The sequence below is a fragment of the Methylophilus sp. 3sh_L genome (genome assembly GCF_046766015.1).
Taxonomy (GTDB): domain Bacteria; phylum Pseudomonadota; class Gammaproteobacteria; order Burkholderiales; family Methylophilaceae; genus Methylophilus.
Genome location: NZ_JBKOUF010000002.1, coordinates 57,672 through 113,827, shown reverse-complemented (window position 1 = coordinate 113,827; position 56,156 = coordinate 57,672). Strand labels below are relative to the sequence as shown.

General features: G+C 51.7%; 58 protein-coding genes (2 of these 58 cut by a window edge). 26 read left to right on the top strand and 32 right to left on the bottom strand.

Annotated features, from left to right (window positions below):
* Both ACIDF8_RS06250 and ACIDF8_RS06245 read right to left on the bottom strand, forming a co-directional pair.
* A protein-coding gene (locus ACIDF8_RS06250) for a BON domain-containing protein (RefSeq protein WP_412009760.1) crosses the window boundary here: on the bottom strand, positions 1-488 show its 5' portion. Its footprint begins 28 nt before the window's first position; only the first 488 of its 516 coding nucleotides appear in the window; the start codon lies at positions 486-488; its stop codon lies off the left edge, out of view.
* A gap of 173 nt (positions 489-661) precedes the next feature.
* Positions 662-2,092, bottom strand: a complete 1,431-nt coding sequence (locus tag ACIDF8_RS06245) for a CHASE3 domain-containing protein (RefSeq protein WP_412009759.1) — start codon at positions 2,090-2,092, stop codon at positions 662-664.
* 304 nt (positions 2,093-2,396) lie between these two features.
* On the opposite strand from ACIDF8_RS06245, the gene ACIDF8_RS06240 reads away from it, so the two are divergent.
* The 5 genes from ACIDF8_RS06240 (at position 2,397) to ACIDF8_RS06220 (ending at position 4,968) form a co-directional block, all read left to right on the top strand.
* Entirely contained in the window at positions 2,397-2,813 is a 417-nt protein-coding gene (locus ACIDF8_RS06240) for a DUF883 family protein (protein WP_412009758.1), read from the top strand.
* A gap of 12 nt (positions 2,814-2,825) precedes the next feature.
* On the top strand, positions 2,826-3,317 hold the full coding sequence (locus ACIDF8_RS06235) for a phage holin family protein (RefSeq protein WP_412009757.1): 492 nt from the start codon (positions 2,826-2,828) through the stop codon (positions 3,315-3,317).
* Between the two features lie 9 nt (positions 3,318-3,326).
* On the top strand, positions 3,327-3,959 hold the full coding sequence (locus tag ACIDF8_RS06230; RefSeq protein WP_412009756.1) for a response regulator: 633 nt from the start codon (positions 3,327-3,329) through the stop codon (positions 3,957-3,959).
* 95 nt (positions 3,960-4,054) lie between these two features.
* Positions 4,055-4,435, top strand: a complete 381-nt coding sequence (locus ACIDF8_RS06225; RefSeq protein ID WP_412009755.1) for a response regulator — start codon at positions 4,055-4,057, stop codon at positions 4,433-4,435.
* Between the two features lie 50 nt (positions 4,436-4,485).
* Positions 4,486-4,968 carry a hypothetical protein gene (locus tag ACIDF8_RS06220; protein WP_412009754.1) on the top strand — a complete coding sequence of 161 codons (483 nt, stop codon included), beginning with the start codon at positions 4,486-4,488 and terminating at the stop codon, positions 4,966-4,968.
* 25 nt (positions 4,969-4,993) lie between these two features.
* Here ACIDF8_RS06220 and ACIDF8_RS06215 read toward each other — a convergent pair whose 3' ends face one another.
* A complete protein-coding gene (locus ACIDF8_RS06215) occupies positions 4,994-5,842 on the bottom strand; it encodes a TraB/GumN family protein (protein WP_412009753.1) in 849 nt (282 codons plus the stop codon).
* Between the two features lie 216 nt (positions 5,843-6,058).
* Here ACIDF8_RS06215 and ACIDF8_RS06210 point away from each other — a divergent pair, with 216 nt between their 5' ends.
* Complete coding sequence (locus ACIDF8_RS06210) at positions 6,059-7,141, top strand: DUF2235 domain-containing protein (RefSeq protein WP_412009752.1); 1,083 nt, start codon at positions 6,059-6,061, stop codon at positions 7,139-7,141.
* A gap of 30 nt (positions 7,142-7,171) precedes the next feature.
* Here the strand turns inward: ACIDF8_RS06210 and ACIDF8_RS06205 are convergent, their stop codons facing one another.
* On the bottom strand, positions 7,172-9,358 hold the full coding sequence (locus ACIDF8_RS06205) for a YgiQ family radical SAM protein (RefSeq protein ID WP_412009751.1): 2,187 nt from the start codon (positions 9,356-9,358) through the stop codon (positions 7,172-7,174).
* Between the two features lie 284 nt (positions 9,359-9,642).
* Here ACIDF8_RS06205 and ACIDF8_RS06200 point away from each other — a divergent pair, with 284 nt between their 5' ends.
* The 4 genes from ACIDF8_RS06200 to ACIDF8_RS06185 all read left to right on the top strand — a co-directional run bounded on the left by ACIDF8_RS06200 (position 9,643) and on the right by ACIDF8_RS06185 (position 14,613).
* Positions 9,643-12,426, top strand: coding sequence for an EAL domain-containing protein (locus ACIDF8_RS06200; RefSeq protein WP_412009750.1), 2,784 nt, complete (start codon positions 9,643-9,645; stop codon positions 12,424-12,426).
* Positions 12,427-12,632: 206 nt separating this feature from the next.
* On the top strand, positions 12,633-13,331 hold the full coding sequence (gene aat, locus ACIDF8_RS06195; RefSeq protein WP_412009749.1) for a leucyl/phenylalanyl-tRNA--protein transferase: 699 nt from the start codon (positions 12,633-12,635) through the stop codon (positions 13,329-13,331).
* Complete coding sequence (locus tag ACIDF8_RS06190) at positions 13,318-14,046, top strand: arginyltransferase (RefSeq protein ID WP_412009748.1); 729 nt, start codon at positions 13,318-13,320, stop codon at positions 14,044-14,046. Before aat ends, ACIDF8_RS06190 begins: the two co-directional genes overlap by 14 nt.
* A gap of 15 nt (positions 14,047-14,061) precedes the next feature.
* Positions 14,062-14,613: a hypothetical protein gene (locus ACIDF8_RS06185; protein ID WP_412009747.1), complete on the top strand. Its 552-nt coding sequence runs from the start codon at positions 14,062-14,064 to the stop codon at positions 14,611-14,613.
* Positions 14,614-14,625: 12 nt separating this feature from the next.
* Here the strand turns inward: ACIDF8_RS06185 and ACIDF8_RS06180 are convergent, their stop codons facing one another.
* The 8 genes from ACIDF8_RS06180 to ACIDF8_RS06145 all read right to left on the bottom strand — a co-directional run bounded on the left by ACIDF8_RS06180 (position 14,626) and on the right by ACIDF8_RS06145 (position 23,247).
* Positions 14,626-15,273, bottom strand: coding sequence for a class II aldolase/adducin family protein (locus ACIDF8_RS06180; protein WP_412009746.1), 648 nt, complete (start codon positions 15,271-15,273; stop codon positions 14,626-14,628).
* 1 nt (position 15,274) lies between these two features.
* Positions 15,275-16,357 (bottom strand): S-methyl-5-thioribose-1-phosphate isomerase, encoded by a 1,083-nt coding sequence (gene mtnA / locus ACIDF8_RS06175; protein WP_412009745.1) that lies wholly within the window; start codon positions 16,355-16,357, stop codon positions 15,275-15,277.
* Between the two features lie 271 nt (positions 16,358-16,628).
* The gene (locus ACIDF8_RS06170; RefSeq protein WP_412009744.1) at positions 16,629-17,429 is read right to left on the bottom strand and encodes a TatD family hydrolase; all 801 of its coding nucleotides are present in this window, start codon (positions 17,427-17,429) and stop codon (positions 16,629-16,631) included.
* Positions 17,430-17,433: 4 nt separating this feature from the next.
* Positions 17,434-18,525: a bifunctional diaminohydroxyphosphoribosylaminopyrimidine deaminase/5-amino-6-(5-phosphoribosylamino)uracil reductase RibD gene (ribD, locus tag ACIDF8_RS06165; protein ID WP_412009743.1), complete on the bottom strand. Its 1,092-nt coding sequence runs from the start codon at positions 18,523-18,525 to the stop codon at positions 17,434-17,436.
* Positions 18,526-18,639: 114 nt separating this feature from the next.
* On the bottom strand, positions 18,640-19,017 hold the full coding sequence (locus tag ACIDF8_RS06160; protein WP_412009742.1) for a hypothetical protein: 378 nt from the start codon (positions 19,015-19,017) through the stop codon (positions 18,640-18,642).
* 107 nt (positions 19,018-19,124) lie between these two features.
* On the bottom strand, positions 19,125-19,574 hold the full coding sequence (gene nrdR / locus ACIDF8_RS06155; RefSeq protein WP_412009741.1) for a transcriptional regulator NrdR: 450 nt from the start codon (positions 19,572-19,574) through the stop codon (positions 19,125-19,127).
* 21 nt (positions 19,575-19,595) lie between these two features.
* Complete coding sequence (gene glyA, locus ACIDF8_RS06150; protein ID WP_412009740.1) at positions 19,596-20,843, bottom strand: serine hydroxymethyltransferase; 1,248 nt, start codon at positions 20,841-20,843, stop codon at positions 19,596-19,598.
* 367 nt (positions 20,844-21,210) lie between these two features.
* Positions 21,211-23,247: an AsmA family protein gene (locus ACIDF8_RS06145; RefSeq protein WP_412009739.1), complete on the bottom strand. Its 2,037-nt coding sequence runs from the start codon at positions 23,245-23,247 to the stop codon at positions 21,211-21,213.
* A 139-nt stretch (positions 23,248-23,386) separates the two neighbouring features.
* Here ACIDF8_RS06145 and iscX point away from each other — a divergent pair, with 139 nt between their 5' ends.
* The 3 genes from iscX to ACIDF8_RS06130 are packed head-to-tail and all read left to right on the top strand — an operon-like array spanning position 23,387 to position 25,506.
* A complete protein-coding gene (iscX, locus tag ACIDF8_RS06140) occupies positions 23,387-23,581 on the top strand; it encodes a Fe-S cluster assembly protein IscX (protein ID WP_412009738.1) in 195 nt (64 codons plus the stop codon).
* Positions 23,582-24,988 carry a phosphomannomutase/phosphoglucomutase gene (locus ACIDF8_RS06135; protein WP_412009737.1) on the top strand — a complete coding sequence of 469 codons (1,407 nt, stop codon included), beginning with the start codon at positions 23,582-23,584 and terminating at the stop codon, positions 24,986-24,988. It abuts the gene before it with no gap.
* An 11-nt stretch (positions 24,989-24,999) separates the two neighbouring features.
* Positions 25,000-25,506, top strand: coding sequence for a retropepsin-like aspartic protease family protein (locus ACIDF8_RS06130; RefSeq protein WP_412009736.1), 507 nt, complete (start codon positions 25,000-25,002; stop codon positions 25,504-25,506).
* A gap of 43 nt (positions 25,507-25,549) precedes the next feature.
* Here ACIDF8_RS06130 and ACIDF8_RS06125 read toward each other — a convergent pair whose 3' ends face one another.
* The 5 genes from ACIDF8_RS06125 to ACIDF8_RS06105 form a co-directional block, all read right to left on the bottom strand.
* A complete protein-coding gene (locus tag ACIDF8_RS06125) occupies positions 25,550-26,110 on the bottom strand; it encodes a hypothetical protein (protein ID WP_412009735.1) in 561 nt (186 codons plus the stop codon).
* The gene (locus ACIDF8_RS06120) at positions 26,107-26,481 is read right to left on the bottom strand and encodes a putative quinol monooxygenase (protein WP_412009734.1); all 375 of its coding nucleotides are present in this window, start codon (positions 26,479-26,481) and stop codon (positions 26,107-26,109) included. The genes ACIDF8_RS06125 and ACIDF8_RS06120 overlap by 4 nt, the downstream gene beginning before the upstream one ends.
* Before the next feature lie 26 nt (positions 26,482-26,507).
* The gene (locus ACIDF8_RS06115; protein ID WP_412009733.1) at positions 26,508-28,061 is read right to left on the bottom strand and encodes a M48 family metalloprotease; all 1,554 of its coding nucleotides are present in this window, start codon (positions 28,059-28,061) and stop codon (positions 26,508-26,510) included.
* A gap of 33 nt (positions 28,062-28,094) precedes the next feature.
* On the bottom strand, positions 28,095-29,726 hold the full coding sequence (locus ACIDF8_RS06110) for an alpha-D-glucose phosphate-specific phosphoglucomutase (RefSeq protein ID WP_412009732.1): 1,632 nt from the start codon (positions 29,724-29,726) through the stop codon (positions 28,095-28,097).
* Between the two features lie 92 nt (positions 29,727-29,818).
* Complete coding sequence (locus ACIDF8_RS06105) at positions 29,819-30,478, bottom strand: YoaK family protein (RefSeq protein WP_412009731.1); 660 nt, start codon at positions 30,476-30,478, stop codon at positions 29,819-29,821.
* A 195-nt stretch (positions 30,479-30,673) separates the two neighbouring features.
* Between ACIDF8_RS06105 and pqqA (ACIDF8_RS06100) the strand changes: the two genes are divergently transcribed.
* On the top strand, positions 30,674-30,745 hold the full coding sequence (pqqA, locus tag ACIDF8_RS06100; RefSeq protein ID WP_081624291.1) for a pyrroloquinoline quinone precursor peptide PqqA: 72 nt from the start codon (positions 30,674-30,676) through the stop codon (positions 30,743-30,745).
* Positions 30,746-30,833: 88 nt separating this feature from the next.
* Here pqqA (ACIDF8_RS06100) and ACIDF8_RS06095 read toward each other — a convergent pair whose 3' ends face one another.
* Positions 30,834-31,649, bottom strand: a complete 816-nt coding sequence (locus ACIDF8_RS06095) for a sulfite exporter TauE/SafE family protein (protein ID WP_412009730.1) — start codon at positions 31,647-31,649, stop codon at positions 30,834-30,836.
* 203 nt (positions 31,650-31,852) lie between these two features.
* Between ACIDF8_RS06095 and ACIDF8_RS06090 the strand changes: the two genes are divergently transcribed.
* From ACIDF8_RS06090 to ACIDF8_RS06050, 9 genes are all read left to right on the top strand, one after another.
* Positions 31,853-35,314: a response regulator gene (locus ACIDF8_RS06090; protein ID WP_412009729.1), complete on the top strand. Its 3,462-nt coding sequence runs from the start codon at positions 31,853-31,855 to the stop codon at positions 35,312-35,314.
* A gap of 2 nt (positions 35,315-35,316) precedes the next feature.
* Complete coding sequence (locus ACIDF8_RS06085; protein ID WP_412009728.1) at positions 35,317-36,144, top strand: CheR family methyltransferase; 828 nt, start codon at positions 35,317-35,319, stop codon at positions 36,142-36,144.
* Positions 36,141-36,752 carry a chemotaxis protein CheB gene (locus ACIDF8_RS06080; protein ID WP_412009727.1) on the top strand — a complete coding sequence of 204 codons (612 nt, stop codon included), beginning with the start codon at positions 36,141-36,143 and terminating at the stop codon, positions 36,750-36,752. Before ACIDF8_RS06085 ends, ACIDF8_RS06080 begins: the two co-directional genes overlap by 4 nt.
* Positions 36,739-37,941: a hybrid sensor histidine kinase/response regulator gene (locus tag ACIDF8_RS06075; protein WP_412009726.1), complete on the top strand. Its 1,203-nt coding sequence runs from the start codon at positions 36,739-36,741 to the stop codon at positions 37,939-37,941. The genes ACIDF8_RS06080 and ACIDF8_RS06075 overlap by 14 nt, the downstream gene beginning before the upstream one ends.
* Entirely contained in the window at positions 37,938-38,288 is a 351-nt protein-coding gene (locus ACIDF8_RS06070; RefSeq protein WP_412009725.1) for a response regulator, read from the top strand. Before ACIDF8_RS06075 ends, ACIDF8_RS06070 begins: the two co-directional genes overlap by 4 nt.
* Positions 38,285-38,917: a hypothetical protein gene (locus ACIDF8_RS06065; protein WP_412009724.1), complete on the top strand. Its 633-nt coding sequence runs from the start codon at positions 38,285-38,287 to the stop codon at positions 38,915-38,917. Before ACIDF8_RS06070 ends, ACIDF8_RS06065 begins: the two co-directional genes overlap by 4 nt.
* A gap of 86 nt (positions 38,918-39,003) precedes the next feature.
* Entirely contained in the window at positions 39,004-39,630 is a 627-nt protein-coding gene (locus tag ACIDF8_RS06060; protein ID WP_412009723.1) for a LexA family protein, read from the top strand.
* Positions 39,631-39,834: 204 nt separating this feature from the next.
* Positions 39,835-40,455 (top strand): LexA family protein, encoded by a 621-nt coding sequence (locus ACIDF8_RS06055; protein ID WP_412009722.1) that lies wholly within the window; start codon positions 39,835-39,837, stop codon positions 40,453-40,455.
* A gap of 2 nt (positions 40,456-40,457) precedes the next feature.
* On the top strand, positions 40,458-41,339 hold the full coding sequence (locus tag ACIDF8_RS06050; protein WP_412009721.1) for an alpha/beta fold hydrolase: 882 nt from the start codon (positions 40,458-40,460) through the stop codon (positions 41,337-41,339).
* A 171-nt stretch (positions 41,340-41,510) separates the two neighbouring features.
* On the opposite strand, the gene pqqA (ACIDF8_RS06045) is transcribed toward ACIDF8_RS06050, so the two are convergent.
* Positions 41,511-41,582: a pyrroloquinoline quinone precursor peptide PqqA gene (gene pqqA / locus ACIDF8_RS06045; protein WP_081624291.1), complete on the bottom strand. Its 72-nt coding sequence runs from the start codon at positions 41,580-41,582 to the stop codon at positions 41,511-41,513.
* A gap of 132 nt (positions 41,583-41,714) precedes the next feature.
* On the opposite strand from pqqA (ACIDF8_RS06045), the gene ACIDF8_RS06040 reads away from it, so the two are divergent.
* A complete protein-coding gene (locus ACIDF8_RS06040) occupies positions 41,715-43,064 on the top strand; it encodes a Y-family DNA polymerase (RefSeq protein WP_412009720.1) in 1,350 nt (449 codons plus the stop codon).
* Positions 43,065-43,166: 102 nt separating this feature from the next.
* Here the strand turns inward: ACIDF8_RS06040 and ACIDF8_RS06035 are convergent, their stop codons facing one another.
* Together ACIDF8_RS06035 and ACIDF8_RS06030 are read right to left on the bottom strand one after the other, a co-directional pair.
* A complete protein-coding gene (locus ACIDF8_RS06035) occupies positions 43,167-43,805 on the bottom strand; it encodes a response regulator (protein WP_412009719.1) in 639 nt (212 codons plus the stop codon).
* Positions 43,802-45,181, bottom strand: coding sequence for an ATP-binding protein (locus tag ACIDF8_RS06030; protein WP_412009718.1), 1,380 nt, complete (start codon positions 45,179-45,181; stop codon positions 43,802-43,804). The genes ACIDF8_RS06035 and ACIDF8_RS06030 overlap by 4 nt, the downstream gene beginning before the upstream one ends.
* Positions 45,182-45,611: 430 nt before the next feature.
* On the opposite strand from ACIDF8_RS06030, the gene ACIDF8_RS06025 reads away from it, so the two are divergent.
* A complete protein-coding gene (locus ACIDF8_RS06025) occupies positions 45,612-46,430 on the top strand; it encodes a hypothetical protein (protein WP_412009717.1) in 819 nt (272 codons plus the stop codon).
* Positions 46,431-46,523: 93 nt separating this feature from the next.
* Positions 46,524-47,456, top strand: coding sequence for a hypothetical protein (locus ACIDF8_RS06020; RefSeq protein ID WP_412009716.1), 933 nt, complete (start codon positions 46,524-46,526; stop codon positions 47,454-47,456).
* Between the two features lie 85 nt (positions 47,457-47,541).
* On the opposite strand, the gene ACIDF8_RS06015 is transcribed toward ACIDF8_RS06020, so the two are convergent.
* The 11 genes from ACIDF8_RS06015 to ACIDF8_RS05965 form a co-directional block, all read right to left on the bottom strand.
* A complete protein-coding gene (locus ACIDF8_RS06015; RefSeq protein WP_412009715.1) occupies positions 47,542-48,498 on the bottom strand; it encodes a beta-propeller fold lactonase family protein in 957 nt (318 codons plus the stop codon).
* 179 nt (positions 48,499-48,677) lie between these two features.
* Positions 48,678-49,646, bottom strand: coding sequence for a beta-propeller fold lactonase family protein (locus tag ACIDF8_RS06010; protein ID WP_412009714.1), 969 nt, complete (start codon positions 49,644-49,646; stop codon positions 48,678-48,680).
* A gap of 85 nt (positions 49,647-49,731) precedes the next feature.
* The gene (locus tag ACIDF8_RS06005; protein WP_412009713.1) at positions 49,732-50,166 is read right to left on the bottom strand and encodes a thioredoxin family protein; all 435 of its coding nucleotides are present in this window, start codon (positions 50,164-50,166) and stop codon (positions 49,732-49,734) included.
* Positions 50,167-50,190: 24 nt separating this feature from the next.
* Positions 50,191-50,622, bottom strand: coding sequence for a hypothetical protein (locus ACIDF8_RS06000; RefSeq protein ID WP_412009712.1), 432 nt, complete (start codon positions 50,620-50,622; stop codon positions 50,191-50,193).
* 40 nt (positions 50,623-50,662) lie between these two features.
* Positions 50,663-51,259 (bottom strand): SRPBCC family protein, encoded by a 597-nt coding sequence (locus ACIDF8_RS05995; RefSeq protein ID WP_412009711.1) that lies wholly within the window; start codon positions 51,257-51,259, stop codon positions 50,663-50,665.
* 6 nt (positions 51,260-51,265) lie between these two features.
* Positions 51,266-52,330 carry a vWA domain-containing protein gene (locus ACIDF8_RS05990; protein ID WP_412009710.1) on the bottom strand — a complete coding sequence of 355 codons (1,065 nt, stop codon included), beginning with the start codon at positions 52,328-52,330 and terminating at the stop codon, positions 51,266-51,268.
* The gene (locus ACIDF8_RS05985) at positions 52,330-52,947 is read right to left on the bottom strand and encodes a hypothetical protein (RefSeq protein WP_412009709.1); all 618 of its coding nucleotides are present in this window, start codon (positions 52,945-52,947) and stop codon (positions 52,330-52,332) included. The genes ACIDF8_RS05990 and ACIDF8_RS05985 overlap by 1 nt, the downstream gene beginning before the upstream one ends.
* Complete coding sequence (locus tag ACIDF8_RS05980; RefSeq protein ID WP_412009708.1) at positions 52,944-53,975, bottom strand: vWA domain-containing protein; 1,032 nt, start codon at positions 53,973-53,975, stop codon at positions 52,944-52,946. The genes ACIDF8_RS05985 and ACIDF8_RS05980 overlap by 4 nt, the downstream gene beginning before the upstream one ends.
* Before the next feature lie 2 nt (positions 53,976-53,977).
* Positions 53,978-54,937, bottom strand: a complete 960-nt coding sequence (locus ACIDF8_RS05975; RefSeq protein ID WP_412009707.1) for a hypothetical protein — start codon at positions 54,935-54,937, stop codon at positions 53,978-53,980.
* Positions 54,934-55,902, bottom strand: coding sequence for a DUF58 domain-containing protein (locus ACIDF8_RS05970; RefSeq protein ID WP_412009706.1), 969 nt, complete (start codon positions 55,900-55,902; stop codon positions 54,934-54,936). Before ACIDF8_RS05970 ends, ACIDF8_RS05975 begins: the two co-directional genes overlap by 4 nt.
* Before the next feature lie 59 nt (positions 55,903-55,961).
* Positions 55,962-56,156, bottom strand: partial view of an AAA family ATPase gene (locus ACIDF8_RS05965; protein ID WP_412009705.1) — the final stretch only. Its footprint extends 825 nt past the window's final position; only the last 195 of its 1,020 coding nucleotides appear in the window; its start codon lies beyond the right edge, outside the window; it ends in the stop codon at positions 55,962-55,964.

Sequence of the window (56,156 nt, the reverse complement as noted above, 5' to 3'; positions counted from 1 at the left end):
ACAGACTTCACGCCTTCCACCGCGGATACCACTTGCTCAGCCTTGGTTTTCAGCGAGGCATCGCCCACAAAGCCGCTTAGCAAGACTTCCCCTTGATGGGTTTCTACGCTAATTTTGAGCGATTTCAAAGATTCTTCTTCCAACAACTTAGCCTTTACTTTGGTCGTAATCCAGCTGTCAGACATCGCGCCTTTAATGGCTTTTTGGCTGGTTTGGGTTTTGAGCTCAGCAAACTCTTCGTAGCTCAAGGTGCCATCTTTATCATGATCAAACGCTTTGAAATCCTTTTTCTTCACGTTTTTATCTTGTTGCACCTCTGCCCAAGTCAAGGTGCTGTTGTTGTTCTTGTCTAAGGCCTTAAATTCTTCCTGATAAGGCTGTGTGCCGTTTTGCACTTCGTCCAGATCGAACGCAAAGGCATTTAAAGTGATCGTTGTTGCCAACAGGCCGCCAAAGATTATTGCTTGTTTGTATTTTGACATTGACATGTGCGTCTCCTTATTTACGCATTTCACAAAACATTGAATGTGCTGTGATGTGTTGCCATGTTAAGGGTTGAGCGCAATCGGGTCAGTCGTCCACGGACTGAATCCCTTGTCAGAATATGACTACAAGGTGCATGCAGGCTGCCTGCAGAGATGATAAAGCTTGATTGAAGGGATTAATTGCTTGCCGGTTCGGCTTTAAGAAAAGGCAAGAGCACGCGGGTGCTGGTGCCTTGGCCAGGCGCACTGGTGACTTCGTAATGGCCACCGATAGACTCTACCCGGTTGTGCATGCCACTAATCCCAGTATTACTGCTGGTCAGACTATTCATATCAAAACCAATGCCATTGTCGGCAATTTCAAGCTTGATATGATGGTCATCATGCATCAGGTGGATAGAGACGCGACTGGCTTGTGCATATTTGCTGCAATTATTGAGACTTTCCTGCACCAGCCGGTAAATGATCAGGCTCAAGGTTTCATTCATCATCAGCTCCTGCTCGGGCATGATGGTATCCAATTGCCATTGATTACGCATGGCGGCCTCATCAACCAGATTTTGTAAAGAAGCAATCAGGCCAAAGCTTTTGATCATGGATGGATGCAGGTTTTGCACGATCTCACGCTTAAAGTTAATACTGCGGTCGAGATATTGGTTAGTTTTTTTCAGTTTTTCAATCACCTGTGGCGAAGTATCCTTCAAATGCTTGATCGCCCAGGAAATATCCATTTTGATCGCTGTGAGCAATGAGCCCAACTCATCGTGCAATTCACGTGAAAGCTGGTAACGCTCACGCTCAATATTGGTTTGTGCCTGCAAGGCCTGGCGCTGCAAGCTACTGGTGAGTGTCTGGATATTACGTTCGTATTCGGCGTTCTCATCAATCAGGCGCTCATGCAGATTGGCCTTTTCCGCCAGCTCCCGCAATAACCGGCGGATCACCAGCACCATCAGGGAAACAAAAATCAACGGGCATGCCATAACAAACCAACGCATCATGCGCCGCAAATTGTTTCTGGCTTCGGCGACTTCGTGACGGTAAGCAGTGATTTCCTGCTCAAACTGGCGCGAGAGCATTTGTACGTTGGCACTTTCTTTAATGCCGGAATCCAGCTTGACCACGGCCAATGCCTTATCAAACTGATGCTTCTTGGCAAAATCAATCGTCACACTCATCTCGGCCGATTTCTTGGCAATGCTATTGACCAACTGGTTCATGATATTTTGTATCGTTAGGTGCTGGACCAAGTTGGTATGGTTTAACAGGGTATTGATGTTTTGCAGATGCTGGCTAATTTCCTGCGTCGCTTCATCATAAGGCGCAAAATAGTTTTCAGAGCGTGTGAGCAAATAGCCGCGTTGCGCGCTTTCTGCCACCGAGAGGCTGGCCTGCGTTTTCCACTCCTCAATCAGCAACTGGTCCAGCTTGCTAAGCACATCTGTTTTTTCACGCGTATTGACGATCAAGCGATCATTCACCACCAGCATGGCAGCCGCCAGCAACAAACTCACAGTCAGTAAAGCCACCGTATTACCGCCAAAGGTATCACTGATGACTTCGAGTCTGTCCAGCAAGGCCATCAATTGGGTTCTGATTTTTTGCATGCGGTCTACAAGGATAAAGATTGAAAGAAGGGTCAATCCAGCGTATTTTAATGTGCATTGTTAACAATACATTATCATCATAACGGGCTTGATCAGGATGGGCAATGTAAACATGCGCAATCCATCAAATAAAGCATTGTCAGAGAATTCTGACTGTTTAATCGGTTGTGGGCCGATAGGGTATCGCAGGCCGGACAGTTTAAGATGGCACCATATTGAAAACGCATCTTTATGACGACCTGAATGATGTTCTGACTTAAAGACCGATTTCAACCTGTTGTATGACTTTTTAAAGGAGTTTCAAATGTTTAATTTTTCTAAAGACAATGTTGAAAACACAACCGATCATTTGGCTAAAAAATCTGACCAGGCGATTGAAGAAATTGCAGCGCAAGTCAAATCTACTGCGAATGATTTGCTGGATGCCGTGAACGATACCGCTGACAATACCCAGGATAAGGCAAAAGCGCTGATTCATACCCTCAAAGCGAATATTGACCGTTTGACCAGTGAAGAAAATGCAGCAGCCCTGGCCTCCAACCTGTCTGCCAAAGCAGGCCGCGTCAAAGACCAGGTGCAACGTGAAGTCAGTGACACTTACCACACGATCAAGGATAAAACTGCCGATACCGTGCAAGAGCATCCATTGGGCACCGTATTGGTAGCCGCTGGCGTTGGTTTGCTGATAGGATACTTGTTGGGCGCCAAGCGTCGCGAGTAATGAAGGAACAATATGTGGTTAAACCTCCTGAAATTTGTAGCTGTGCTGTTTCTTGACCGTAAAGTCTCTGCATTAAAGGATAATTTCATCCATTTGCGTCATCATGTAGCGGACTATACTGAAGACCGGGCACAGCACATGAAGGAAGATTTTCTGGAGGAAACCCAACGCCTGGCCACCAGTGTTGTCGGCCTGCTGGTGGTCTTCAGTATGTTTATTTTTACTGGTTTGCTCGGGTTGATGTGGCTGTTTGCCGTGTTGTGGGAGAATCCTCACCGCACGTTGATCCTGGGCTTGGTGATGTTAATACCCGCCATCATTGGGGTGATTGTTTTTCTGGCAGTGCGCGCACAATGGTATAAAAAACCATTGTTTGCAGATTCACTGGCGATGATCAGTCATGACTGGCAGGTATTCCGCAATGAAATTGCACCAGCACCAGCGCCTGAAAACGAAGCTGCCGAACAGCCTGAAAAACCACTTTCTGACACACCCACACAATAAGAGAACCACATGAAAAGAATTCTTTTGGTAGATGATCACAGCATCGTGCGTGATGGTTTACGCAACCTGATTGAATTGGAGTCTGACCTGCAAGTCACCGGCGAAGCAGGCTCAGGTGCAGAAGCCATCCAGCTAGTCCGTAAAAATGAGTTTGATGCGATGGTGCTGGATATTTCCATGCCGGATAAAAACGGTGTGGATACCTTGCATGAACTCAAGCATGTGGCGCCTACCCTACCGGTGCTGGTTTTGAGTGGTTATGCTGAAGACCAGTACGCACTCAATTTGATGCGTAACGGCTGTAAAGGCTATTTATCCAAAAATGCAGACTCAGACGAGATTATCCAGGCCATCCGTACCATTGCGGCAGGCAAACGCTACATCTCTGCTGAACTGGCCGAGTTAATGACCAATGAACTCAGCCACCCCTCGGAAAAACAGTTGCATGAAACCCTGTCTGACCGGGAGTTTCAGGTCTTCGTCAAGCTGGCGGCAGGCCAAACCCCCACGGCAATTGCAGATGAGTTATTTATCAGCATCAAGACTGTCAGCACTTATCGCAGCCGTATTCTGGAAAAAATGGCGATGAAATCAAATGCTGACCTGACCTACTATGCCATTAAATATGGACTACTTAACTGAATAAAGGTAAATCGCTAAACAAGGCGCCCTTATGTCATGTCAGTATCGAAAATGCATCATTTTAGATCACCCAGGGAGCCATCGGTGAAATTGTCATGTATAGATTATTGTTAGTTGAAGATTCTGCGTTGATCCGCGATGTCATTGTGGAAATGCTGCAAGATTGCCAGCAACTTGATATCCAGGATGTCGCTACCACCAGTGATGAGGCCATCAGTCTACTCAACACCCATGAATATGATATGGTGGTACTCGACATTGAGCTTGCGAAAGGCACCGGCTTTGACGTAGTCAGGCATACCCGCCAACAAAACTACCCACATAAAACCCCTGACATTGTCATGTTGACCAATCATGGCAATAGCTATTACCGCAATCTGGCGCAAAACATGGGTGTGGAGTATTTTTTTGATAAATCCTTGCAGTTTGATGAGTGTATAGACGTCATTCAACAACGAGCCAATCAGATCAACTAACCTGCTTTTAAATCCAGGCTGTGCCTGACCTAACACTTTGTGGTGCTTGAATGCCTTTAGAAACCTGGGAATTACTCAGCTATGTGGTCACCGTGGTCGGCTTGCCACTCGCAATTGTGACCTTTGTGCTTGAGCAACGCAAAGAGCGCGAAAATGAAGATGAAGAGGTCTACCAGTTACTGGCCGACAACTACACCGATTTTTTAAAACTGGTGATGGCGAATCCTGACCTGCAATTGCGTTCGCAGCGTGAGCCTCTGCCCCTCAGCGCCGAACAGGAAGAGCGCAAACTGGTGCTGTTTGAAATCCTCATTTCACTGTTTGAGCGTGCTTATTTGCTGGCGTACGACCCCGATATGCGCGGGAAGCGCTTACGCCGCTGGATGTCATGGGAAGATTACATGCGCGAGTGGTGCCAGCGCGAAGATTTCCGTCAGCATCTGCCACGGCTACTGGTCGGCGAAGATGCCGATTTTGTATCGCATATTACCCGCATTGCCCACGAAGCAGGTCGCCCCAAGCACAACCCTTAAAATGGCTGTCTTTATTAGCGATTGACTATTTTTTGAGCGCGGTCAGTTTAAAACCCGCTTGCCTGAATGCTTCTAGCAAGCCATTCTTGCCCGCCAGATGGGCGGCACCAACCGCAATAAACACACTTCCCTGACGAGCTTGCTCTATGCTGCGCTCTGCCATCACCACATTGCGCTCATCCAGCAACTTCACCCGCATGCGCTGCCACAAAGCCGCCGGTAAAATCCCGCGCGTCATGTCATCATCCATGTTTGCCACTTGCTGGGCATCTCCGGCCAGATAAGCCTTCATCAGCCGTTCAAAGTCTTGCTCTTTTTGCTTTTGGCTGCGTTTAAGCACCGCGCGTAACATCAGCAACTGCTCGTCCGTGGACAAACTGTCCATGACCCCAAAGTGCGCTTGCGCACTTTCTAATCCCACAATACGTTTATCGAACTCCTCTGCTTTAGCTTTAAGCAACAGATCTTGCGCAAACGGCGTTTGTGGCTTGGGCAAATCAAACATGACCGCCAGCAACCAGGGTTTCATTTTAAGCACCGCGTCCATCGGGATCACATGCATGTCTGCCAGTGCAGCCACCTGTTGCAATTCGGCTTCTGAGAGTAACTGTTTCAAATTGCCGTCTGGCATTTGCAAAAGGCTCACTGGCGGCGCATCTGCCACCTCCAGCATAAACATATTCACGTTCTTAAGCGCTTGAATCACCGTCGGTGAAAAATTGGTCACCCGGTTGTCATCGGTATGCATGGTGCCAAACAGGTAACTGACTTGTCCATTCGGGGCTTGCAACTGCCAGAACAACCCTTTTTCTGCGGCTTGTAGCAGCGGGGTTACGATCAATAAAAACAGGGCGAACAAACGAGCACTTCGCATGAAATTCCTCACGTTTAAATAGGCTACCAGACCGCTGCAGTGACGCTGCAAGCGCGATTGTGACATCGTCTCATAAATAAATATCCGCTGCCATGCTTCGCATGGCACAAGCAGGCATTGTCATCTGTCGTTGCCCCAGCTACCATACTCAGGCCATACGTGACATAAGCACGCAAGACTACTGCGCCACTTTCGCTCATCAACGGAGATCGCCAGATGAAAAGCAACAAACGTTTGATTGTTTTATTTGACGGCACCTGGAACGATCCGCAAGACCTGACCAACGTTTACCAGCTCTCAACATTGATCGAAGCAAAAGATGGTGACATTGAACAGCGTTTCTTCTACGAACCGGGCGTTGGCACAGGTGCCTGGGATAAGCTCCGCGGAGGACTGTTTGGTTATGGCTTAAGCAAAAACTTGCTCAAAGGATATGACTGGCTGGTCAGGCGCTACCAGACCGGGGATGAAATCTGGATATTTGGCTTTAGCCGGGGGGCCTATACCGCCAGGAGCCTGGTCGGATTGATCCGCAAATGTGGATTGCTCAACACCAGCACGCCAGACTTACTGGCGCGTGCAGAAAACTTGTACCGCACCAAATCAGCCGCCCCCGAGAGCGCCCAATGCCAGGCATTCAGGCAAAGCTACAGTCAGGAGGTGCGTATCCACTTTCTAGGGGTATGGGATACCGTCGGCGCGCTTGGCATCCCAGGCACCATGATTTCTGAACAGGGCTTTTATGCCTGGCATGATACCGAGCTTTCCAAAATCGTTTCGTATGCCTACCATGCGATGGCGATTGACGAGCACCGTGAAGCGTACAAGGTCGCCATGTGGACCAATACAGGCGGTCAAAAGAAACCTGAAAATATTGCGGTGGAACAGCGCTGGTTTATCGGCGCGCATGCCAATGTGGGTGGCGGCTATGGCCATGATCCGCTAGCGAACATTGCAATGGGATGGATGCTGGACAAAGCCCGTGCGGGAGGCCTTAAACTCAAACCATTTTCGGTGCCGCCAGAAGCCTATTTATGCCAGCCCACCGATGCTTACCGGGCATTTGCTTATGGCATGTATGCCTGGGTTAAAGGATTGTTCAGCAAGGGCGACGGCAGATTTTACCGGCCTTACTATGGCACCCCTCCAGTGATCTCAGATGCAGCCGCTTCGCCTGATCCCCTCCCCGTTACGGCAGTGAATGTCACCCTAGATGCCTCAGTCGCAGCCAAATGGCAAGCGCAACCTGAGTATCGTCCGCCTACGCTGGTTGATGCCGGCATCACCCTGCCGGTATAACGCTGCCGTCACCGCCGGCACCTTCATCAATCAGTGTTTCTTGGGGCGCGGAGGATGCCTTTTCGGGCTGGCAAAACTCTTGGTCTGGTTAAACCCTTTAGCTAAGGGCTTGGCCTGGAAACGGCTGCCGTCAGATTGGACGATTTGCGGCAACACCGCTGGCTGGTAAGCAGGCACCAGATGTTTTTTACCATTACCGATCAAATCCGCCCGCCCCATTTTCTTCAATGCCTCGCGCAACATCGGCCAATTCTGCGGATCGTGGTAGCGGATAAAGGCTTTGTGCAATTTGCGGATATTGCCTGCTTTAGGCACCGGCACGGTTTCAGAATCCGCGGTCACTTTACGGAGCGGATTTTTACCACTGTGGTACATTGCGGTGGCCATGGCCATAGGCGTTGGCGTGAACGTCTGCACCTGATCCAATCTAAAATCATTACGCTTGAGCCACAAGGCCAGATTCAACATGTCTTCATCGGTGGTCCCTGGATGGGAGGCGATAAAATACGGGATCAAATACTGTTTTTTACCGGCCTCTGCGCTAAAACGCTCAAACATGCGCTTGAATTCATCATAGGCGCCCATGCCAGGCTTCATCATTTTGCTGAGTACATTCTCTTCAGAATGCTCAGGCGCAATCTTGAGGTAACCACCGACGTGATGCTGCACCAGCTCTTTCACATACTCGGGCGATTTGACTGCAAGGTCATAACGCAAGCCAGAGCCAATCAGAATCTTTTTAACGCCGCGCAGGTTACGCGCCTTACGATACAACTGGATCAGTGCAGAATGATCTGTATTGAGGTTTTCGCAAACGCCAGGATACACGCAAGAGAGCTTGCGGCAATTTTTCTCGATCTCCTCAGATTTGCAGGATAACCGGTACATATTGGCAGTCGGGCCGCCCAAATCTGAAATCACGCCGGTAAAGCCATCTACCTTGTCCCGGATCTCTTCAATTTCACGCAAGATGGAGTCTTCTGAACGGCTTTGAATAATGCGGCCTTCATGCTCTGTAATTGAGCAGAAAGTGCATCCCCCAAAGCAGCCTCGCATAATATTGACCGAGAAACGGATCATTTCCCAAGCCGGGATTTTAGCGTCGCCATAGGCGGGATGGGGTTTACGCGCGTATGGTAAGTCATACACATAATCCATCTCTTTGGTCGTGAGTGGGATCGGTGGCGGATTGAGCCAGACCTCGCGGTTACCATGCTTTTGCACCAGTGCGCGCGCATTGCCTGGATTGGCCTCCAGATGTAGCACCCGGGAGGCGTGCGCATACATGACAGGATCATTCACCACTTCTTCATAAGACGGCATGCGGATCACCTGGCGATCACGCGGTACTTTTGCAGCCTTCAGCGGTAACGGCAGGCTAATCGCCGCAGCACTGGCCTCTTTGCCCTGATCCTCCGTGGCACAACTCGCATCGCCCTTACCCATTTTCATCGCGTAAGGATCTTCGTGCTTTTCGACCACCCCTGGTCGGTCGAGTCGCGTAGAAGGGACTTCTACAAATTCATCCGGAACTTGCTTGCGGATAAACGCGGTACCCCGAATATCCTGAATTTCATGGATCGCTTCACCACGGGCGATGCGATGCGAAAGCTCGATAATGGCACGCTCGGCATTGCCAAACACCAACAAATCCGCCTTGGCATCGATGAGGATAGAGCGGCGGACTTTATCTGACCAGTAATCGTAATGCGCAATGCGGCGCAGGCTGGCTTCAATACTGCCAATCACCAGCGGCACATCGGCATAAGCCTCTTTACAGCGCTGTGAGTACACGAGCACGGCACGATCCGGACGCTTATTGGCTTCAGCATTAGGTGTGTAAGCATCATCAGAGCGGATTTTACGGTCCGCAGTGTAACGGTTGACCATGCTGTCCATGTTTCCCGCCGTGACACCGAAATACAGATTGGGCTTACCCAACACTTTAAACGGTTCTGCCGACTGCCAGTCCGGTTGCGCAATAATACCTACGCGAAAACCTTGCGCCTCAAGCAAGCGGCCAATCAGGGCGACCCCAAAACTGGGGTGATCAATATAGGCATCCCCACTGACCAGAATAATGTCGCAACTATCCCATCCTAGCGCATCCATTTCAGCGCGGCTCATGGGCAGCACTGGGGCAGTGCCAAAGCGTTTAGCCCAGTAAGGGCGGTAACTTTGGATGGGTTTGGCAGTAAGGGAAGTATAGATTTCCACGCGGATAACCAGCTAATGCTTGAAAGTTGCGCATTTTACGCATTAATTGATTGATTTGAAAGAATTTTTTTTAAAAAACACCCATTAAAAGCAATCTCATATCACTACTTGTCTCACGGGCAGTCATACGAAAAACAATTGTGTAATAAATAAGACGGCAACTCGTTAAAATTTGCCCAGAACAGGCCACATTGGTTTAAATGATTGCAGTCGCTTGTAAAGCCATGTATAAACAAAGAGCAGTACGGGGAAATTAACTTATAAAATAATTACATTAAATAACAATGAAGCACTACACTCTATTTAAAAAAATCCTATTACCACTGACCAGCTTGGGGTTGCTGATTGGGCTGGTTTCTTTCGCATTTATTTTCAACGCACATTTAAACAATATTGACACCCAGGCCAGGGAAGAAACACAAAAACTGTCTAACCTGCTGATCACCGCAAAAACACTGGTGAGCGAACATGTGTTTTCCAGCATGGCATTACTCAAACAATATGGCTCACTTGAAGGCCCGCCCAATATTAACGGCACGACCTTAATGTTGGGTATGGAGGTGCCGAACTTGCAGTTTGGGGACACGCCACAAACGGGTAGCACGCTACTGGTCGACTCTGTGACCCGCATAGGCAGTGGTACCGCTACCATTTTTGTCAAACGTGGTTCGCAGTTTCTGCGGATTTCTACCAATGTTAAAAAAGCGGACGGCAGCAATGCGTTTGGCACAGAGCTGGATCCGTTTGGCAAGGCGATTGTTGCCCTGCAAAAAAATAAGACCTATTTTGGTGTGGTGGATATTCTGGGGGAATCTTACCTCTCACGCTATGAGCCCATGCAGGACAATCACGGCAATGTGATTGGGGCCTGGTATGTCGGTTATAAGCTTGATTTCAATGCCATTGACCAGGCAATCCGGCAATGGGGCTTCCTCAAAAAAGGCTTTGTCGCCATCACCGATGGACACGGCAATATCCGCTTTTTAACCAATGGGCTGACACGTCAGGAAGCTCAGGTCGCGCTCAAAGATAGCCAGCACCGCTGGACCAAGGTCACGCGGCAAGTACCTGAATGGGATTTCCAGATCAACATCCTGTATCCGACCAGTGAGGCTTACTGGTCGGCACTGGGCGCACTGTCGCCATTGATGATCATTACCTTTATTCTCACGCTAGTCGTACTGATTGCGATTGTCAGTGGTTTACAACGTTTTGTGTTAAACCCTTTGGGCGGCGATCCCGAAACCGCCAAGCAATTATTGATGCGGATAGAAAGCGGCGACTTTGCCGAGGACCACACCACCGCAACGCCTGACAGCCTGATCGCCAATATGCTCAAGATGCGCCGCCGCCTGCGCGAAATGGTGAGCCAATTGCAAGCCAATGCCAGCCGGCTCAAGGTGTCCTCCAGTGTGTTTGACCATGCCCATGATGCCATTTTCATTACTGATAATCATGGGCATATTATTCAGTGCAACCCTTCATTCAGCGTGGTCACCGGCTATGCGCAGCCAGAGGTCATGGGTAAAACCCCGGCACAACTTGGCATTGCCTACCAGCAACCGGAGCTATTTCAGACGCTCTATGATAGCCAAACAGGCTTTCAAGAATGGCAAGGCGAGGTCTGGAACCGTCATCAACAAGGACATGACTACCTGGTAGAGCTGGAATTATCACCTGTGCTCAACCAGTCGGGCGAATTTCAGCACTATGTCGGGCTGTTCTCCGATATCACACGCGCCAAGGAACAGCAAAATATGCTGGAACATCTGGCCTATCACGATGTGCTGACCCAATTGCCTAACCGGGTGTTATTTTCGAGCCGACTGCAACAAGCGCTACACGAAGCCGAAAGCCAGTCCACACTGGTAGCCATTTGTTATATTGATCTGGATGACTTCAAAATCGTCAATGATCAATACGGCCATGAGTATGGTGACCGTTTACTGATGCAACTGGCAACCCGGCTTAATGGCCTGCTAAAGCCGCAAGATACCCTGGCCCGGCTTGGCGGCGATGAGTTTGCCATGTTGTTGTGCGGGCTACGGACGGCGAATGACTATGCCCGACTGCTGAAAAAACTGTTAACGGCCATTGAAAAACCGTTCAAGGTAGACAAATTCAAATTCTCAATTTCGGCCAGCATAGGCTATACCTTATATCCGATAGACCGCAACCCACCGGACACCTTGCTCCGCCATGCAGATCACGCCATGTATCATGCCAAAACGCATGGCGGGCATCACTTCCACTTGTTTGACCTGGCCTCTGCGCAACAATCCCAGCAGCAGCAAGCCTTGCTCAAAGATTTGCTGCATGGCATCCAAAACAACCATATCCGCCTGGTTTACCAGCCGCAAGTTTGCATGCAATCTGGCGAGATTTTCTGCTTTGAGGCCTTATTGCGGTGGCAGCATCCGGTACGTGGTCTGCTCTACCCTAACGACTTCCTGACCGCAGTCGAGCATACCAACCTGATTGTGGATATTGGGAACTGGGTGATGGAAGAAAGCCTGCGCCAATTGAGCGAGTGGCAAAGCCAGGGGCTGGACACACAGGTCTCAGTCAACATCGCCGCCCAGCATTTAATGCATAGACAGTTCCCAGAGCTATTGGCTGACTTGTTTAAAAAATATGCCATGATCAAGCCGCAACAATTACATATTGAGATCACTGAAAGTGCGGCCATCAGCGACTTTGCCCGCGTCAACCGCGTGATCCAGCAATGCCAGGCATTAGGCGTTGGGTTCTCGATTGATGACTTTGGCTCTGGCTATTCCTCCCTGATTTACTTGCGCCGGTTGCCGGTTGATATCATCAAAATTGACCAGTCGTTTATCCATAACATGTTAAGTGACCAGGAAGACATGGCGGTGATTCGTGGCGTGATTACCCTCTGCCGCGACTTTGGCCGCAAAGTGGTGGCTGAAGGCGTTGAAAAAGCCGAGCAGGCGGAGATTCTGGCCCAGCTTGGCTGCGACTATGCGCAAGGGTTTGGTATCTCACGTGGCATCCCCGGCAATAAGGTTATAGAATGGACGAACAAACACAATCCATTTAAGTTCTAGTGCCTGGGCTGATGGGCGTGCGTGCGCAAACATTACCAGTTGAAAGCGCAAGCGAGGGCCGACCAACGGATATCCAGCCCTTTACAAGTATGGCCGGTTAAGCAAATGGCTAGGCTGGCCGCTGAAGCTGACGTTTCCAGCCCACCAACTTCAGCGGAACGGCGCAGCGGTGGGCTGGCACACAGACACTACAGCAATGACTGTTTATGCATGACAATTACTATCCCTTACCGGGCGGGCCAGTACTCATTCTCGCTGCAGACACCCCATTCCCGTCCTTGCAGCAGGCGTTGACAGAGCCCAACGGCTTGGTCGCCATCGGTGGCAGCCTGACGCCGCAGCGCTTGCTTAATGCTTACAGACAAGGGATTTTCCCGTGGTTTAGCCCTGGCGAACCCATCCTGTGGTGGAGCCCTGATCCCCGCATGGTACTCTTCCCACAAGCGCTGAAAATCTCCCGCTCGTTACGCAAAGTCATTCAGCAACAACCGTTCGAATTACGCATGAATACGCAGTTTTCTGCCGTGATGCAAGCCTGTGCGGCCGCGCCGCGCCCAGGGCAATCCGGCTCGTGGATCACCGATGAGATGATTGCCGCTTACAGCCAGTTGCATGCCTTAGGCTACGCCCACAGTATGGAGGCGTGGCAGGACGGGCAATTGGTCGGTGGCTGTTATGGCGTCAAAATTGGCCGCATGTTTTATGGTGAAAGCATGTTCCACCATGTCAGCAATGCGTCCAAGGTGGCATTTGCCCATTTGGTGCAATGGCTAATGACGCAACAAGTCGGTATGATTGACTGTCAGATGCATACACCACTGCTTGCCAGCTTTGGTGCTTATGAAATTCCCAGAGACCGGTTTATCGCAGAATTAACGCATTTAGTGCAATATGACCCTACCTAACGACGCGCCCCTGCAAAAATTACAGTTTTATGTGACCACAGCTTACGCCTGCGGCTACTTGCCAAAAAAACTTGCGCAGAGCCTGATCGCCACCCCGCAAACCCTGGTCGATGGGTCGGTGTACAGCGGCCTGATTCAGCAAGGGTTTCGCCGTAGCGGTAAATTTGCGTACCGCCCACATTGCGAACATTGTCATGCCTGCATTTCAGTCCGTTTGCCCGTTGATGTGTTCAAAGCAACCCGTAGCCAGCAGCGCGCATTTAAAAAGCACGCAGGCTTACAGGCCACCATTCGGGATGCCAGTTATAATGAAGAACACTTTGCCTTGTATCTGAGTTATCAGCAACAACGGCATCCTAGTCACGAGCCACCGGGCACGCCACAAGAAGATGAAGCCTCGCAATATCAGCAATTCCTGTGTCAGAGCAATGTGGATAGTGTAATGGTGGAATTTAGGGATGCGCAGCACACACTCAAAATGGTCAGCGTAATAGACATCGTCATGGATGGCTTGTCAGCGGTATACACTTTTTATGACACCACAGATCAAGCGAGTTATGGCACTTACAGCATCCTTTGGCAAATCGAGTGGGCAAAGCAACTGGGGCTGGACTACTTATACCTGGGCTACTGGATTGCAGACAGCCAGAAAATGGCCTACAAGCAGCAGTTTCAGCCGCAAGAAAAATTGATTGAGGGCGAATGGGTGCGTTAGCCACCTGCGCCTGTTATGAGCAGCCCTGCTTCATTCCGTATGCAACCCTTAACTGTACAATCTTTGGCCAAGCAGTTTTGCCATGGCCACTATGTGAATACCGTAGATGCGCGCTTGTGGCGGCAAACCTTTGAATATATCGTGCAGATGCAGGCGTTGCCAGGATTGGACACATCCTCAATTGCAGCCTTGTGGTCCCAATATGGCGGCGATTTGCGTGCCCTGATTAAAAATGACGCGCTGGTCCTCAGCGTGCTTAAAAAATGTTTGCCAAACGCGCAATCTCATCCCGCCAATGGCCTGACCCTGTACCGGGGCGAAAGCTGGTTCTTGTTTGACCAGGACCAGATTGGCTTTTGCTGGACACCATCGGAAGCGCTGGCCACCACTTATGCCAAAGGACTCAATGCGGTAGAGTCTGGCGGTGTGTTACTTAAATGTTTTGCACCCGCCGATGCCATTCTTGCAGCCCCCGCGACTGCGGGCGAGATTAAACACAACCTCTATATTTGTGATCCTGGACGGTTATTACGGCTGACCACGCTGGCGCTATTTCCCAAACCCTGACAATGGATTGGATTAGACTGGATCCCGCCACTGTCCATAGCCTTTAAATTGGGCATGCACCGCTTGCATTTGGGCCGAGGTCAGCAAGCGTGGCTCACCGATTTGCAGCAAACGCCAGTACTGCTCACAGAGGTTTTCCACTTCTACCGCCACAGCTAATGCATGCGGTAAATCCCGCCCCAGGGCAATCATGCCATGATGCGCCAGTAAACAGGCTTTACGCTCATGCAAGGCAACGAGCGCAACCTCAGACAAGGCCTGGGTCCCAAACAAGGCATAAGGCGCGCAACGGATAGTATCCCCTCCGGCGGTGGCAATCATGTAATGAAATGGAGGCACGTCGCGCCCCATGCAGGCAATCGTCGTCGCAAACATGCTGTGGCAATGCACTACCGCATTAACCTCTGGCCTGGCCTGCAAAATATCCAGGTGAAAACGCCACTCACTGGAAGGTTTCTTTCCTGCCTCAGCGCGGCCTTGCCAGTCCATATACACCATACTGTCCACATGCAGCTGCTCTGCCGGGACACCCGAAGGCGTCACCAGGAAACCATCCTCCAACCGCACACTGGCATTGCCTGAGGTGCCTTTGTTCAACCCGGTGAAAGCCATTTTCTGGGCAGTCTGTAGCAATTGTTGCGCTGGCGTAAGCTGAGTCATGTTAGCGTCCCAAACTTTCTGCGTTAAGCTGCGCTAACTGGTCTGGTGCAAACACACCACGCTCGGTAATCATGCCAGTGACCAGCCTGGCGGGCGTCACATCAAATGCAGGATTCAATGCCGGGCTTTCATGCGGAATCACCCGGATGCGCTGTATTTGTCCGGCGGTGGTCTGGCCTTGCATATAAGCAACTTCATCCGCATCGCGCATTTCAATCTCGATGTCTGCCCCGCGTGCAATCTGCCAGTCTATGGTTGGCGTGGGCACCGCGGCATAAAAGGGGATCTGCTGGTCAAATGCTGCCAGCGCTTTCAAATAGGTGCCAATCTTGTTGCACACATCGCCTTGACTGGTGACACGATCTGCCCCGACAATCACCAGATCCACCTGGCCATGCTGCATCAAATGCCCGCCTGCATTATCGGCAATCACCGTATGCGGTACGCCATGCTGCGCCAACTCCCAGGCGGTCAGACTGGCGCCCTGGTTGCGTGGCCGCGTTTCATCAACCCAAACATGCACCTTGAGACCAGCATCGTGCGCAGCGTAAATCGGGGCCAAGGCAGTTCCGCCATCGACCGTCGCGAGCCATCCCGCATTGCAATGGGTCAGGATATTGACGGCCTGATTGGCATTCACTGTTGCCTTTTCTGCAATCAAGGCTTTACCGTGCTGACCAATCGCCAGATTCTGTGCCACATCCTCATCGGCAATCGCTTGCGCAGCCAGCCATGCGGCCGCTGCACGTTGGGTAACGGCCAGCGGCATCAGTGCCTGTTGCATACGCTGTGCCGCCCAAGCCAGATTGACTGCAGTCGGTCGCGTGGCAACCAACTGCTTCACAACCGCCTGCAAATGTTCATCGCTGGCATCCTGCTGTATGCCTAAAGCCACCCCGTAAGCTGCCGCTGCGCCAATAAGCGGGGCACCACGGACTTGCATCTGGCGGATGGCTTGACACATTTGCGCCAAGGAAGTCAATTCCACGGTCACAAAATCAAACGGCAACCGCGTCTGGTCAATGATATAAACCGCATTGGCTTGTTGCCAAATGGTACGGAAATGTTGGGATTGGATAAGCATATGAAGGGCCAGGCAAAGCGCTGATCAATAATTGTAAAAGTTGTAAAACCACTTGCTTTTTTTGTAGGACAAACACCGTATTTTCCTATCCACAAAATCTGTGGATAACTTTGTGGATTGCTGTGTCTTAATTCCGTAACTTACCAATTTATAAGGACTTTTTCCAAAAGTTCATTTTTTAATCTATTTTTTTATTCAATAAAATCAATAGGTTACCGGTGACCACTATAATTGAAACACTTTCGACACATTCTTAAAGTGTCACTTTAAGTCATGTGCATAAATGAGCCAATTTTGGTAAAACTTGCATAGAATTTTTACCAGTCATTTCAATGAGTTGCGAAGCTTCCAAGCCACGCATAGCCGCCATTTCCTCCGCGATCTTTTTTAATTGATCCGGCGCATTTCTCCCCTGATGCCCGAGCCAGACCGGCGGAATATCCGGCGCATCTGTCTCCAAAACCAAGGTTTCCACAGGCAACTCTGCGGCCAGTTGCCGCAGTTTTAATGCGCGTGGCCAGGTCATGGCACCCCCAAAGCCCAATTTGAACCCCAAACTGGCAAAGATCTCGGCTTGCTGCTTACTGCCATTATAGGCATGGGCAATGCCGCCCGTTAAAGCATGCTTGCGCAAATATTTGAGGATGGTGTCTATGGCGCCGCGCACATGCAAAATCACAGGTAACTGAAACTGCTTGGCAATACGCAATTGCCCCTCGTACAACGCAAGCTGCTTAGCCTCATGTTCACGCGTCAGGTAAAAGTCGAGGCCAATCTCCCCAATTGCCAGTAATTGATGGGCCTGCGGGCCGCTTAGGACATTAGCGACAGTCTGTTCGAGTTGCGCCAAGGCATCCTCAGGCGCTTCAGTGACATACATGGGATGCCAGCCCAGTGCAAATCCAGCTTGAGGATGGCCTGCGCACCAGGCCATAATGGGTTGAAAGGTCGCCTGTGTCACCGCGGGAATCACCACCGACCGCACCCCCTGCGCCAAGGCAGCTTGCCAGACTTGTTCACGGTCAGGATCAAACTCGGCGGCATCCAGATGACAATGGGTATCGATCAGCATACTATTAGGGAATCAGTTTAGCCTGAAGACGGATATCTTGCCCGACCATCCTGAGATCGATGATCTCTAGCGATTGCACCTCGGACATCTGCGTCCATTCTGGCATGGCAAACATTCCTTGTGCAGGATGGCCCATCAGTTTGGGGGCGTAATAGAACAACAACTCATCCACACACCCATGTTGCAAAAAGGCCCCATTCAACGTTGCCCCCGCCTCCACCAGCACCTCGTTACAAGGCCAAGCCGTCAATGCCTGCATTACAGCGCCAAGATCAATCTGGCCTTGCGCATTGGGTGCATGCAGCGTGCGCACCCCCATTACTTGCAAGATTTCGAGTTTGGCCGCATCCCCTTGCGCATAGGCCACCAGCGCATGACCATCCTGCAATACCTTGGCGTCTATCGGAATGCGTAACTGGCTATCAAGAATGACGCGTAAGGGCTGGCGTGGCGTGTTGACCTCACGCACGGTGAGCGAGGCATTGTCTTTGAGGATGGTGGCGATACCGGTAATGACCGCACAACTTTGCGCGCGCCAGTGATGTACATCTTTACGCGCCTCAGGCGAGGTAATCCACTGACTGACCCCATTGGCCAGTGCAGTCCGGCCGTCCAGGCTGGCAGCCACCTTGAGCCTGACATAGGGGCGTTGTTGCGTCATACGTAAAATAAACCCTGGATTCAACGCCTTGGCCTGTGCTTCGCAAACGCCAACGGTGACGGCAATCCCCTGCGACTGCAACCGCGTGATGCCGTTACCCGCCACTAAAGGATTCGGGTCTTGCATGGCGATCACGACGCGGCTCACCCCGGCATTGACCAACGCATCTGCACAAGGGGGCGTGCGGCCAAAATGGCTGCAGGGTTCCAGCGTGACATAGGCCGTGGCACCACGTGCCTGCTCACCAGCGGCACGCAAGGCATGCACTTCAGCATGGGGTTCTCCGGCTTTAAGATGGGCACCTTCGCCAATCACTTTGCCCTGTTTAACGATGACGCAACCGACGCGTGGGTTAGGCGTTGTCGTATAAAGTCCCTGCGCCGCCAGGCGCAAGGCCCGGGTCATCCATTCAATATCTTGAGCACTGTGTCGCATAGACTGCCATCATACAAAAAAAGCCATGGTTGCGGTGGTTTTGTCGCGAGGTCAATCCGGAATCGGCGGGAGTTAGCACTGCTGTGCTGCGTAGTGGTCGATAAAGAATGAACGTTAATGAGAGGAGATTTGGCTATGCGTCAGACGACCATCCTGGTCAAAATAAATACGCAAAGCATGGTAAACATGCATGCATTTACCCAGGTCGTATTCCAGCGCGTTCGCATCTTCGAGGCTGGGCCGACCCAGCAAAGCCATTACCGCCTCTTTTTTGGCACCGCGGATCAGGATATGGTTTTTGAGATCGTAAGCCATGTCACCACGCCTACACTCGGTTTGCACTGTACTGGCTAATGAAATCCAGCGTGCCTGGTCAAACTTGTCACGGCCAAATACGGCCTCATCTTTAAATGCCCACCAGGTAAAAAACACGATGGTCAGAATCACGGTGAATCCGGCTAATACAATTGCCGACAGCTTGATCAGTTTCATATGCCCCCGCCTTCAAATGCAACGTTGATAGACCGTGTATGCTTAAAACAGAGACACGGAATGCATGGCCTTGACCCCAAAGCGATGTAGGCAGGCTAATGCGGTTGTCAGTTATCCAGATCACGGATGGCGTTATGAAAGTCGTCCACATCTGAAAAGCTCCGATAGACCGAAGCAAAACGGATATACGCCACCTGATCCATTTGTTTTAACTCTTGCATGACTGTTTCGCCCAGCAGGCGTGCCGGGACTTCGCGCGCACCCAAGCCAAGCACTTTTTGAATAATGCGGTCCAAGGCCTTATCCACATATTCGGTAGGCACAGGACGCTTGTGCAAGGCCCGCGTAAAGGAGAGCCGCAGCTTTTCGCGCTTGAACTCTTCGCGTGTCCCATTTTGCTTGACCACCTGCGGCAGATGCAACTCTGCCGTTTCATAGGTGGTAAACCGCTTGTCACACACCTGACAGCGACGGCGCCTGCGGATGGAGTTCCCTTCCTCATTGAGGCGGGAATCCACCACTTGCGTATCATCAGCGCCGCAAAATGGACATTTCATGGCTGTGGGTAGCCGGAAAAATTATTTGCCGTACACTGGGAACTGATCTGTCAAGGCATGTACTTTTGCCTTGGTCGCTGCGATCACTTCTGCGTTTTCCGGATTATCCAGCACATCAGCAATCAGGTTAGCCACTTGCTCGGCTTCGGCCTCTTTAAAACCACGGGTGGTGATTGCAGGGGAACCGATACGGATACCGGAAGTGACAAATGGGCTTTCCGGATCGTTAGGAATCGCATTCTTGTTCACGGTAATGTGCGCTTGGCCCAGATAAGCATCCGCGGCTTTACCGGTCAATCCTTTAGGACGCAGGTCTACCAGGAACACATGTGACTCGGTGCGTCCAGAGATAATACGTAAGCCACGCGCAGCCAGGGTGCTCGCCATGATGCTGGCGTTCTTCAACACTTGCTCCTGGTATGCCTTAAATTCTGGTTGTGCTGCCTCCAGAAAAGCCGTTGCCTTACCGGCGATGACGTGCATCAATGGGCCCCCTTGCAAGCTTGGGAACACGTTGGAGTTGAGGGATTTTTCAAACTCCGCTTTGGCCATGATGATACCGCCACGTGGACCACGTAAAGTCTTGTGCGTAGTTGAGGTCACAAAATCAGCATGAGGTACCGGATTAGGATAAACACCCGCGGCGATCAAGCCAGAATAATGCGCCATATCCACCATGAAATAAGCACCGACTTTTTTGGCGATTTCAGCCATTCGTGCCCAGTCGAAACGCAGGGCATAAGCAGAAGCCCCACCAATCAGCAGTTTTGGTTTGCACTCAACCGCGATACGCTCCATTTCGTCGTAATCAATCTCTTCTTTATCGTTTAAACCATAAGGCACGATATTGAATAATTTACCGGACAGGTTGGCTGGAGAACCGTGTGTCAAGTGACCGCCGTGGCCCAGGTTCATCCCCATCACGGTATCCCCTGGTTTCAGGATAGAGAAATACACAGCCTGGTTAGCTTGTGAACCGGAGTGTGGCTGCACGTTGGCATACTCAGCACCGTACAAAGCTTTCAGACGGTCAATCGCTAATTGTTCAACCTGGTCCACAAACTCGCAACCGCCATAAAAGCGTTTACCGGGATAGCCCTCAGCATACTTGTTCGTCAATTGTGAGCCTTGGGCTTCCATCACCGCTGGACTGGTGTAGTTTTCTGAAGCAATCAACTCGATATGCTGATGCTGACGCTCCACTTCGGAAGAAATCATTTGGGCCAAGGCCGGGTCTGCAACGCTTAAGTTTCTTGAAAAGCTAAACATGACGATCAAGTTTCCGTATCACAAAAATAAAGCGCGATTTTAGCATGAGGCGACCTCAGCATCCATCTTTAGCGATGTCCAGCAATTAATCAGTATTGATGATATCTCCTGTTTATTGAGCAATAAAACGCACCAAAAAGGTGCAAAATTCATTCACCCTAATGATCGCTCTTGCCCCAAAAAAGAAGGGGAAGAACTAACCTATTGATTTATATAAACTTACTAAAGTTGGCACAGCTTGTGCTTTATATAAACCGTAAGCGTATATCTCCAAAATCGCTCCCTAAACCCAACTTCGGTTGGGTTCTTTTTTTTTCCTCAAGCCAACCTAACAGATTTTACTTAAATGCATACGTCGCTTGTTTAATTAGTGTTGCCGCATTTTTAATTGCTGCAACGTTTTCTGACAGCCTTCATCGGTACTCGCACTTTCGCCAGGATCAATAAACGGCAGAATCGCAGCGAATGGATTAATCAGCGCGAGCAAGACGCCGCCAGCGACGCGTGCGGCAACAGGCCCGGGGCTAATCGACACCTCAGGAGCCACAAAGGGGCCCGTCACAAGGATGGGTGAACGCACGGTAAGCGGCGAAAAGTTTTTAGGGCTGGCTTGTAGTTTCAGATCGAGCTGTTCCTGACCCAAATCAATAGCCCCATTCACTGCGACGGTTGTCACCGGCGTATCGATGACGGCCGCTTCCGGGGTCAACACGCCCTGTTTGGCGCGCCAGCCCATCGCAGCACAATGCATGGGTAAAGACTGATCGCCTTTGATCATCACTCCGACAGCCTGGGCGATATCTAAACCGGCGGCTTCAATTAGCAAATGGGAAATCTCGCCCTGGCGTACCATCAAGGCAAGCTGGCCATCCAGTGAGCGCAACAATTCTGCAGTCGAGCGCCCACGGCCTTGCAGTTTGGCGCGCCCATTTAATTTTCCGCTGATATATGCAGGCGCTGCCTTGGTTTCACTGTCTTTGGCCGCACCCTTTACTGGCTTGTTATCAGGTTTAGGCGAGACCTTGAGCCACTGCTCCAAGCGGATGTCACGCACTGCCAGGGCAATCTCCCAATCAGGGGCCGGCGGTGGCGACAAATCTGTGTTTTGGGTATCACGGGCATCAATCGAGAGATCGCCGGTAAGACTTCCTTGGGCGGTCGTCGCCTCCAGCCCCGCCAAACTTAATTTGTTCTTTTGCAATAACAGCCGCAACTTAAGCGGTGAAATACGTTGCCGGAAGGCAGTTCCCAGATCGACAGCGTCAATATGCACATCAATATCTGCATTCATGCGGCCATAAGTGGCAAAATCCAGCGATTCATTTGGAAACAATTTGCCAGCATGCGGATCTGCCGCCGCAGGGGTAGACTGCGCGCCAAACGCGGGTGCCAAATCCGCAAGCATGAGTAATGACCCTTGCAGCTTGCCAGTCAACATGGGCGTTTCCGGCGCAAGGTCGTAAACAAACTGGCCAGACAGCTGACTTTTGCCGATGTGCGCTGAGGCCACATTGACTGCCCATTGCGAGGTATTTTTTTCCACCTCAGCCTTGATTTTGAAGCTTGGTGTCCTTGGAAAGGTCAGGCTTAATAAATCGCCGACATCTGCCAATGAGGCCCCTTTTACTTCAAGCTGGCCTTTGACACGCTGCGCACCTAGTACGTCATAAACGGCACCGCGGAAGGTGGCATGCACTGCGCCATAATTTAACCAGCCTTGTGAATTCACTGGTGGCGAATCACGGCCTTGGGTCGCAATGGGTAAAAATCCCTGCGTCACCAGCGACGCTTGCAAAGGCAGGCGACGGAAATGACCACTGACTTTAATCTGGGATTCAGGGGTTTTAAGATGCGCCCCCTCTTCGGTATAAAACTTTACACTCAGTTGGGCATCGGTGACCGCATCTGCAACTTTGGCCTGCCCTTGATTAACTGCAAGTTGTTCAATGATCGGAAACGGCCGTGGCGGACCGCCCTCTTCCAGCTCAAAATCCCAGCTGGCCTCCTTGTTGTCATGGCGAATCAAGTAAGCATTCAAACTGTCGGCACGAATAGACTCAATACGGTAGGGATCTCCTGGCTTGAGTGACCACAAATCCCGGTAGCGCAGGGCCAACGATACGCCATGCGCTTCAACAAAATAAGGGGCATCAAAGCCTGTTGGTGCGGCTATCTTCAACCCGCCTGCTTGTAGCCTGATTCCGCCTAAAAGCTGCAAATGAAAGGGTCGCTCTATGCTCACCGACCGCTGCAGCTGGTTTTGCAAAGCACTCTGCAAGGGTTGGCGCAAAAACGGCCAACCCAGCATTTCACAGACCATCACCACAAATACACAGACCAGAAATAAACCGCCCAACCCCTGCAAAAAACGGCTGGACCGCATTGTTTTATCAGCATCACTCATAACCCATTATGATGCCGGGTGACACACTGGCTGACCAGTACTATCAGTCTGACAGCGGTGTAGGTGGATTCTGTCAAACCCTGTGGGCAGTGTCAGTTATAATGCCCCCATCTTATCCTCACCCCTGGAGCGCACGACCATGAAATGGACCGACAGCCAGCGCATTGCTGAAGAGCTGTATGATCAACACCCTGACATTGATCCTAAAACCATCCGCTTTACCGACCTCATGCAATGGGTCATCGATTTGGAAGGCTTTGATGATGAACCCTCGCGCTGTGGCGAAAAAATCCTTGAAGCGATTCAACTGGCGTGGATAGAAGAAGCTGAATAAATGATCCCGTTACTGCCAGCGTCGATTTTTAAAGCCTACGATATCCGCGGGATTGTTGGCGAAACACTGACCGCAGAGATTGTGATACAAATCGGGCTGGCACTCGGCACATTGGCACAAACTCGCGGTGAGCACTGCGTCTGTGTTGGCTATGATGGCCGCTTATCCAGCCCGGCACTGGCTGCTGCCTTAAGTGAAGGGCTGATGCAAAGCGGTGTCAACGTGCTCAACCTGGGCATGGTCACCACCCCCATGCTGTATTTTGCAGCGCATTACCTGGCACAAACGCACAGCGGGGTCATGATCACCGGCAGCCATAATCCCCCGCAATACAACGGGCTCAAAATGGTCATTGCAGGCGAAACGCTGAGTAGCGACGCCATCCAGGCTCTCAAGCACAGCATCCTGCAACAGCAGTTTTACCAGCCCGATCAAGCTGGCACGCAAACGTTTTACGATATTTACCCCGCCTACCAGGCCGCGATTGTGTCAGATATCCAGCTTGCACGCCCGATGCGGGTCGTACTTGACTGCGGCAACGGCGTCGCCGGTGCCTACGCCCCAGCGCTATTCAAAGCCTTAGGCTGCGAAGTCGAGCCACTGTTTTGTGAAGTCGATGGCCATTTCCCCAACCATCACCCGGATCCGGTCGAAGCTAAAAACCTGCAAGACGTCATCCGTGCATTACACACAGGGCAATCTGAGATGGGCATTGCTTTTGATGGCGATGGTGATCGCCTGGGTGTGGTCACCCAGTCTGGGCAAATCATCCGCAGCGACCGCCAGCTCATGCTGTTTGTAGAAGATGTGCTCAGCCAGCAGCCTGGCAGCCAAGTAGTGTTTGACATCAAATCCAGCCGCCATCTCGCCCCCTGGATCCGCAAACATGGCGGTAAAGCGGTGATTTGGAAAACCGGCCACTCGTTGATGAAAGCCAAAATCAAGGAAACAGGCGCTGCAGTGGGCGGCGAGCTCTCTGGCCACTTGTTTTTTAATGATAGCAAGCAAGGCAAGCCGCGCTGGTTTGGCTTTGATGACGGCCTCTATAGCGCAGCCCGCCTGCTGGAACTGGTGAGCCGCAGTCCCGATGCCAATGCCTTGCTCGAAACCCTGCCAGACAGTGTCAACACGCCGGAACTCCAAATTGCCATGCAAGAAGGCGAACCGCATGCCCTGATTGCACAACTGCAACAAGCCGCGCAATTTCCAGGCGCGGTGGAAGTGATCACCATTGATGGCTTACGGGTTGAATATGCCGATGGCTTTGGCCTCATCCGCGCCTCAAATACTACCCCGGTGCTCACCTTACGTTTTGAGGCAGACGATGAGGCCGCATTGACCCGGATTCAACAGACGTTCAAACAACTGCTTCTCACTACACGGCCTGACTTGAAAATTCCTTTTTAAGCCTCCATTGAATGAGCATGCGACAGGCTACTCACAAAAAATACCTACGCGGGCGTGGCCTGCTCTATACCCTGCTCTGGCTAGTACTGGCGGCACTCATTTGGTTTCTGGTAGACCGCGTACAACACCCCAACACCCTGGAGCAAATCGGCCAGCAAAAAGTCGTCACCCTCAAACGCGGCACCGACGGCCATTACAGTGCAGATGCCCTGATTAACGGTGAACGCGTCCGTGTCCTGGTAGACACCGGTGCCACCGGCGTCGCCATTTCACAAAACGTGGCAGACCGCTTGGGCCTGGTCAGCCATGATGCCATTAGCACACACACAGCCAACGGCACCGCTGTGGCTTATCTGGTCAGGCTCAAAACCGTACAACTGGGGGGAGTTGTCGCCCACGATGTCGCTGCCACGATTTCACCGGGGCTGGAAGGCGACGCCCTGCTGGGCATGAGCTTTTTGGGGCGTATGGATGTGCGGCTCAATAAAGGGATGATGACGATACAAGCGGGTGAATAAACCAGATTAAAAATAATCACCTGGTAAAACATAATTATCGAGTTTAGTCGGGCGGGTTAAACCAGTTCTTGGTGAAAAAAAGATTATTCTCCAGTTTTTGGCTTAAAAAGCCTTCAAATTCCGGCTTCAAACAACATTGCACAAACGCCTCAAATAAGGTCAGAATAAAAGGCCCAACGGCATTTGGCATCATATAATTGACCCTGTAAGTATTCTGGCATATCCAACTTTTAACATTATGCTCATCAATGTCCTCAGCCGAGAATTTCTGTTTATATTGGATGATAGATTTAGCAAGGGTACTTGGCGCCTTTACCCCGTAATGCTGACTACAAAATCTCGCTGAACTTTTTGACCCCGCCTTACCAACCTTTAAGCACCTTTCACCGAACATAAAGACATAAATCGCCAATTTTCCGTGAGGTAGACAGGCTGGCGGCCTGTGATCAGACTGCTGGATAAAATCGACCAGAATATCGCTGTCGTTGATCTTAATACCCGCAAATTGTGCCGACTGAATGAAAGATGTTTTAATCTCATGGAATACAGACTCATAGCCAGCAATATCCCGACGAGGTGAATGATCAATGATTTCTTGAGTCATGAGTTGGAGTGCTTTCTCACCCCGTACTCCAGCACAAACCACTGCGGATTCATTCCGGCCAGAGGCGCTTTTAACTTGGCCAGTTCTGTTTCTGTCCCATGCACTTCTATGCGCAACAGCTTAGAGACCTCGCCCATTTCATGCAAAATCGGCCGCAGATTTTCGATATGCGCGAGCAGTGCTTCTGCATTTTCAAAGCCCTCGCGGCAATGCGCAAGTTCACCGTGAAAGCTAAAGCCGTAATACAAGCAACCTGGTTCACGGGATGACCAGCTGACATATTTTTCGCAAATGGCACGAAACGCCGCCGCCTGGCCAGGCAGGATTTCGAAGTAAGGAGAAACAGAGACGCAGGAATCGCTAGTGGCCATGGTGTGAGAAGAGGATTAAAGAGTGATTAATTAGCCAGTTCGGCGCCTTCAACAACGACACGGAAAAACTGCAAATCCGCCTGGTCTATGATGCGGACGCCGGTGGCCACCGAGCCGCGCTTGCCAGGCGTAATGCCCCCGGTAATCAGTAAAGAGCGTGTCTGGTTGACGAGGCGGCCACGGTCGTCATATTGCAACATGCGTACTTGCACGCGGCCGACCGTCACATTGCTGTTATTTTGCACCGCGGCGTAGACCATGCCGGTGTCATCAGCCAAAGGACCAGAGGGCAAGTAACGCCCCGGATGACGCGGTAAATCCAGGCGCATGGCACGGGCAGCCGCTTCTTTGCCGATCTCGGAATCGGAACTCGCAGCCAGTTGGTAATGCTGCAAAGCGAGTGCCGTCTCTCCGCGCCCTTCAGCAATCTGGCCCAGCAAGGCGTAGCCTGGTGCGGTCGGTAACAAGGCATTGGCTTTTTTCAAAAAAGATTCCGCTTGCTCTTTTTTACCGGCATTAAACAAGGCGATGCCACTTTGCACGTAGGGCTTGAAGTAGTCCGGTTGCATCTGGATCGCTTTGTCGTAAAACGCCAGCGCTTCGGTAGTGTTTTTCTTGGTTAAGGCAATGTCCCCCAGCAACTCCTCGAAACGTGCTTCGCGGGGCTCGATGCTGATGGCTTTTTTTGCCAAGGTTTTGGCTTTTTCGGTATCGCCTTTTTGCAAGGCCTCTTTGCCTTCATCATAGGCTTTGTAGGCCTCACGCGTCGCCATCAGTTTGGCCACTCTCTGTGCATACACCTCTTTGCCCATCTCTCCGCCAGCCCCCAGCTCAGCCAAGGTTTTTTCGTTGAGATCTACCCGCTCTTGCGAAGGAGGATGGCTAGCAAATAAGCCAGACAGGAAATCCTGCCGCTTGCCCTGGCTGAGCCGGACAAAGGTCTCTTGCAGTGTCACAGCCGCAGCAGGATCGTAGCCAGCCAACTTCATATACTTCATACCGTAGTGGTCCGCCTCGGACTCGGCATCGCGGCCATATTTGCTGGTGATCAACTGCCCGCCCAATTGCGCACCCCCGACCACCAGATTGGCATAGTTAGAGTCACGCGTCGCCAGGCCTACCGCCAGCATGGCGCCTTGCATAAACATGCCGCGCTCCATGCCTTTGGCACCATGCCTGGCCGCTGCGTGCACAATTTCATGCCCCAACACCGCTGCCAGTTCAGCTTCGCTATGTAGCTCGTATAACAAGCCGCGGTTAAACGCAATTTTGCCGCCCGGCATGGCCCAGGCATTGGGCACCGAGTCGTTGAGTACCACAAATTCATACGGCAAATCGGGACGGTCAGAAACTGCGACTAAGCGCTGGCCGACTTGCTGCACATAGCGCGTAAGCTCAGGGTCCAGCGTATAGTCACCGCCTTGCGATTGACGCGCCGGGCTATAATTTTGCTGGCCGATCTGGATTTCCTTGTCTTGCGAGACAAACTGGAACTCACGCTCTTTGGTGACCGGATTCACCCCACACGCCAACAGGCCTGCAGACAATATCAGCGGACAAAGTATGCTTTTCTTGATCATGATTACTCCAGGACTGCCCTGTAACCTTTTTGCTTAAGTAATCACCGTCGGTTGCTGGCGGCCGGTCAGCTGTGGCAGTTGCGAAATCTGATGCGAGACCGTAATCAGTTCAGCCAAAGCTTCCTGGGCATCGAGCTGTTGCTGTGCTGGGTCTTCGGTAAAGGCCTCCAGATAAACGCGGATGGTGGCGCCTTCAGTGCCTGTGCCGGATAAACGGATCACCACCCGTGAGCCGCAAGCAAACAGAATGCGCAAGCCCTGGCCAGTGCTGACCGAACCATCGACGGGGTCGGTATAGCTAAAGTCATCTACCGTGCTCACAGTGTAGCTGCCAAACACCTGGCCAGGCAGGCTGCCAAACTGGGCCTTGATATGCGCCATCACCGCATTGGCCTGCTCGGTGGGCACACCTTCATAGTCGTGACGGGAATACACATTACGGCCATAAGTTTGCCAATGTTTGCGCACCAGGGATTCGACGCTTTCGCCAGTGGCGGCCAACAGATTGAGCCAGCATAACACCGCCCATAAACCGTCTTTTTCGCGCACATGGTCACTGCCAGTGCCAAAGCTTTCTTCGCCGCACAAGGTCACGCGGCCTGCATCCATGAGGTTGCCAAAAAACTTCCAGCCAGTCGGTGTTTCATAGCAATCAATGCCCAGTTTGGCCGCCACGCGGTCAACTGCACCGCTGGTAGGCATGGAGCGCGCAACGCCAGCCAAGCCTTTAGCATAGGCCGGGATCAATTTGGCGTTGGCCGCAATCAGGGCCAGGCTGTCAGACGGGGTGACAAAAAAGTGATTGCCCAAAATCATATTACGGTCACCGTCGCCATCAGAAGCTGCGGCAAAATCCGGGGCCTGCGCGCCATAGGCGACTTTAACCAAATCTTCTGCATACGTCAGGTTAGGGTCTGGATGGCCGCCACCAAAGTTTTCGGAGACTTCGCAATTCATGAGGCTGTCGGCAGAAGCGCCCAGGCGATTGCCCAAAATTTCCTTGGCATAGGGCCCGGTCACTGCATGCATGGCATCAAACGTGAGCCGGTGACCATTTGCCAACCAGCGCTTGATGGCCGCAAAATCAAACATGCTCTGCATCAGGTCAGCATAGTCATGCACAGAATCAATCACTTCCACCACAAAGCCATCCAGGGTGGTGACGCCAATGCTGGACAAGTCCACATCCGGCAAGTCAGTGATTTTGTATTGTGTGATTTTTTTGCTGTTGGCAAAAATGGCATCGGTGATCTTTTCCGGGGCCGGTCCACCATTGCTTGTGTTGTATTTAATGCCAAAATCGTCATCCGGCCCGCCAGGATTATGGCTGGCAGAAAGAATAATGCCGCCAAAAGTCTGGTATTTACGGATCAGGTTAGAAGCCGCTGGGGTAGACAGAATGCCATGTTGGCCGACCAGCACTTTGCCAAAGCCATTGGCAGCCGCCATTTTGATAATGACCTGGATCGCTTCTTTATTAAAATAGCGGCCATCGCCACCCAGCGTTAAGGTTGCATTGACTGGAATCTCCAGCGTATCAAAAATACTTTGCACAAAGTTTTGCAGGTAGTGTGGCTGTTGAAACACGCGCACTTTTTTGCGCAGGCCAGAAGTCCCCGGTTTTTGATCAGAAAAGGCTTGAGTCGCGACAGTTTGAATCGGCATGATAAAGGCTTCGTGAAATGTAAAAAAATCTAAGCTTGATTGTATTACAAATTGGTGACAGTTTTATGTGTAGTCAGCGTTGCCTGCATGATTCAGGCTGAACGATGGCGCAAACTAAAATATAGCAGCGACAATGCCGCCACATGGCACACCGGCAGCCACAACGCATTAAAGTGCCAGGTCACAAATCCCCAGGCACCGAGCACTCCGCCACAAACAAAGCCGGTAATCAGCAACAAATAAAGAGTCAGCCGTCGTTTGTCCACCGCTTGGCCACGCAAACGCAAACCCAGCGCGATGCCGATATCGGTAAACAGGCCCGAGACGTGCGTGGTGCGCACCACCGCGCCGCTATAGGTGCTGGTCATGGCATTTTGCAGACCGCAGGCCGCCGAGGCCAGCCACTGCCCGCTATGCCAGCCAGTATTTAACAACAGGATAGCGCTAACCAGCAACGCAGCCTCCAGCCACAAGGCCCAATGATACTGATGCCCTAACTTGAGTGCCTCATGACCGATGACGACGCCACTGAGCATGGCGCCCAGCACAAAAAACAGCATCACGCACAGCAAGTGCAAGGCTTGTAACAAGTCGCCCTGCATGAGCTCAATAGAGAAAAACGTCGAAATGCCGGTGAGATGCGACACGGCCTGGTGCCTGAACCCTAACACGCCGACCGCATTAATAAAGCCGGCATTCAATGCCATTAAAAATCCGCCCCACTCTACCCAGCGCGGCAATCGCTGCATCATATCAACCTCGAATCACGCATAGCCCTGATACACTCATTCTACGCCTGCCCGGCGGCGTGTTTAATCAAACTACGTAAAATCATGAGCTGTTTTTACGGATTCGCTTCAGGCCAGGAATGAAACCCCTGCGTATAGTGTGAATCATACAAATACATCAATCATGATGCATTTAAACGAAAACTTAAGGAGACGATTATGTGGACTAAACCAGCTGCGACTGAAATGCGTTTTGGCTTTGAAGTGACAATGTACGTCATGAACAAATAATCAGCACTTGTATTTATCACAAGTTAAGCTGAACAAAAAACCGCCGGAGTCCGGCGGTTTTTTTATGCCTGAAACGTATATGCCTCAATCAAGCCAGCTGCGACCACAGCAACTGCAGGCTGACCGTGATCAGAAACAAGGCAAACACGCGTTTTAGCGTTTTAACGGGTAGGCGTTTGGTCAACGCCACGCCTAGCGGTGCAAACAACACACTCAGTGGCGTCAGCAAAAGCACGGCAGGTAAATAAAGCAGGCCAAAGGTTTCCGGGGCATGCACTGCCTGCCGCCAGGCATCTTGCAGGTAACTGACCGTGCTGGCCAGGGCAATCGGAAATCCCAATACCGCAGAAGTGCCAATCGCCTGCTTCACCGAAACATTACGCATGGCGAGATAAGGCACCGTCAAGGTTCCGCCACCTATCGACACCAGTGCAGACACGCCACCAATCAGCAAAGAGACCACGCCAATCTCAAGCTTGCCTGGCACTTTATGCTTGGTGGGTTTGCGATCCAGGAACAACTGCACCGCCGCAAAAAAGGTAAAAGTAGCAAAAAACAGCGTCAGATACTTCGCGTCCAAATGAATCGCCACCAGCGTCGCCAGCAAAGACCCCACAAACGCCATCGGCACCATGGCCCACACATAGGGCCAGACAATATTCTGGTTTTTATGATGCGCCAGAATGCTGGACAGCGAGGTAAACACGATGCAGGCCATCGAGGTCGCCAGCGCCATATGAAACGCCGTGTCGGCCGCAAAACCTTTGGCGATCAAAATGGCATGCAGCATGGGCACCAGCACAATGCCGCCACCTATGCCCAGCAATCCCGACAACACACCGACGATGACGCCTATCAGGCAAAACAGCGCATATTGCTCAAACAACAGTTGTAACCAATCCATGCCACACTCATTCAATCTAAACCGCGAAGTATAACGACTTTGGGGTCAACCGCTCACTAAAGTGTGAATTTCAACCCGCCCTCGGTCAGGGACCGTAATCTCTGAAAATCTATTGATGACAACCAATTTTACATTCCAAGCCTAGATATCTAACACTATCTACGGTATTGTTAAAAGATAAACAGATCTCTTATCAAATCCCAATGACAAACCAACAAGCAGTTGATCAAATCGGCTTCAGAAGAGTCCTCGTTCGAAACATCATTTTTCCACTTGCCTTAAGCGCAATCAGTGCCGTGATTTTTGTGTTTATGATCTACAACCTGCTGGGCGCCTTAAACTGGGTTGAGCATACACAGAAAGTCATCGCAAAAATTAATCAGACAGCCAAACTGTCAGCTGACATGGAATCTGGTATTCGAGGCTTTCTGCTCACCGGAGAGGATGCATTTTTGTCGCCTTACCAGATCGCGCAACCACTGGTGCAATCCGAGCTGGATAGTTTGACCGCTCTGGTGAAAGACAATATTTACCAAGTTGACCGTCTACGTCGATTAAAAAGCCAGATCACGCAATGGGATCTCTATGCGCAAGACATGATCAGGCTGCGGCGGAATCATCAGGATTACCTGTCAATCGTCAAGTCACAACGGGGCAAGATGCAGTTTGATGAACTGCGAAAAGAATTAAGCCTGGCCCTGGAATCAGAACAAAAACTGTTACAGGAACGTAATGAAAAAGCCATCAATATCACGACATTCAGCGTGACAGTATTTTTGATTACCAGCTTATTAGTGGGCCTCATTTTAGCTGCCTTAGGCCGCAAGGACCTGACTAGCCTCTCTAACATTTATACCAGTATCCTGAAGAAGCAGGATGACCATGCCGAGTACCTCACACAACAGGCCTGGATAAGGGAGGCACAGGCAACCATTGTGCAGCGTGGATTAGGCCAGCTGGCCCTGCCTGAGCTTGGCACGTCGGCATTGACACTGCTTTCTGAATATATTCCGATTAAGGTGGGCGCCATTTACGAGCATATGGAAGATGGCTCACTGATCCGCTACGCCAGTTATGGGCTGGGCAACCAGGACACTCAGTTACCAGACAAACTCAATCATCATGAAGGGCTGGTGGGGCAAGCGGCTGTCAGCGGAAAAATCATTCACTTGGCAGATTTACCTGAAACCTATCTGAAAGTGAACTCGGCGCTAGGCTCGGCGACACCCCGCGAAATTGCGATTGTGCCGCTGAAAAGTGATGGCCGTGTCAACTCGGTGATGGAGTTGGGCTTTATGGAAGTCATACAACCCAAAGAAATGGCTTTTCTGGAACTGATTGCTGACAACCTCGGCTCTGCCATCCATGCCACCATTGCCAAACAGAAAATTCAAAGCGCCTATGCTGAGGTGCAGCAACTCAATGAAGAACTGCAAGTGCAGCAAGAGGAGCTGAAAACCGCTAATGAGGAACTTGAAGAGCAGTCGACTATTCTGGAAGAGTCCCACTCAACCCTGGAAAATCAGAAAGCCGAACTGGAACAAACCAATGAACAACTGGCTAACCAGGCATTATTGATTGACCAGAGAAATGCCGCTTTACTCGAAGTGCAACGCGCATTGGAACAGAAAGCCCAAGAACTGCAAAAGTCCAGCCAGTACAAATCCGAATTCCTTGCAAACATGTCTCATGAGCTTAGAACGCCGCTGAACAGCTCACTCATCTTATCCAAACTGCTGGCGGACAATAGCGACGGCAATTTGACTGAAGAACAGGTCACCTTTGCAGAAACGATTTATGCCGCGGGCAACGATTTGCTGAATCTGATCAATGACATTCTCGACATTTCTAAAGTGGAGGCAGGCAAGCTGGAACTGAACTTGCAGCCTGTGGCGATCAAAAGCGTTGCGGACAGCCTGAAACTGGCGTTTGAAGCGCTCGCAAAAGAAAAACAACTCGCATTCAAGATCACGCTGGCGGAGACCGCGCCTCATAGCCTGGTCACCGACAAGTTCCGGTTAGAGCAGATTCTGAAAAATCTGCTCTCGAATGCCTTTAAATTCACACAGCAAGGCGGCATCACGCTCACCATCGCCCAAAACACCGCTGGTCTGGTCACCTTCGCTGTGCAGGATACGGGCATTGGCATTGCGCCAGAACAGCATGACACTATTTTTGAAGCCTTTCAGCAGGCCGACGGCTCTATCAGCCGCAAATACGGCGGGACTGGCTTAGGCTTATCGATTTCGCGCGACCTGGCCAGATTACTCGGTGGCGAACTGACACTGGAGAGCGTGCCTGGTGCGGGAAGCACCTTTACGCTGACCTGTCCGGCTGAGATCAGTCACCCTGTGGACACGACCATCATTGAGCCCGTTGCCACGCCCAAGGCGGTGCCGGCTGCTAAATCGTCCTCGTTGCCTGAAGAGATACTGGTAGCACCGGCCTTCCCTGATGACCGTGAAAACCTTCAACATGCCAACAGAATTGTATTGGTGATTGAAGATGACGCCACTTTTGCCAAGATCCTGTATGACATCGCTCATGAAATGCAATATAGCTGCCTGGTGGCACATAGTGCGGCACAAGGGCTGCGACTCGCCAGGGAGTTTAAGCCGCAGGCCATCTTACTGGACATCCGCTTACCTGATGCCTCGGGTCTTTCTGTCCTACAACAGCTGAAAGAAGAGCCGGATACACGGCATATCCCCGTGCATGCGGTCTCTGCTGCCAACCATCAGGATGCCGCGTTGCAGCTTGGCGCAATCGGGTATGCCACCAAGCCAAAAACACGCGAAGAGCTCAAAGAGGTTTTCTTTAAGCTGGAAGAAAAATATACGCAACAGATCAAGCGAGTATTGCTGGTCGAAGACGATGCCAGGCAGCGTGAAAGCGTGATCCAGCTCATTGCAGACGATGACATAGAAATCGTTGCTGTTGAGCTGGGTGAGGAGGCGTTGCAACAGCTACACCGCCAAGTGTTCGATTGCATGATTATCGACCTGAAGCTGCCGGACATGAAAGGCAATACGCTATTAGAACGTATGTCTGCGGAAAATATCCTTTCCTTCCCGCCAGTGATTGTCTACACCGGGCGTAACCTCACCCGCGAAGAAGAAATGGAGTTACGCAAGTATTCCCACTCCATTATTATCAAGGGCGCCCGATCCCCAGAACGCTTGCTGGATGAGGTGACACTGTTTTTGCACAAAGTAGAGTCACAACTTTCTGCTGAACATCAGTCCATGCTAAAAACCATCAGGAACCGTGACCGCATTTTCGAAGGCCGTAAAATCTTGCTGGTCGATGACGATGTACGCAATATTTTTGCCTTGACCAAGGTCCTGGAACACAAAGGCCTAAAGGTAGATATCGCCCGTAACGGCCGCGAAGCGCTAGACAAATTACAGCAACTTGAGGATGTTGATTTGGTGCTGATGGATATCATGATGCCTGAAATGGATGGCTATGAGGCGATGCGTGAAATCAGGAAGCGGCCTGAGTTCAATCGATTGCCAATCATTGCCCTCACCGCCAAAGCCATGAAAGATGACCAGGAGCTATGCATGAATGCCGGGGCAAGTGACTATCTGGCGAAACCGGTGGATATTGACCGGCTGCAATCCTTGTTGCGTATCTGGATGCCTAACCTGGAGCGCCTGTAAGTATGGAGTTGCCATTGCCCGAGGAAGATGCAGAAATCACACAACTGATTAATGCCATCTACCTCAAATACAATTACGATTTCAGGAACTACTCAAAAGCTTCGCAAAAAAGAAGAATTGAGCAGGCCATAAGCCAGCTGAAATGCAAAAGTATGGCCGACTTGCAATCCAAGGTCCTCCAAGACTCTGCCCTGTTCATGCAGCTATTGCAATACCTGACGATTCCCGTCAGCGAGATGTTCAGGGACCCGAGTTATTTTCGGTCAATCCGGGAGCATGTGGCGCCCATCCTTAGCACCTACCCTTCCCTGAAAATCTGGGTGGCAGGATGCAGTACGGGCGAAGAGGCTTACTCATTAGCCATTCTGCTCAAAGAAGAAGGGTTGCTTGAACGTAGCCTGATATACGCGACTGACATTAACCCTGTCTCTCTCGAAAAGGCCAAAAAAGGCGTTTTTGCCTTAGAAAAAATGCCGCAATACACAGAAAACTATCTGGCTGCAGGCGGCAAGGGCCAGTTAGAGGATTATTACACCGGCGCCTATGGCGGAGCCCTGTTTGATAAAACGCTGGCAGAAAAAATCACTTTCTCCGACCATAGCCTCGCGACGGATACAGTGTTTTCAGAAACACACTTCGTTTCTTGCAGGAACGTCGTGATTTACTTTAATAAAACCCTGCAAAACAGGGCCTATGGTTTGTTTCACGAATCCCTCTGCCGTCGAGGATTTTTGGGGCTGGGTCACAAAGAAAGCCTGGATTTTTCTGCTTTTTCAGGTCAGTTTGAAGCCATTGTAAAAAAGGATAAGCTGTTCAGGAAACGTGAATGACTGCATTGGGCCCCTTAGACGAACGATTACGCCGTATCCGTGCGATTGCTGTCGGTGCTTCGGCAGGTGGCATTGAAGCCATGATGCAGTTATTTGCCACCTTGCCTGCTGAATACCCACTGCCGTTGATTTGTGTGCTGCATATGCCTGACCATCATGGCAGCCAGTTGACAGAAGTGTTGCAGAAATGGACCAGAATGAAAGTGCAAGATGCGGAAGATAAAGCCCCGATCATGGCTGGCCGGATTTATTTTGCACCGGCAGGCTACCACTTATTGATAGAGGAAGGCCCGATGTTTGCATTGAGCTGTGAGAAACCAGTCAACTACTCAAGACCCTCTATTGATTTGATGATGGAAACGGCTGCGGATGCCTATGGTGAGGAGCTGCTAGGCATACTATTAACAGGGGCAAATCAGGATGGTGCCCGCGGAATGAAAACAATAAAGGATCATGGTGGAATGACAGTTGTCCAGGCGCCTGAAGAGGCAAAAACAAGGGTAATGCCCATGGCTGCAATTCAATTACAGTCTCCTGATCTGGTTCAGGGACTGGCAGAAATCAAAACGTTATTGCTGCACCTGGGAGGGCTGCATGCAAGTCATTAATCCACCCATCAAACTCCTGATTGTGGACGACCTGACGGAAAATCTCACGGCGCTGGATGCTATTTTACGGGCACCGGACAGGCTGATATTACAGGCAAAATCTGGACTGGATGCGTTGGAACTTCTCCTTTCAAATGACTTTGCCCTCGCCATCATTGATGTCGAAATGCCAGAGATGAATGGATTTCAACTGGCCGAATTAATGCGTGGAACAGAAAAGACACGACATATTCCGATTGTATTTGTCACTGCGGCGGGCAACGAATTGAATTATGCCTTCAAAGGCTATGGTGCCGGCGCGGTTGATTTCCTTTACAAACCGCTGGATATTAACGCGGTCAAAAGCAAGGCCAATGTCTTTGTTGAACTATATCGCCACCGCATCGCCTTCGAACAGCAGGTGGTGGCCCTGGAAGCCAGCCGCAGGGAGCAGGATTTTTTGCTGGCGCAGCTTCAAAACACGCAGGAAGAACTTGAACACTCCTTAAAAATGCGTGAAGAGTTCATGTCGCTGGTAGCACATGAGATGCGCACACCCCTCAACACCCTTTTTCTGGAATTACAGGTGCGGCAGGTACAACTGGCTAAAGACAACCTGACGGCATTTACGCCTGAAAAACTCCATACCATGCTGGGGCGTGGTGAACGTCAGTTGAAGAGCATGCTCCGCCTGATTGAAGATATGCTGGATGTGTCCAGAATACAAAATGGCAAGCTTTCCATCAGGCCGGCCAAAACCCATCTGTCTGCCCTGATCTCGCGTATTGCTGAAGACCTGACCCCCTTGGCCGGAGAGTCTGGGACAACATTCAAGCTGGATATTGAAGCAAATGTCTACGGTTACTGGGACGAGTTTCGTATCGAACAGATCATCATCAACTTAATGACCAATGCTATCCGTTATGGGTGCGGGAAGCCGGTGCGTGTTCTTATGAAGCAAGAAAACGATGAAGCCATTATTTCAGTGACGGATCAAGGGATTGGCATTGCCCAGCATGAGCAAGACAAGATATTCGAAGCGTTTGAACGTGGCACTGGCAGTGAAGTCAAAGCAGGACTGGGACTGGGTCTCTATATTTCAAAAAAACTGGCTGAAGCACACGCAGGGCAATTGAGTGTGATCAGCCAGAAAAATCTTGGCAGTACATTTACGTTGCGGCTGCCAATCAACAGCGAAGTGCCTGCATGAAAATACTGATCGTTGAAGATGATGCTGATGCCCGTGAATTACTCAGCGACTTGCTGGAAATGCATGCGCATGAAGTGGCCGCTGCCGGTGAGTCCGGGCAAGCATTGGATCTACTCACGGCATCAGGGTTTGAGCTACTCATCACTGACGTCAGCCTGCCCGGACGCTCTGGCATTGATCTGGCGGCACAGGCAAAATCACTTTTCCCTTCACTCCAGGTGATCGTCTGCTCAGGCTATGGCGAGCAACAAGCTGCGTTACCTTTTCCAATTGAGTGGATCCAAAAACCGATTGAAATGGATACCTTGCTGAACACCATCACACGTTTATCCGGAAAAACGCAATGAATCACATAGACTCGGCCAACTTTCAATTGCTTAAAATGGAAGTGCACAGGCGGGTCGTACCCGGCTTGCGGCACAACATGCTGGGTAAACTACAGCCCATCGCGCTATTGTCGCAAATCCTCAGCAAAAAACTGGACATCGGCAACGTTGATCTGGACTACATCAAAACACAAACCGATGAAATCAAGCTGAATGCGAAACTGCTGACAACAGCCACGCAGAACCTCTTTTCCTGGATGGAGGATGAGCAACTTCAGCTCCCGGCGGAGGTGCTGGTCAAAGAGTGCCTAGAGCTACTTAAAATGGAGTGTTACAGCAAGCATTTACAAGTAAGCAACCACGTCACCTCCAGTCATCTGCTATCCGCTCAACTTGCCCGGGTAGTAGTGTGCACTGTGATGATTGTCCTTGCAGACAAAACCTGTGAAGACAAATCTCTGGATATCAGCATGACGGATGAAACCTTGCAGTTCACATGGAATCAGGCATGCGAAGCCGCCGACTCCAGTCATCCTGGCAGACTGGCAAACTGGGACTGGATACATGACTTTGACGGCGCACAATGTCAGATCTCCATGATTAAATACGGCATGCGTGTACATTTCCCAGCATCAAGCAATGAGATGTGAAGCAATTAATCACTTGCCCTATCCATCTTAACAGCAGAACCGCGTTCGACCAGCCCTAACTATTGATTATTTGTTACAATAAATCAATGGAACACTTTACCCAAAAAACAAAAGGCGGCAAACGCCCTGGAGCCGGCCGCAAACCAGGCTCCACGACATGTCTGGAAAAAACCGTGGTCATTCGCATTCCTGCGAGCCAGAAATCCTTGGTTAGCCAATGGGTGGCTGCATATGCCAAACAGAGAAAAAGTCTGCAGTTAACAGAAAACCTTGATCCAGTCACTATTTTTAACGAGCCAGCGGATAATGTGCAGCCGGTCAGCCTGCCGCTGTTCCAATCTAAAGTACCCGCAGGCTTTCCCTCGCCTGCCGATGACCATATCGAGCGGCGGCTGGACCCTAACCAATACCTGATTGATCAGGCAGACACTACGTTTTTTGTCACCATACAAGGCGAATCCATGATTGAAGCCGGTTTGATGCCAGGCGACAAAGCGGTGGTAGATAAAGACAAACAGGCCGTCATGGGGGACATTGTGCTGGCGATGATAGATGGCGAATTCACCATCAAAACTCTGTCCAGGCAAAAAGATGGCAGCCCGCAGCTGTTGCCTGCCAATAGCACCGGTAAATACAGCCCTATCCTGATTATGGAAGGCATGCAGTTTGAAATCTGGGGCGTCGTGATTGGTTCATTCAGGCGTTTTAGATAACACGAGAGAATCAGCGACTCCCGCAACAGGGTCAACACTCCCCTAAACACCGCGCCCATTCCCCCTCTGTATACTCTTCTTAGTCTGGTGGTACGGGCATTTTCCGCTCGCAGTATTTCTAGTTTTCCCTCCCTGTTTCATGCTGCTTAAAAAAAATCTTGATTATTGTTACAACAAAACTTGATTGCTGTTACAATAATCCCCATGAATGACGAACACAACAATCATGGCGGCAAACGGGCGGGCTCTGGCCGCAAGACCGGCACCGGCACCTACCGGGAAGAAACCTCTGTGATGCGCGTGCCCAATAGCCAGAAGCCAGTGATTAGCGACTTTCTGGAGGCCTATGCAAAAAAGCAGCGCCTGGCCGAGCTTAAAGACAATCTCGACAGTATTGAGGAATTCACCCAGTTATCTGCCGAGCTTGAGTCTATGAGTTTGCCGCTGTTTGAGTCCAAAGTACCTGCCGGATTACCGTCGCCAGCAGATGATCATGTCGATGCACGCATGGACCCAAACACCTACCTGATCAACAAAGCCGACAAGACCTTCTTTGTCACGATTCAAGGCGAATCCATGATAGAGGTCGGGCTGATGCCTGGGGATAAAGCCATCATTGAAAAAGACAAGGTACCCGCTGTAGGCGATATTGTCCTGGCCATGATTGATGGCGAGTTTACGGTCAAAACCCTGGCCAAACAAAAAGATGGCATGCCAAAGCTGCTGCCAGCCAACACATCAGGAAGATACGCCCCCATCCTGATCACGCAACAAATGCAGTTCAAAATCTGGGGCGTAGTGACAGGTTCTTTTAGAAAGTTTTAATCATGGCACGTCAAAATACACCTTCTACACACTGGACCGATGGCGTCTGCAGAGCAAATGGCATCAATATTCACTACCTGCGCACGGGTGGCAGCAACAAACCGACCATCATTGCCTTGCACGGCCTGGCCGGCAACGGCGTATGCTGGTCGCCGATTGCCCGTGCGCTGGAACAACACTACGACATCATCATGCCGGATGCCAGAGGCCATGGGCAGTCTAGCGCGCCTTTGCATGGCTACACTTACCAGGACCATGCCAATGATGTGATTGAGTTGATCCGCACGCTGGGCATCAAGTCGCCTTACCTGCTCGGCCACTCCATGGGCGGGATGACTGCCGCCATGGTGGCGAGTAGATTAGGCCTGGCGGTGAGCGGTGTCATTCTGGCTGATCCAACGTTTATCAGCGCTGAGCGGCAAGCAGAGGTCTATCAAAGCCAAGTGGTTGCAGAGCATCACCAGATGTTGCAATCCAGCAAAGAAGCTCTATTTAAAGCGGCCAAGAGCCAACACCGTTTTCGTGCCGCGGCCATTATTGAGCACCTGATAGAAGCGCGATTGCAAACCAGCCTCCAGGCTTTCGATGTCCTGATTCCACCGAACCCAGAATTTGATGAGCTGATCCGCAATATTTATGTGCCCACGCTCATGGTGCTGGGCAGCGAAGGCATCGTATCAGCGCAAACGGCACGTGCGTTACATCGCATTAATCCAGACCTGCAATACAAAGTGATTCAGGATGCAGGGCATGGCCTGCCTTACGATGAGCCCGCCCGTTTGGCCGCAGCGATCCATGCGTTCTTGAAACCAAAAACCATGGCTACCCCCCGCATCAAGCCCGCCAGCCTGTTCTCTATGCATGCGGTTTCATACGCTTATTAATCCACACCAGGGCGAAATAGTCACTGCGCGCAATGGTCACCGGGGGTTAACCATTGCAGCCGAAAATGAGAACAGCGCCGCCCTTGCCAATTGGCTGGGCGCATCACACCGTGGGGATAACAAAAAACCCGGCACTAGGAGACCGGGTCTTTTGTCCGTACGCGGGAACAATTATTTGTTCATTACGTACATGGTCACTTCAAAACCGAAACGCATTTCAGTCGCAGCTGGTTTAGTCCACATGATTGATCTCCTTGTTGTTGTCCCGGGCCGACCCCATGTCTGCCCGTGTGAAAATATTATCGGCCCGGATCGCAAAAAAGGCGCTATTGCCGATCATGAACAAGGTTTAGGGAATTTCATGAAACACACCTCATGCCTATGAATAGCCTGCATTCCGCCGACACTCTTCATACAGGGGTGACCCACAGCGCAAGCGCCCACCCTCGCGCCATTGCGCTGATTGATGTAAATAACTTTTATGTGAGCTGCGAGCGGGTGTTTAACCCCAAACTATGGCAACGGCCGGTAGTGGTGTTAAGCAATAATGACGGCTGCGTAGTCTCGCGCAGCGCAGAGGCCAAAGCACTGGGCATTGCCATGGGCGCGCCCTGGTTCCAGATTAGCAAGCAGGCGGAAAAAGTTGGCGTGATCGCGTTTTCATCCAACTATGCCTTGTATGCGGACATGAGCAATCGCGTCATGTCGATTTTGCGCCAGTTCAGTCCGGCCCAGGAGATTTACTCCATTGATGAATGCTTTTTGGAGTTGACCGGATTTGCGCGCCGCGATTTGACGGCTTATGCCCAAACCCTGCGGCAAACCATCCTGCGTGGGACGGGCTTGCCAGTGTGTGTCGGCATAGGGGCCAGCAAAACACTGGCTAAGCTTGCCAATCATTGGGCCAAGCATACGCCTGCCATGCAAGGCGTATGCAACTTCACTGCCCTGCCTAATGCAGCGGTAGATGCCTGCCTTGCCCAAATTGCGGTCGAAGAAGTCTGGGGCGTCGGCCGCCGACTGGCCGCCAGCCTGCATGCGCCCGCACTCGCGATCCATACCGCCTACGACCTCAAATACAGTCATGCCGAAACCATGCGTAGGCGCTTTAGCGTGGTGATGGAAAAAACCATCCGCGAGCTCAATGGCACCGTGTGCCTGGAACTCGAAGAAGTGCGCGGGTCGCAGCAACAGATTTTGAGCACGCGCAGCTTTGGCCAGCCGGTCGGTGATCTTGCTGGCCTCACCGAAGCGCTCACCTTGTACACGACGCGCGCTGCAGAAAAGTTACGCAGAAAGCAATTGTTTGCGGGCAGTGTGTATGTGTATATCCGTACCAGTCCCTTCCGCGAAGACCGTGCCTTTTACAGCAATGCCCTGACCGTGCCGTTGCCGGTGGCCACAAACGATACGCGGCAACTGGTGAAAGCGGCCTTGTGGGCGCTCAGGCGGATTTACCAGCCCGGCCACGAGTATGCCAAAGCCGGGGTGTCGCTGGGCGAGCTGGTGCCAGCGCAGGCAATACAGCAAGACTTGTTTCACCAAAGCACACAAGCCGACAAATCTTCGCGGCTGATGCTGGCAATGGATGCCATTAACCGAAAAATGGGTAGAGCCACACTGCGGCTGGCAAGTGAAGGCAGGCAACAACCCTGGCAAATGAAGCAAACGCGCAAGAGCCCAGGCTATACGACCAACTGGAAAGACCTGCTGTGTGTGGATTGAGAAGACGGCCTAAAGCGGCTTGACTAAGACGGATCTAAGCAAGGGCCGATTTAAGCAAGGACGGAATTAAGCAAAGAGCAATCGAAGAAAAAACTTAACGAGTTAGCTTGCATCAATCAGCCCATGCTTCATGGCCAGCCTGACCATTTCTACCGGGCTGTTCACAGACAGCTTCTGCTTAATCAAGGTGTAGTAATTGGCCACGGTTTTCTGGCTGATTTTTAGCATGTCAGCCACCTCATCCGCCCGTTTGCCCTCGGCCAGCAGCCGGAACACCTCAAACTCTCGTGACGTCAGCTGTTGGAGCGGATTACTGTCGCCCACCAGGGTTTGCAACGCGACTTTCTGCGCCACATCCTGACTTAAAAACGTGCGCCCCTTGGACACATCCAGCACCGCTTGCACCAGGTCTTCAGCCACGCCGGTTTTGGTCACATAGCCTTTGACGCCGGTTTTGAGCGCCTGCGCGGCAAACGAGACGGCTTCATGCATAGAGAAAATAACGATCCTGGCTTGCGGATAGCGCTGCAAAATACGCTTGGCAGCCTCAAGCCCACCCATGCCAGGCATGGAGATATCCATCAGCATCACGTCAGGCAGCACTTCACCATACACCTGATAAGCCTGTTCGCCGGTATCCGCCTCGGCGATAATTTCTATCGACTTGTGGCTTTCAAGCAGACGCCTTAACCCTGATCGCACCACTGTGTGATCATCTACCAACACCACCTTGACTGTCATACCGCTGCTTCCTGAAATGCTTCTGTCATCTGAAAATGAATTTCTATACGCGTCCCCTGACCGGGCGCCGTCTGAATATGCATGCGCCCCATCAAGCCCTCTACCCGCTCTTGCATGCCGGCCAAGCCGTAACCGCGCGTTTGCAACTGCGGGTCAAAGCCGCGTCCGTCATCCTCCACCATCAGGTAAAGGCCGTTGTCGGTCTCCCTCACCTCAATCGTCACCCGCGTCGCTGCCGCATGCTTACTGATATTGGTCAAACACTCCTGCAAAATGCGGTACACCGTCACCGACAACGCCTCGTCCGGCTGCGACAAATGGTTAGAAATCTGATTCACCACCATAATGCCGCGATTGCGGTCGCGCCAGTGATGGATCAACTCCGCCAGTGCCAGGCTCAACCCCAATTCATCCAGCACACGCGGACGCAAGCGCGACAAAATATCCTGTATCGTCACCATCATTTGCCGCGTGATCTGCGCAATCGCCTGCGCACTCTCGCGCGCTGAGCTCAGCTTTTTGGCCGCCACCAGCGCACTCGCATCCACATGCACCGCGGTCAGATACTGGCCAATCTCATCATGCAAATCGCGCGCAAGTTTTTTACGCTCTTCTTCCTGCAAATGAATAATCTGCTGGGTCAAACGATGGTTGTTGCGGATGCTTTGTTCAAGCGTGCTCGCCATACTGTTGAACTTGTCACTAATCTCGCTCAACTCCACCTGCTGAAATCCCGGCAACCGGCTCTGGTATTCACCGCGCTCAATCTGGTTCAAGCCATGAATAATCTGCTTAACCGGCTTAAACGTCGCCCGCACCGTCCAATACACAAACAGCAGCACACTCAAGCCAAACAAACTCACAATCGCAAGCAAGCCAGACGTATCATCCCAAATCTCGCGCAACTCAAAACTAGGGTCCGGCGTAATCACCAACTCGCCAATAAAGCGGCCATTTAAAATAATATTTTTGCGCTTGGGCTCATTCAGCACACTAGAAATATCCAGCAACTTCACAAACCATTTGGGGGGATCTTCCCCGCTATGCGTCAGCCGCGTACTGCGGTTAGATTCGCGCAAGCGGCCATTGTTATCGTAAAAATCCACCTTCAAATGGCGGATATTCTTCAACTCCTCCAGCCGGAAGATCTGAATCCCCTCTTGCTGGTTATGCTGCAACCAGCCAAAGTCCGTCATGTAATGGGCAATCTCCGCATCCAGCAAATGCATCACCAGATTACTCGTCGACTGCACCTCCGCCAGCACATCTTCACGCGCGTTTTTAACCACCGACACCGCCCACGTCAGCAGCAACCCAAGCAACAACAGGGTAATAATCAGATTGAGTTTGAATTGAAGGCTGAGAGATTTCATCATGCTAGGGGGATTTTAAAGAGTATTCACCAAAAACATTCGGGAATTTTTCCCTATTCATTCATACAGCAAGAAATTATGAAAGTGTGCGGTCACATGGTCGATTGTAACGCCTCACACAAAATCTGCCAGTTCACCACAAAGACCCATTGTACGGATTGCTTCTTACTCAAGCCAAGCTCGAAGGCCTGGAACTGTTCTCGGCAGAATCGGCTTTTGATGGAAATGCCATTAAAAGGTATGGTTTGTTGTGTAGAGCTGATAGAAGTTGACGCAGTTAAGGTTGTATTTTAGGATGGTCTAAAATTAACAACAGCTTGAAAATGTTAAATAAAAGCCTTAAATCTTCAATTAAAAAAGCATCACTGACGGAAAGTTTTGCGTCATTTAGGATGCCTACCATACGTTATGCATCTTGATGGAAATATATTAAATGTCCGCAGAAAAACCAGAGAGCGCAAAATTTCCTGACCTTCCTTCAGCAAAGGACTTTTGCCTCAGCGTGCCGCTTTACGAGCAGTTTGAATACGCCACCGAGAAGAATAATCCATTTTTTGCGCTAGAGCAGTTTGACGGAACTTTGGATTTTCATTGTCCTGAGTGCGGGCAACACAGCGTTTTTACAGTGCAAAAAAACAACTACTCCACAAAATCGCACTACACCAATTACATCTTCAGCCTGGCGTTTAACTGCTCACGAAAAAAATCGCATCAAGCACTTTTTGTATTTAGGGCACATGAAGGAATTCTTCAGAAAATTGGACAGATACCATCTCTTGCCGAACTCGCCTTACCCGATTTTCGCAAGTATCGCCAAGTGCTTGGACAAGAAGGGTTCAAAGAGTTGACTCGTGCAATTGGTTTAACCACGCATGGAGTTGGTGTCGGTGCCTTTGTCTACCTCCGTCGCATTTTTGAATCGCTTATTGAAGGCGCTCACGTGGCAGCGTCGAAGGACGCAGGCTGGGACGATGACACTTATAGTCGGGCACGTATGGACGAAAAGATTAGCCTCCTCAAATATCACTTACCAGAATTTTTAGTTCAAAACCGGAGCCTCTATAGCATTCTGAGTGTTGGCGTTCATACTCTTTCAGAGGCAGATTGTCTGGCTGCATTCCCAGCAGTACGCCTTGCAATTGAGCTGATTCTCGACGATCTTCTTGAGCAGAAAGAAAGGCAGGAAAAGCTCAAGTCGGCAGCAAAATCACTAGAGGCTCTTAAAGCGTCAGGTGGGCGGGCAGATGCATAACCTTACGCTCAAGCGTGAGGCCGCAAAAGCGCGGCGCCCCTTAGCTTCACATTATGTGTCTTGTAATCTTCACCGATAGCCAAGGACAAAGTTATGGAACAAGAAGAAGGGCAACTCGGCTATATCAAATATTCGGGCGAGCTAGTTAGGGATGGATATCTCGATGCTCGCAAGTCTGCCCAAGCACTTTTAGGGGTGGATGAAGCAGTTCGGTTCTTCGTGTTTCAACAAGCCCCAGAGCTAAGAACCACAGATTTTGAATTTCCTGTAAAGGTTAAAAAGGGTTCTTGGGAAATTGTCATTGGCGGAATACTTCTTGCGTACGGCGTAAAAGCAGCTCAGAAGATGGCCGAGAACGATTTTAAGGACATCGGCCTTAAAGACGTATTCAAAAAGGCTCTACATGCTATCCAATGGATGATTCGTATCGGAAAGCACATGGGTGACTTAACCATAAAAAAATTCGAAAACGTTAAATTTAAAGACAACAATGCATTGATCGGAATTAGGAACTCGCAGGGCGAGTTCCTATATGTACCTAAAGAATTTTTAGAGTTTTACGCTTCGGCGAGCCCCACTCTTCTGAAGAAAATAACCGAGGTTGTAGAAGAAGAGCGGTCGCTATCTGTTGGCATTTATGACGGTAACACTGTAGTTGAAGAAACCATTACCCGCAGGTACCGCCAAATATTTACTAACGAGGTAGAAGAGCCAGGAGAAGTCCTCTTCCCTGAGCTTGAACATGGACAGACCGTGATTCTTGAGGGAGAGCTAACTCGCGGCAACGAAATGTCGAACACCGTTGGTATTGGTTACCAAGGACATATTCTCACCGGAGTCCCTGAGGTGGGAAGCATTGTTCGGTTCAAGCCCAGCCTCTTTCTGCGTTGCAAAGTTTATGGCCGAGTAAGTAGGGAAGATGAAAAGGGGCGTTTGGATGCTCGTCGACCACGAATCATCTTCACCAGAATTGAGCCCCTCGAGAGCGACGATGACAATCACCAGTTATTTAGAGAAAACACATAACCCGGCAGCCAGGTAGCGTGGGCAACGAGCTGCCCACCTTACAGAATGTTAATGGGCACTGAGAAGCAACATTAATCTATCAACCCTAATGAATCACCACCCCCCAAGGTAAATTCCCCACTGCAATATCCTTAAGCTTGGCATTGGTTTGAGTATCAATCACCGAGACGTTATTGCTACGTCCATTGGCGACATAGAGTTTTTTACCATCCGGTGTCAGTGCCATATTCCAGGGGCGTTGGCCGACGGGGATGGTGGCGATGACTTCGCGGGTAGCGGTATCGATCACGCTGAGGTTGTGATCGCCGCCATTGCTGACATAAATACGGCTGCCATCGGCATTGACCTTGACTCCATTCGAGCGCAGGCCGACCTTGATATTGGCTTGCACTTTCCAGTCGGCGGTGGAGACAATCTCTAGCAAGCTGGCGGCTTCATTTGCTACATAAGCCCATTTGCCATCGGGGCTAAAACCGACGCCGCGCGGGTGTTTGGTGGATGCGATCAGGTGTTCGGATTTGAGCGTGTTGAGGTTAATCACATCCACGTTGTTACTCTCTTCATTGCTGGCGAGCAGCCATTGCTGGTCGGGTGAAAACACGCAATGCTCGGGGTTTTTGCCCTGGGTTTTGATGGTGTGTTTGAGCTTGTTGGTTTGCAGGTCTACCAGCGAGACCGCGTTTTCTTCTTCCAGGCAGGCGGCCAGCAACTTGCCGTCTGGTGAAATATCAATGCCTTCGGGTTCGTCGCCGACTTTGATCAAGGCGGTTTGTTTGCCGAGCTGGGTGTCTACCACCGAGACGGCGTTTTTATCGCGCACGACGACGTAGAGTTTTTGGTTGCTGGGGTGGATAGCGGCGGCCTGCACTTTTTTGCCGAGCCTGCCTTTTTTAGGCAAGGTATTGATGACTTGGTCGGTGCTGGTATCAATCACCGAGACGGTGCCGTCTTTTTCGTTAGGGACATAAGCGAGCGGCTGGGCGCTCAGGGTGAGGCTGGCAAGCAGGCCTGCAATGAGGGTCAACAATCGAGCGTATTGCATAGAGCATCCTTAAAAAAAGTCGGCCAGTTGCTGCAACAACTGGCCAGAACATGGAGATATACTTTATGCAAATCAATTAAATTTGAAATTTAAATGACCATTGCATATTAAGCACTTAAAATCCTTGGCAATAGCGTCATGCTTCCCGATTTAACCGGGATAAACTCCCGACGCTATACTCATTCGCCAGCCTCAAACACAAACCCGCCAAAGGCACGTGGCTGTGATCCAACCTTGACCTGCCGCGGTGAATCCAGCCGTTGCCCGTCAATGACGGCTATGACATTTTCCATCCAACTGGTGACCACCAGCTGTTGTTGCTGGCGGTCAAAGGCAATGCCTTCGGGCGTGCCGGGGACGCGGATTTTAGCCAGCGGCTGCTGGCTCGCGAGGTCGATCACGCTAACGCTATCTTCGCCGGTGTTGGTGACAAACAAGCGCTGCCCTTGCGGGTCTGTGGTGACGCAGTAAGGATGTCTACCAACAGCGAGCGTAGCCGCAACGCGCTGGTCACGCGTGTCTACCACGCTGACCGAGTTAGAGTACACATTCACCACATACAACTGCTTGCCATTGGGGCTCAACCCCAAACCAAACGGGTGCTGGCCTACTTTAATTCTGCCCAGCTGCTTATTCGTGCGGGTATCCACCACACTCACATCGTTACTGTCACGATTCGCCACATAGAGCGTCTGGCCATCGCGACTCAATTGCAAGCCGCCAGGTGCCTGCCCCACTTCTATGCTCGCCAGCACTTGCCCGCGCACGGGCTCAACCACCAGCAAACGATTGTGATACCAGTCAGCCACATACAGGCGGTCGCCCGCTTGATTAATCGCCAGCCCCACTGGGGCAATCGGCAGCGAGAGTGTCTGTACCACTTGCTGATGCGTGATATCAATCACCGAAATAGAGCGGCCATCGACATTGCTCACATACACTTTTTTCTGTTGGGGATGGATGGCAACGCCCACCGGCGACTGCCCCACCGGGATGGTTTTGATCACCTGCAGTTGGCGCAGGTCGACCACCGACACCGTGTGTTCACCCTGATTAGTGATATACGCAACATCCGCCGCCTGTACGCCCAGCGCAAAGCAAAGGCTGAGCATGGTCCATAGCGTTTTTAGCGGCAGATGCCTGCGCACACCCATCGTCCTCATACAGGCGTTACGATAGCGCGATGCGTGCTTTAAGCATTGAGACCGGTTCCCGCAAATTGGCAGGAATTTTTCATGATGCTTGCTGGGAGGCTTGTTGGGAGAAATGTTCATTGATGGCGCGCATATCCAGCGCTTGCCACATTTGCAGGTGGTGCTGCAGCTCATGCGCCTGCATGGCGCCCCTGACCATATCAATGATGACGCGATCACGCACCGCCATGAGTGCTGGCACTTGTGTCACCTGGAAATTGGCGACCAGATCGGTGGCGACATCAACATCGGCTACCGCAAACGCGACTTGTGGATGCTGGGCGGCAACCGCTGCCAGGACGGGGGCAAAGTGCTGGCAAGGCTCACACCATTCGGCCGTGAACAGTACCACGGCGAGCGGATGCACCTGCACCCACGCATTGAATTGCGCCTGGCTTGCCAGTGTCTGCACCACGGCAGAGGTTTGGGTAGATGCCAGATTGGATTGCGGATCTGAAGGGTTGGTTGTTTGCATACGAGACTCCTAGGGATGCACCTGCTATGGCAGGCGTTTTATGGTGCTAAGTGTCCAGTGCTGCGGACCGGCGATACTTTGTGAGCACCCCAACTCCTGGCTGGGGTGTTCGGCAGTGAGTTGATGACGGGTATGGTCTGCGGTCTGCACCTGCATAAACCAGCGGTCTACCCACACCTCCAGCCCAGCCGGGGCAGCGGTTTTGCCGCTGTCAGTCAGCGCCAGCGTGACCAACCTACCGCCATGGGCCAGGCACAAAGAATCATCCGTCTCTTCGAGCATCACCCATGCCGCTTCACTGCTGGCAGCGCCCTCTTCCGCACTGGCGGGTAGGCTGGCCGCCGCCAGTAAACCCGCGGTTGCCAACCATGCCCAGGCGGTCGAGGCAAGCTGTGCCGCGACAGAGCCAGTGAAACAGGAAGACTTGCCTAAGAATAAGTGTTTATTCACAGTCATAAGCGATTGCCGCGGTTGATGCATCATCAATGCGCTAAGCTCAAGCGCACAGGCTGGAGCCTAGGCGTTTAAAAAAGGGGCGCAAGTTGGCGCAGATTTTTTGGCGCCAGCCCTGGTTGTTTGCCGCTGCATTCTGGCGGCCTTCTTTCAAACCTTGCAAACCAGCTTTCACAAAGGCATCTACCGCATTTTTGGCGGATTCATCATCCTGGCCTGCGGGGGGTTCATTGCCTGTAAAGGCACGGTAATAACGGGCACTCCAGGTCACTTTGGCGTTGCTGCCGTCAGCAGCGACTTTGATTTTGCCGTTCAAGGAACTCACCGGCAGCGCTTCCAAGTCAATATCGCCAAACAGACGATAAGACACGGTCATGTCGGCCGCAGACACTTCGTCGATTTCTTGCATCAACTGCTTGCCGTTTTTCAGGGTCAGTTTTTGCTGGGTATCATTCACCGGCTCGCAAGCCGTGACTTGCGGATGCCATTGCGCCAGGCTGCAAGGGCTACTGACACGTTTCCACACCGCCTCAGCCGAGGCATTCACCTGGATGGATTCATCCGTTTTTTGCGGTGTAGGCCCGTGCGCCCAGGCTTGCACACTTAATAACATCATCATTCCGCATAAAGACCACTTCATAACACACTACTCCTTCTTGAAAAATCGTTGAAACATCCGCTGCATGCCGAGCAACCAGGGGCTATCGGCAAACGTGAGCCAGATAAATATCAGCCACAATAGGCAGGCAGGCAGCGCCAGCCAGGGCCGCAAATCGGTGTTGGCCCAGCGCCAGGCCGTCATGCCCAGCCCGGTCGCCCAGTCGCCAGCTTGCGAAACGCTATTGAGTCGGGCGTAATGCAAGCCGGTCTCGGCAGCGAGCCGCTGCAGATTTTTTTCATCTAGCGCAGATAAATGAGCATTGCTTAATAGTTCGTTACCCGGCCCATGCCCGGCATTACGGTCATGCTGGCCTTGCTCCATGGCCAGCACCGATAACGTGGCCGCCATGCCAAAATTGCCATAGCGCTGCACCTCTTCTTGCTCCCAGTAGCCCGCCACTGCGTTTTTTTCATCCAGTTTGGGGATTTTGCTTGGTGTAGGTTTGCCCATGCCCACTAGATAGCCTTGCACCTCGCCCGGTTTGCCTGCGAATTTGGGCAGGTATTGCGGATTGGCCGGCGGCGCTTGCTGGCCATCGGTAAAAAACAGCAGGCGCATCTGTTTGCCTAACAACGGCGCCTGTTCCAGCGCGTTATACAGGCCATGTGCAATAAACGAATCCGCCGCCCACGCCATGCGCCAATCCATGCTGGCCACGGCATGGTCCAGCGCGGCAAAGTGGCTGCACACCTCCACCGGCTTCACCACATTGACTGTATTGCGCTCGGTAAACATGCCTAGCGCCACACGTGAACCACACGGCAGCACAGACAAGGTTTTGCGTATGCTTTGCTTGGCCATCTCCAGGCGGCTGACGCTTTTCCCATTCAGCTGATAGTCAGTCACATTCATGCTTTGTGTGATATCCACCACAAAGTACCAGTCATACACACGGTTGGGTAAGGTCAGTTGCGGGTGAAAAAGCGTGAGTGTGAGCAACAGCGCCAGCAGCCACAGGCAGCGCTTGCGCCAGACCAGCCCGCGCGGTGCCAGCGAGTTTTCAGGGCTACCAAATACCCATGCCCTGAGTTGTTTAAACCCTGCCATCATCAGGGCATGCCTCTCGGGTTACCTGGCATGGCAGGCCAGCCACTGGGTTGCTCTTCGGCTTTAATCTGCTCGTCTTCGTACTGTTGCGGTCCATTCATGCCGTGGGTGGTCGGCGCCAGCCTCAGGGCGAGATGGTAGTTGTATTTCACCTCGGACCAGTCTGGCTCAATGCGCAACGCTTTCTGGTAACTCTCTTTGGCCAGGGCCACCAGTGGCCCCGCCTCATCCCAGGCAGGCAGGCCACGTTGTTCGAGCAAGCGGATCGCGGTGCGCAAATACACATTACCCGAATTGAAATAGGCCTGTTTACGCAAAGGCTGGTCGTCGGTGGTGCTGGCAATGACGGCAGCATATTGCGCCAAGGCCTGGTCAGATTTGAGTTGATCGTCATAAAAAACTGCATTGGCAAACAAGGCCTGCGGCGTCTGGTTGGCACCGAGCAAACGGTCCTTGATCAGCACATGCGGCTGCAGGCTATGCCTGTAAACAGTGGATTGATAGAGCGTGATGCCCTGACGCGCCAGCATCACCAGTGATAGCAGCACCAACAGCGCTGCCCACAGGCCACCGCGGCGCAAATGATTGATCCATTGTCTTTTTGTGTTGGGATAACTCATGTTTGCCACCGTGTTAACTCCAGTTGTAGCATCGCGATTAATAGCAAGGCTGCCAGCCAGGCCAGGCCATAGGCGTATTGGCTCAAGTCTTGCCGTGCAATCGGTTCCAGATAACGGGTTGGTTTGTTTTTAAGCTTGGCAATATCGCGCACAGCCGCCATCACCGCCTGCGGATTCTCTGCCTCATACACGTGATAAGGCACATTCAGTGTCTGGAAATAGTCATGCAAAGCCACCTCGGGATAGGCGTCAATATTCTCGCCTTCGGCCAGGCTTTGCTTGAGGGTGACGCCGTTTTCAGAGCGCAGGTAAATCCAGTACAAGGATGCCTGTTGCCGCATAAACATGGCTCGCAGCATGTCCTGGGTTTTGCCATCTAGGTGCGCGCCGCCATCCGAGACCAACACAATGGCACGCGCGCCGGTCACCGGCTGGTCGGCAAAATAATCCAGCGCCATACCGAGCCCCCGCGCCACCGCCGTGAAACCCATGCCACCAGCTTCAGTCGCGTCGAGCGCGGCTTGCACAAACGCACGGTCATTGCCTAAAGGCGCTGCCAGAATTGGGGAGGTACTAAAGGTCACCATGCCCATCAGGTCTTCATGGCCTTGCTTGACCAATGACTTCAACACCTCACGCGCCACCTGCATTTTTGGTTGCCGCGCCTGGGCATCGCCTTTGTTCACAAACGGCTCGTTCATGCTGGCGCTGCGGTCCAGCACAATCATCACATGGGCGCCGCGGCCGATCTTTTCGATCGACTGCGATTTAAGGAACGGGCCACTCAGGGCAATGACCAGTGCCAGCAGCAAAGTACTTAAACTAATTTTCCAGCTACGCTCCAACCATACAGAAAGCGGATCTATGGGCAAGCCTTGCAAGGCCGGATGCTTGAAATGCCGTTGACCACGCAGACACCAGGGCAATACGGTCAATGGCAGCAGTAGTAATGGCCATAACTGTGTGAGCCCCCAGGTCTCGCCCCAGCCTGACGCGTTAATCAGGGATTGCTCCCAGGCCTGCCACATGCTTAAGCCACCTCCAGTTGACTCAAGTCTCTGGCTAACTGGGTCAGCAAGGGGATAGAAGCAGTGACCGGCCGCCCGGCAAAAAATGCCTGCTGCACATCAGCGTAAAAGGTCTGTAAGGCTGGCGCATGGGCCTGTAGTCTGGGTTGCTGCTGCATCAACTGCGGCAGATTTTCAGCGGTCACTGCCTGCCCGGCAAATTGATCCATGGCCCGCACCAGCAAGCGCATGGCCTGCAAACTATCCGTAGCGTCATCCCCTTTGAGTTTGCGGATCTGGCGCCAGGCCTGACGGAAAGGCATGTGTTTTTCCTGCGGCAAGCTGATCCAGCCAGCTACCCAAGCCAGGTAAAGCAGCGCCAATGCCAGCACGCTGGCCCAACCCGCCAGTGCCCACAGTTGTGGCGCTAAAGGCCAACTGGGCATGGGCGCATCCGGGTAAAGCTTGACGTGCTCGGCATCAATCCTGGCGGGCAGCAAGCTAGACACAATGACCTTGTCTGCTGGCACATCAACAGTCAGGCGTTGCTGGGCGCAACTGGACTGCTCGCAGGTAAACTCAAGATGCAGTTTTTTTAAGGGCAGGATTTTGACCGTGTCACCGGCGACAAAAATTTGCCAGTCTATCTGCAGGTTAATCACGCGCTCATTCGCCAGGTCCTCATGTTGCCAATGGGCATCGCGCAGCTCTATGGCCTCATTTTGTGCCGGGGCAGGCAAACTGGCCGGATCCAGCACAAAACCGCGTGGCACATGAATTTTGAGATGCTGGGTTGCGATGCTGCCCAGGGTGTAATCCGCTTCACGGGTGGCGCTTTCTACACGGATGCTGGCGCTCGGTGTCGCTGGCTTACTTTCTGCATACGCCAGCATGCTGGCAGTCAGCAGATGCATGGCAAAAAATGTGGCTAGCCAGCGTGCCAAGCACCGCGCGGATTGGCGATTGTTAAGTATGAATGTCATGCCATGGTCTCCATCAAGTGCCGGCTCACGTCTTCTGCTCGCCAATCCGGCGGCAGCCACAAAGGCAACCTCGCCCCGGCTTTGATCAGCGCCTGATTAAGGGACTGTTTTTGCTGCGCGGCATCGGCAGTAATCTGCGCGCGCAACTTGCGCCGCAATAGCCAGCTACGCTCCTGGCCGGTTTCCATATCGCGTAATCGCGCCCAGCCAAACGCAGGCAAACCCTCAAAAGCTGAGGCATCCCGCAATACCACCGGCATCACATCATGTGGCTGTGCGGCACGCATGGTGGCTTGCAATAATGCCGCAGGCCAGAAAAAATCAGAGATGAGGAATACCAGCGCACGCCGGGAACCGATAGCCTCAATCGCCGCAGGGAGTGCGCTGGCGGTATGGCCCTGATCAGCGCCTTGACTGCTTGCCTGCTGCCAATAGCCATTAAGCAGGCCATGCACCTGCTGCGCGGTGCCAGGCTGAAAACTGGGCAAGCGTTGCAGATCTGCAGGCAAATGGTCACTGGCGGCGTGCATACCAAAGCCATCACCCTGGCGCGTTACTGACCACGCGAGCGACGCGACAAAACGGGTTAGGCGCTGCTGCAAGTCTTGGGCAGAAGGGCCCTGAAAAAATAAGGAGCTGGAAACATCCACAATGGCATAGACATGAATAGCCGCACGTTCCAGATAAGTCCTGACCAGCCATTGCTGCGGCTGCGTGCGTACACTGGCGCGAATATCAATCCGTTTGGGATCTGGGCAAGCCAGTAAAGAAGCATAGCCAGCGAAGTCAGTGCCGTTGCCATGATGCTTGGTGAGTGTGGCGCCCGCGTGATAGCTGTGTGCCCGCCAGGGCACCGGATAAAAGAACTGGCGCGGTTCGAAAGTGGTTGGTTCAGCGGCAACGGTGGACGGCGGCACGTGCCCTTGCCCTGCCTGTTGCACCATGGACTGACTTGACACTACCATGATTGACTCACACCCATCCACACACCGGTCGCGATCATTGCTTGAACCTGCCGCACCGCTTAGGGTGCAGAGACTTTATCCAGCACCGCTTGCAACAACTGCGGAGCAATCCGCTCATGCTGCAAGGCGTAGGCGCCGCTCAAAAACACGCGGTGCGTCACCACATACGGCCAGACGGCGCGGATATCATCCGGGGTGAGATAGTCGCGCCCCTCCAGCCAGGCACGCGTACGCGCACTGCGCATCAACATGGC

Coding starts and splice junctions, on each gene's coding strand:
- ACIDF8_RS05970 (WP_412009706.1), bottom strand. CDS start 55,902: ATGGTAGTGTCAAGTCAGTCCATGGTGCAACAGGCAGGGCAAGGGCAC.
- ACIDF8_RS06170 (WP_412009744.1), bottom strand. CDS start 17,429: ATGCTGATCGATACCCATTGTCATCTGGATGCCGCCGAGTTTGATCCT.
- ACIDF8_RS06220 (WP_412009754.1), top strand. CDS start 4,486: ATGCCTTTAGAAACCTGGGAATTACTCAGCTATGTGGTCACCGTGGTC.
- ACIDF8_RS06025 (WP_412009717.1), top strand. CDS start 45,612: ATGTCCGCAGAAAAACCAGAGAGCGCAAAATTTCCTGACCTTCCTTCA.
- ACIDF8_RS06040 (WP_412009720.1), top strand. CDS start 41,715: ATGCCTATGAATAGCCTGCATTCCGCCGACACTCTTCATACAGGGGTG.
- ACIDF8_RS06120 (WP_412009734.1), bottom strand. CDS start 26,481: ATGGCCACTAGCGATTCCTGCGTCTCTGTTTCTCCTTACTTCGAAATC.
- ACIDF8_RS06080 (WP_412009727.1), top strand. CDS start 36,141: ATGACTGCATTGGGCCCCTTAGACGAACGATTACGCCGTATCCGTGCG.
- ACIDF8_RS06075 (WP_412009726.1), top strand. CDS start 36,739: ATGCAAGTCATTAATCCACCCATCAAACTCCTGATTGTGGACGACCTG.
- ACIDF8_RS06180 (WP_412009746.1), bottom strand. CDS start 15,273: ATGACTCAGCTTACGCCAGCGCAACAATTGCTACAGACTGCCCAGAAA.
- ACIDF8_RS06230 (WP_412009756.1), top strand. CDS start 3,327: ATGAAAAGAATTCTTTTGGTAGATGATCACAGCATCGTGCGTGATGGT.
- ACIDF8_RS05980 (WP_412009708.1), bottom strand. CDS start 53,975: ATGTGGCAGGCCTGGGAGCAATCCCTGATTAACGCGTCAGGCTGGGGC.
- nrdR (WP_412009741.1), bottom strand. CDS start 19,574: ATGAAATGTCCATTTTGCGGCGCTGATGATACGCAAGTGGTGGATTCC.
- ACIDF8_RS06005 (WP_412009713.1), bottom strand. CDS start 50,166: ATGCAAACAACCAACCCTTCAGATCCGCAATCCAATCTGGCATCTACC.
- ACIDF8_RS06240 (WP_412009758.1), top strand. CDS start 2,397: ATGTTTAATTTTTCTAAAGACAATGTTGAAAACACAACCGATCATTTG.
- ACIDF8_RS06065 (WP_412009724.1), top strand. CDS start 38,285: ATGAATCACATAGACTCGGCCAACTTTCAATTGCTTAAAATGGAAGTG.
- ACIDF8_RS06160 (WP_412009742.1), bottom strand. CDS start 19,017: ATGAAACTGATCAAGCTGTCGGCAATTGTATTAGCCGGATTCACCGTG.
- ACIDF8_RS06060 (WP_412009723.1), top strand. CDS start 39,004: ATGGAACACTTTACCCAAAAAACAAAAGGCGGCAAACGCCCTGGAGCC.
- ACIDF8_RS06030 (WP_412009718.1), bottom strand. CDS start 45,181: ATGATGAAATCTCTCAGCCTTCAATTCAAACTCAATCTGATTATTACC.
- ACIDF8_RS06055 (WP_412009722.1), top strand. CDS start 39,835: ATGAATGACGAACACAACAATCATGGCGGCAAACGGGCGGGCTCTGGC.
- ACIDF8_RS06135 (WP_412009737.1), top strand. CDS start 23,582: ATGATCCCGTTACTGCCAGCGTCGATTTTTAAAGCCTACGATATCCGC.
- ACIDF8_RS05995 (WP_412009711.1), bottom strand. CDS start 51,259: ATGAAGTGGTCTTTATGCGGAATGATGATGTTATTAAGTGTGCAAGCC.
- glyA (WP_412009740.1), bottom strand. CDS start 20,843: ATGTTTAGCTTTTCAAGAAACTTAAGCGTTGCAGACCCGGCCTTGGCC.
- ACIDF8_RS06090 (WP_412009729.1), top strand. CDS start 31,853: ATGACAAACCAACAAGCAGTTGATCAAATCGGCTTCAGAAGAGTCCTC.
- ACIDF8_RS05985 (WP_412009709.1), bottom strand. CDS start 52,947: ATGAGTTATCCCAACACAAAAAGACAATGGATCAATCATTTGCGCCGC.
- ACIDF8_RS06200 (WP_412009750.1), top strand. CDS start 9,643: ATGAAGCACTACACTCTATTTAAAAAAATCCTATTACCACTGACCAGC.
- iscX (WP_412009738.1), top strand. CDS start 23,387: ATGAAATGGACCGACAGCCAGCGCATTGCTGAAGAGCTGTATGATCAA.
- ACIDF8_RS06130 (WP_412009736.1), top strand. CDS start 25,000: ATGAGCATGCGACAGGCTACTCACAAAAAATACCTACGCGGGCGTGGC.
- ACIDF8_RS06145 (WP_412009739.1), bottom strand. CDS start 23,247: ATGAGTGATGCTGATAAAACAATGCGGTCCAGCCGTTTTTTGCAGGGG.
- ACIDF8_RS06050 (WP_412009721.1), top strand. CDS start 40,458: ATGGCACGTCAAAATACACCTTCTACACACTGGACCGATGGCGTCTGC.
- ACIDF8_RS06190 (WP_412009748.1), top strand. CDS start 13,318: ATGACCCTACCTAACGACGCGCCCCTGCAAAAATTACAGTTTTATGTG.
- ACIDF8_RS06085 (WP_412009728.1), top strand. CDS start 35,317: ATGGAGTTGCCATTGCCCGAGGAAGATGCAGAAATCACACAACTGATT.
- ACIDF8_RS06210 (WP_412009752.1), top strand. CDS start 6,059: ATGAAAAGCAACAAACGTTTGATTGTTTTATTTGACGGCACCTGGAAC.
- ACIDF8_RS06020 (WP_412009716.1), top strand. CDS start 46,524: ATGGAACAAGAAGAAGGGCAACTCGGCTATATCAAATATTCGGGCGAG.
- ACIDF8_RS06105 (WP_412009731.1), bottom strand. CDS start 30,478: ATGATGCAGCGATTGCCGCGCTGGGTAGAGTGGGGCGGATTTTTAATG.
- ACIDF8_RS06185 (WP_412009747.1), top strand. CDS start 14,062: ATGAGCAGCCCTGCTTCATTCCGTATGCAACCCTTAACTGTACAATCT.
- aat (WP_412009749.1), top strand. CDS start 12,633: ATGCATGACAATTACTATCCCTTACCGGGCGGGCCAGTACTCATTCTC.
- ACIDF8_RS06070 (WP_412009725.1), top strand. CDS start 37,938: ATGAAAATACTGATCGTTGAAGATGATGCTGATGCCCGTGAATTACTC.
- ACIDF8_RS06225 (WP_412009755.1), top strand. CDS start 4,055: ATGTATAGATTATTGTTAGTTGAAGATTCTGCGTTGATCCGCGATGTC.
- ACIDF8_RS06215 (WP_412009753.1), bottom strand. CDS start 5,842: ATGCGAAGTGCTCGTTTGTTCGCCCTGTTTTTATTGATCGTAACCCCG.
- ribD (WP_412009743.1), bottom strand. CDS start 18,525: ATGCGACACAGTGCTCAAGATATTGAATGGATGACCCGGGCCTTGCGC.
- ACIDF8_RS06245 (WP_412009759.1), bottom strand. CDS start 2,092: ATGCAAAAAATCAGAACCCAATTGATGGCCTTGCTGGACAGACTCGAA.
- ACIDF8_RS05975 (WP_412009707.1), bottom strand. CDS start 54,937: ATGACATTCATACTTAACAATCGCCAATCCGCGCGGTGCTTGGCACGC.
- ACIDF8_RS06110 (WP_412009732.1), bottom strand. CDS start 29,726: ATGCCGATTCAAACTGTCGCGACTCAAGCCTTTTCTGATCAAAAACCG.
- ACIDF8_RS06000 (WP_412009712.1), bottom strand. CDS start 50,622: ATGACTGTGAATAAACACTTATTCTTAGGCAAGTCTTCCTGTTTCACT.
- ACIDF8_RS06095 (WP_412009730.1), bottom strand. CDS start 31,649: ATGGATTGGTTACAACTGTTGTTTGAGCAATATGCGCTGTTTTGCCTG.
- ACIDF8_RS06015 (WP_412009715.1), bottom strand. CDS start 48,498: ATGCAATACGCTCGATTGTTGACCCTCATTGCAGGCCTGCTTGCCAGC.
- ACIDF8_RS06235 (WP_412009757.1), top strand. CDS start 2,826: ATGTGGTTAAACCTCCTGAAATTTGTAGCTGTGCTGTTTCTTGACCGT.
- ACIDF8_RS06115 (WP_412009733.1), bottom strand. CDS start 28,061: ATGATCAAGAAAAGCATACTTTGTCCGCTGATATTGTCTGCAGGCCTG.
- mtnA (WP_412009745.1), bottom strand. CDS start 16,357: ATGCTTATCCAATCCCAACATTTCCGTACCATTTGGCAACAAGCCAAT.
- ACIDF8_RS06035 (WP_412009719.1), bottom strand. CDS start 43,805: ATGACAGTCAAGGTGGTGTTGGTAGATGATCACACAGTGGTGCGATCA.
- ACIDF8_RS06125 (WP_412009735.1), bottom strand. CDS start 26,110: ATGACTCAAGAAATCATTGATCATTCACCTCGTCGGGATATTGCTGGC.
- ACIDF8_RS05990 (WP_412009710.1), bottom strand. CDS start 52,330: ATGATGGCAGGGTTTAAACAACTCAGGGCATGGGTATTTGGTAGCCCT.